Raw genomic sequence first — 55,927 nt, 5'->3', positions numbered from 1 at the left:
GACGGCATCGGCGGCACCCTGGAATTCACGCTCTATACCGAATCGCCCCTGCTGGTGGCCCATGAGCAGGAGGTCGGCGAGAAACGCTTCATCATCGCCCCCGATGGCCGCCCCATGATCCCCGGTTCCAGCCTGCGCGGCATGATCCGCAACGTCCTGGAAATCGCCACCTTCGGCAAGATGCACCTGATCGACGACCGCCACCTGGGGATCCGCGACCTCTCGGGCGGGATGCCCGCCTATGCCAAGGCCATGACCGAGAAGGTGGGCCGGGCCTACCGCGCCCGCGCCGAAACCGGCTGGCTGCGCTTCGAGCAGGGGGTGTGGAAGGTCTATCCCTGCCGCCATTCGCGCATCGAACACGACGATCTGATGACCTTGCTCAGCCCGGATGCGGGCCGGGAATTCAAGGATTTCGTGCTGGGCAAGCTCGACGATAGCCAGCGCAGCGCCCAGGCCAAATACCGCAAATGGGAGGAACTGGGCGGGAAGCCGGACATCCGTTTCGAGCCCGGCCCGCTGCGCGACCATCCCCATAGCCGGGGCAACCTGCTGCGCTACAGCAAAGCCACCCAGATCGGCCAGGGCAAGCGCAAGGGCCGCTTGGTGCTGACCGGCCAGCCCAGCCCGCGCAAGCACATGGAATTCCTGTTCTACCACACCGAACAGCACCCCATCGAACCCAGCAAGGAAGTCATGCGCGGCTTCCTCAAAATCCACGAGGATTCCAAGGACTGGGAATATTGGAAGCAGCGCCATTGGCAATCGGGCGATGCCATCCCGGTATTCTTCATCTACGAGGGCGACCGCATCGCCTCGCTGGGCCTGGCGCAGATGTTCAAGCTGCCCTACAAGCTGTCGATCCACGACGCCCTGCGCAATTCTTCCGAGGACCATTGCGAACAAGGACGGTTGGATTTCGTGGAGACGCTGTTCGGTTGCACCCAGGCCGAGGCCCAGGGCCGCCGCGGCCTGAAAAGCCGGGTGTCGTTCGGGGCCGCCTTCTCCGAGGACGCCCGTTTCGGCGACAGCGTGACCGTCATCCTCAACAGCCCCAAGCCCAGCTATTACCCCAACTACATCCGCCAAGCCACCGCCGCCAACGGGATGCAACTCGACCCCGAGGCGCAGGGCTATACCACGCTGATGGACGAATTCGCCGAACTCAGGGGCTGGAAACGCTATCCCGGCAAACCCTTCCACCCGCCGCGCTGCCTGCAACCCAGCAAGGTGACTTCCACCTTGCATCCGCTCAAGACCGGGGCCACCTTCAAAGGCAAGCTCAGGTTCCACAACCTCAAGCCGGAAGAACTGGGCGGCCTGGTCTGGGCCTTGACCTGGAACGGCGACCGCAACCTCGTCCACCAACTGGGCACGGGCAAGCCCTTGGGATTCGGGCAGGTCCGCCTCGAACTGGACCGGGTCAAGCTCCAAGGCAACGATCCCGGCCTACCCACCGAACCGGCGGGCCGGGTGCTGCAACAATGCGGGCTGATGTTCTGCGCCACCATGGAACAAGCCTGCCGCGACCAGGAACCGGGCGGCTGGCGCAATTCGCGCCAGATCACGACCCTCCTGGCGATGGCCGATCCCTCCATCGGCGAAGGCCGGCATTTGAACCAAATGGTCCTGGACCACCAAACCCGGCGCAACGATTTCGTCGAGGCCAAGAAGCGGGAGAATTTCTACGTACTGGAAGATTACGAACCCTGAGCGCTTCCGGGGCGGGCCGGGGTGGAGTCCCAGGAACCACCGGCCCGCGCCGGTTTTCCCTGTCTGACGCAACCCGTTTCGGCTATAATGCCCGGCTTTCCAACCCGTTGTAGATAGGGCTCATCCATGTCACAGAAAATCCTAGACGCAGTTAAACCCGGCGTAGCCACTGGCGCAGATGTCCAGAAAATCTTCGAGATTTGCAAGGAGAACAAATTCGCCCTGCCCGCGGTGAACGTGGTGGGCACCGATTCCGTCAACGCCGTCCTCGAAGCCGCCGCCAAGGCCAAGGCTCCGGTCATCATCCAATTCTCCAACGGCGGCGCCCAGTTCTACGCCGGCAAGGGCTTGAAGCTGGAAGGCCAGCAAGCCGCCATCCTCGGCGCCATTTCCGGGGCCAAGCACGTCCACGCCGTGGCCGAAGCCTACGGCGTCCCCGTCATCCTCCACACCGACCACGCCGCCAAGAAACTGCTGCCCTGGATCGACGGCCTGCTCGACGCCGGCGAAAAGCACTTCGCCGAGACCGGCAAGCCGCTGTTCAGCTCCCACATGCTGGACCTGTCCGAGGAAAGCCTGCAAGAAAACATCGAAATCTGCGCCAAGTACCTGGAGCGCATGGCCAAGCTGGGCATGACCCTGGAAATCGAACTGGGCGTGACCGGCGGCGAGGAAGACGGCGTGGACAACAGCGGCGCGGACCATGCCTCGCTCTACACCCAGCCGGAAGACGTGGCCTACGCCTACGAACACCTGATCAAGATCAGCCCCAACTTCACCATCGCCGCCAGCTTCGGCAACGTCCACGGCGTGTACTCGCCCGGCAACGTCAAGCTGACCCCGAAAATCCTCGACAACTCCCAGAAGTACGTGTCCGAGAAGTTCGGCATCCCCGCCAACAGCCTGAACTTCGTGTTCCACGGCGGCTCCGGCTCCAGCCCGGAAGAAATCGCCGAGTCCATCAGCTACGGCGTGGTCAAGATGAACATCGACACCGACACCCAATGGGCGACCTGGGACGGCATCCGCCAGTACTACCTGAAGAACGAAGGCTATCTGCAAGGCCAGATCGGCAACCCCGACGGCGAGGACAAGCCCAACAAGAAGTTCTACGATCCCCGCGTGTGGCTCAGGGCCGGCCAGACCAGCATGGTGGCCCGCCTGGAACAGGCGTTCAAGGAACTGAACGCGGTCGGCTCGCTGTAAGCGCCCACCACCGTTAAGGACGGAAAAAGCCGGGGTTCGCCCCGGCTTTTTTTATGCCCGCCGTCCGGGCTATTCCTTGACGCCGCCCAGCACCAAGCCCTCGATGTAGTACTTCTGCAAGGCCAGGAACAGCGCCACCACCGGCAGCACGGTCAGCACCGCCCCCGCCATCATCAATTCCATGTCCAGCGCGTGTTCGCCCATGAGGTTGGCGAGGGCCACCGGCAGGGTGTAGCGCTGGCTGTCGGTGAGGATCACCAAGGGCCACATGAAATCGTTCCAGGTGCCCATGAAGGTGAAGATGGCGAGCGTGACCAGGATCGGGCGGCACAGCGGCAGGACCAGGGACCAATAGATGCGGAATTCGCCCGCGCCGTCGATGCGGGCGGCGTCGAGCAGGCTGTCGGGGATGGACAGCGCGTATTGGCGGACCAGGAAGATACCGAACAGGCTGGCGAGGCCGGGGACGACGACACCGCCGAAGCTATCGACCAACCCCAGGCTTTTCAGCAGCAGGAACAAGGGCAGCATGGCGACCTGGGACGGAATCACCAGCGCCGCCAGCAACAATCCGAACAGCCGGTCGCGGCCCCGGAAGCGCAGCTTGGCGAAGGCGTAACCGGCCAGGGAATTGAACAACAGCGAGAGCGCCGTCACCGCCGTGGCCACGGCGAGGCTGTTGAGGGCGTAGCGGGCGATATCGAGCCGGGCGAACAGGGCGCGGTAATGGGCGAGGCTGGGTTGTTCCGGCCAGAGTGGCGGCGGGAAGCGGTTGGCTTCTTCCGGGGACATGAGGGAGACCGCGACCATCCACAGCAGGGGGAACAGAGTGAGGGCGGTGGCGGCGACGAGGGCGAGGTGTAGGAGGATTGATTTTAGGGGCGCGGGGAGGTGGAGCATGGTGGCGCTACCGGGAAAGCTGGTGGGGTTGAGGATACGCCATCGCGGGCTTTACAGGCGGTCGAGGGGACTGACCACGCCGCGCCCGCCCCGGTTGAGGACGTGGGTATAGATTGGTGTTCACGTCCTTGTGGCCCAGGAGTTCCTGGACGGTGCGGATGTCGTAGCCCGTTTCGAGGACGTGGGTGGCGAAGCTGTGGCGGAAGGTATGCGGGGAGACCGGCTTGGCGAGGCCCGCGGTTTGCGCGGCCTTCCTCACCGCCCGCTGCAAGGATTTCTCGTCTACATGGTGGCGGCGGCGCTGGCCGGAGCGCGGATCGACCGACAGCCCCCGCGCCGGAAACACATATTGCCAGCCCCATTCCCGCGCCGCGTTGGGATATTTGGCCGAAAGCGCGTCGGGTAGCCAAACCGCGCCGTATCCCTCCGCCAAGTCCGCCGCGTGCAGGACGCGGACCCGTTGCAAGTGCGCCTTGAGCGGGTCGGCTAGCAGCACCGGCAACATGGTCACCCGATCCTTCGCGCCTTTGCCGTCGCGTATGGTGATTTGCCGCATCTGGAAATCCACGTCCTTGGCCCGCAGGCGCACGCATTCCATCAGGCGCATCCCGGTCCCGTAGAGCAGGCGGGCCATGAGGCCGAGGGTGCCTTCCAGATTTTCCAGCACCATGCCGACCTCGCGCACCGTGAGTACGGTCGGCAGGCGTTGGGGCCGTTTGGCGCGTTCGATGCCGTCGAGCCAGGGCAAATCCATCCCCAGCACCGCTTTGTAGAGGAATACCAGGGCGGAGAGCGCCTGGTTCTGGGTGGAGGAGGCCACGGTGCGCTCGATGGCGAGGTGGGATAGGAAGGCGGCGACTTCGTCCGCGCCCATGTCCTTGGGATGGCGCTTGTTATGGAAGAGGATATAGCGCCGAATCCAATCGACATAAGCGCGTTCGGTGCGGAGGCTATAGTGCCTCAGCCTTATGGCATTGCGGACTTGATCCAGGAGCTTGGGCTTAGCTGCGGGGGATGGTGTGATATTGGACAGACTTGGTGTGCTAATCGGGGATTGGGCGACCATAGCTTGAAGCACTCCTGGGCTGGATTGGCTGAATAAGGATGAACTAATGGGGCACCGACCTCTAAAAACCGCCTATTAAAATCAAGTGTATGCAAACTTGCAACAGTCCAGGAGGGTAAATATTCACGATTGACACATGAACGATTACCGGCGTATCGTGTGAGCCATGTCGCGGCCTGGACCAGTGTTATCGGTCAGGTCGGATATTGGATTAGGCACCGTTTGGTGTCTACTACACGTTCGCCGCGATTTAGGGATATTTGGATACATTAACGACCGGAATAAAATGAGTCAGGCCGTTGAGCTTTTATCCAAAAGGCGATACCCTCGCGTGGTGCATAACGGAGTTGATGCACCACGCGAGGGTATCGCCCTTTAGGTGAACGTCTGCCCCATTTTGCCCCGGCTGTTAACGGGGGTTCAAAGTGTAAATCACGTCGAACTCTGCGTTGGAGCGAACACGGCGCGGGCATGTTCAGTGGGAATAGCTAGTTCATCGGCGCGCCGCGTCGCTCAACTACGACGTTAGGCCGCAAATTCGAGACGTCATCTCATTCAACGAATGAAAAACTTCTTTATTAGCTACACCAGTTCCGACTCAGCTTGGGCAGAATGGATTGCCTGGGAATTAGATTTGGTTGGATCAAGCACCTTAATGCAAAAATGGGATTTCTCTCCAGGCACCAATTTCGCTGAATCCATGCATTCAGCAATAAAAGAATGTGAACGACTGATACTTGTGCTATCGGATGCATCATTAAAATCGAAGTTTGTGGCCGCCGAGTGGGCAGCATTTTTCGCTAAAGATCCAGTAGGAAGCAAAAAACTCTTAGTCCCAGTCAGAATCGACGACTGCATACCAGATGGACTACTGGGTCAAATAGTCTATGTGGACCTACTTGGACTAGGAGAGGAACAATCCCGAACCATACTTATGGAAGCATTGGGTGTAAGTGGGGCCAAGCGAAGGCCGAAACCACTCTTCCCAGGAACAAAGGCTTCTGCAACAACAGTTAGCGGACCCACATTTCCGGGATCTAATGAGTCAGATCTAGTTGGCGCCTCCGTTGGAATACTTAGTTCATATTTCGCCGCTTCAGCAGGAAACGTACTTCCAACTATTCGTCGACGCGCACTCGGTCGAATATTCGTTGAAAGACACTTGCAATCACTAATTGAAGCCGAAAAGGGACTCGGAAATGCTGTCTCCATCATTTCACTCGACGTTGACGGAATGTCAGGTATTAACACACGATTTGGAGTTGACATCGGCGACGCCATAGTTGAAAGAATATTGCATCATTGCGAAGGTCTGCCTGACCGACTCCTAGTTGGCAGAATGGGTGACGACACTGTTTTTGTATTGATAAGCAGTCGTTACGAGCACGATATCGCGAAACTGGCAGGAAATATTGTTCGCAAGATATCTAAGGCGAGTTGGGGGGCAGTTGCACAAGGCTTGTACGTTCACTGTAGCGCCGGTTTTGCTATTTTTTACGACGCATCGGAGCCAGCCTTTGAGACAGTGCTGCGCGCCATTGAAGGACAACTATCAGCCAAGAAGAGTGGTGGGAATAGGGCAGTGGCTGGGCCTGAATTCTCTAGTGCTGATCAAGATCGAAGAAACCGAGCGAGTTTAGAGCGTAAAGCGCTAGCGCAGCTGATGGGTATAAGCAGGAGAACGGGGCAAAATTGGCCCATATCATAGAACCAAAGTTTGCAGCCTAACCATTCGCTCAACCGGACCCGTTGCGGCATGCGGCTAAAGGCCCGCCATTTCATTCTGGGCCTTTAGCCACATACCGCAACGGTCCGGTTAGCTCAAACGTTAGGCAAAAAATCAGACTTTCGGTAAACAAAAGTGGATCGAACCAAAATTTCGATAAAGAATGAAGAATCAAGATTGCATCTATACGGTGGATGCTTCGACTTAGTTAATGGATTACATCTGCCTAGCAGTACAATTGAGGATATTAAATTCTCTTCATTGTTTTATAAGCATATAGTGGTTCCAGATGGTTTTTTTCATTGCTACGGGCCATTGTATTCGCACTACAAAAACATAAAGGAAAATTATAATTCTGATGATATTTCAAAGCTTTTAAAGGCAGGAATCATAACTCCTTCGCTACGAACGGGCGAATCTCTTTACGAGAATTGGAAAAACGGTGGAAACATCGGAATTACCCCTGGTCAATTTATGATTGTTGACCAAGCCGACGGAGATATAATAAAGACTATTGACCGATACGTTTCAAAATACATGCATTGGCCAGAAGATATGGGGAACGCAAATAAGATAGAATTTTCAAGGCTAATATATGATGCACTGGTTGACGAAAATAGCAATTACTCTCTAGCCCACAAGCAACGACCAAGTAATCTTCCATTTTATGAAGATTATCAATGGACTAAATGCGAAGAATTAATAGATGAATTTATAGGAATAGTTACTGATAACAAAGATAATCCTAAATTTAGAAGAGGCGACATCGAGAAGTTGATTTCAAAGAACCTGGGCATTGAAATGAAATCCTACAAGGAACTTAACTCTAGGGCGATCAATGCTACGCGATTACATGACTTAAACTTTGGCGTTGCGTATATTATTTCTAACTTATCAACAACCACCTATGAAGCATATCATGCAACTCAATTTTCCACAGTAGGCGGTCTATTTCCTCAGCATGAGGATAAACTTATTGAAGATGGGCTATATGATTACTTGGTTGATTTAAAAAAAATAAACATAGAACATAAAGAAAAAAGAATTTTATTCGGAACTCTTGATGTAAATAAACTAAGCACAGATGAAATTATAAAATTCAGAATTGAAGAAGATGAGTTGTTCGATGAATACTGCAAAAAAGTCATCAATATTGAATATTCTTCTGGTGTAAGATTTAAAGATGCGAACAATGATTTTATAGATTTTTTAGCTTCACGCTATATTCCGACCATTATAAGAAAATATCCGCATTGTGGGTATATTGAAAAATCGGTGAAAGTTGCCGGAGATATTGCTGCGATCATCACATTCGCCGGAAATGATTTATCAAATTTATCGAGTATAAAAATTGGCGGTAGTACTCTAGCTACATACATTGCTGGTGTTAGGGTAATTGAGCGATTGACTGATAGATTTAAACCTGTCATTCAAGATATTGAAGGTTTTTTAAGACAAAAATATTTAGTACATAAATTTAAAAAAGGGAACTATCAACGATGGAATAGCGAATAAGCCTAGGACCGTAGTCTTGTAGTGTGCGCACGGCTTAGGCGTTGAAGTAGCTGGTCCGGTTGTGCCGGGAAGGGTTTTGAAGGCTGAATTCGGAGCGAACCGGCCACTTGGAGAAACCCCGCAGATTTGGGTTTCGATAACCGGGTAATCCGAGATTCCGCTACGGTTCCCGATTTCGGAATCGGTGGTTCCGGGAAAGCGGATCGCGGGTTTCCAAAAGTCCGGTTTCAAGCCGAAGCTTTCGGAATGGCGGAACCGGAAAGCCCGTTCTCCGTAGCCAGCCTAACAAGTCATTCAAGTGGGACGCGGACTCAACAGCATTTCTCCGAATCGACTGCGGAGCGCCGCGCCCCTTAATTTTTTCGTTAGGCGCTGAAGTAATGGATTCCGGTGGAACCGGAAAGTGGTTTGAGGGCTGGATTCGGATGGAACCGGCGACGCGGATAAACCCAGCGAACCGGGGTTTCGATAACCGGGCGATTCGGGGATTCCGGAGCGGTTCTCGGTTTCTGAAAAAGTGAATCGCGGGTGTTCGCAAGTTCGGATTTAAACCGGAGCTTTCGGGATGGCGGAACCGGAAAGCCCGTTCTCCGTAGCAGGCCTAACAAGTCATTCAAGTGGGACGCGGACTCAAGGGCATTTTTCCGAATCGACTACGGAGCGCCGCGCCCCTTAATTTTTTCGTTAGGCAAATCAAACCGGAGAGAATCATGTTCAAGAGCAAAGCGGCGATTTTGGTTGGTGCAATGGCAATTACTCCCTTCCCGCCCTAAGACCACCCACTTTTTGGCAGGCGGTAGATATGGCTGAGAATGTTCTTGACCTGCTGGGGTGTTTGGGGAGGGGCCTGGGCCAAGTGCCGATGGACGCGCTCGGCCCGCTGCTGGACGGTCATGGCATGGGGCAGGTGGTAGAGGGAGTTCTTCCTGACGAGGCGGATGAGGTATTCGGCCGGGTTGAACTTGGGGGAGTAGGCCGGGGTGTGGAGGAAGTGCACGGCGATGCCCTGGGCCAGGGGGATTTCCGCCAGCAACTCGGCCAGAGCGGCCTTCATGGAGTCGTTGTGGATGGAGCAGTTGTCGAGGATGAACAGAATCCTTTGGTAGCCCAGGCTGGCGTAGCGCAGGACGATCAGGGCGATGACGTAAACGGCGTTCGGGGTTTTGGCCTGGGGTTGGAAGTCCACGGTGGTCTGGCCGCTGCCCAGGTCCAGGGCCAGGAAGCCGTTCAGTTTCTCCCGCCGCTTCTCGTTGCTCGGCGGCGCCGGGGCGGTGTTCTTCTCCGCCCAGGCGTAGTGGGTGCAGGTCGTGGACAGCAGCGCGAACTCGTCGAGGGCTACGAGGGCGGTGCCGGGGTCGGCCTCGGCGGTTTTTTTTCGAGCGCCTCCACGAAGCCGGCCCGCTCGGCGGGCTTGGCGGGGCCGTAGTCGCGGTGGGCGCGCTGGTGGGAGAGGCCCAGTTCGTCGAAGATTTCGTAAAGCCGGTTGGCGCTCAGCGGCAGGCCCCACTTCTTAACGAGCAAACCCTGGACGTGGGCCGCCGTCCATTGGTAACTGTCGATGCCATAGTCCGCCGGCGTCTTGTGGAGCAGGATGTAGCGCAGGACCTTGCGCCGCTGCGGGTTCAGGGTTTGCGGGCGGGGCCGCCTTTGCGGGGCCAGCAGGGCGTCGAAGCCACCATGCAGGTAGCTGTCCAGCCACTTCTCCAGCGTCTTGCGCTGGACTCCCTGGCTGCGGCAGACCCCGGCCATGCTCTCGCCATCCCACAGGGCCTTCAAGGCCAGCAGCCTACGCCGTCGGCTTTGCTGCTGGTGGCGGTAGAACAGCGCCTGCCACCGTTCACGGTCCTGCGGGGCCAGCCGTTGGATGCGGATACAGCGGTTCATCGTGCCTTTCCCAGTCCAGTTCGATTGCCTATAAGCTTAGAGGACATCCGGCACATCTTGTGCTTTGCGCGGCGAACGCTTAAAAGACCCGTCTTTTGCGAAGCGGAAGCGGAGGAGACCCATGAGTTGCCTGGAAATCTCGGACCGGCTGTGGGAGCACGTGGAGCCATTGTTGGAGCCGTTCAAGCGGCGCAGGCCGGGCGGCTCCAAGCCGCTGGAGTTCCGGACGGTCATGAACGGGATTCTGTATGTGCTCAAGACCGGTTGCCAATGGGATTGCCTGCCGGCCTGCTACGGCTCGAAAAGCGCGGTCCACGAGCACTTTCAGAGATGGGTTGCCGCCGGCGTGTTCAAGGAGATGTTCCGCTGGTCGGCGGCGGAGTACGAGGAACTCGAGGGGTTCGACCTGGCTTGGCAGTCGATGGACGGCAGCCTGGTGCAGGCCCCGGTCCGCCAAGCCCGCTGCCAGAAGGACGAGGGCCTGGGGCGCAATCCCACGGATCGTGGGCGCAGCGGTGGCAAGATCCACCTTCAGGTGGACGGGAAGGGGATGCCTTTCGCCGTCGCGCAGGCCGGGGCCAACGTGCACGACAGCCGCCTGGTGACGGTCACCGTCGAGGCGGCCGTGATCGAGGCACCCGCCGACGCCGGGCAAAGTCCCAGGCATCTTTGCCTGGACAAAGGGTATGGCTACGAACGGGTCGAGCGGGAAGTCGCGGGACTGGGCTACACCCCCCATATCCGCAAGATCGGCGAGGAGAAGCGTTCCTGCGACTCCGAGCCAACCCACCCCGCGCGGAGGTGGGTGGTCGAGCGCGCTTTCGCCTGGCTCAAGGGCTTCCGGGCCATCCGAACCCGCTACACCTGCCGGGGAGCCAACTATCTGGCCTTCCTTCAGTTGGCGTGCGCCCTGATCCTGGGAAGACGGATCGAGGCCAAAACCGTGTAAGCAGTTTATGTGCCGGATGTCCTCTTAGTCGTTCTTTAGACGGGAAGGGAGTAGCGGAATGGCATTAGCGGATTTAAATACCGGACTAATCGCCTATTATCCATTCAATGGCAACGCCAATGATGAAAGCGGGAACGGGAACAACGGTGTTGAGTATGGTGGCTTGACTTACACAAGTGGGAAAATTGGGCAAGCGGCCTCATTTGATGGAATTGACGATTTTATCGAAATAACGCCTAAAGGCAATGTATCCGCTATCGGGGATTTTTCTATTTCCACATGGACATATTTGATTGATTTCAAAACGCAGACCGCGCCTTGGATTACAAACGAAAAAGACAGGCAATACGTTTTTGATGGACATGGAAACTCAAAAACAGCAACTTATGAGGACTTTAATAGACCAGGATTTACGTTAATTTACGATGGTGACAGCACCACCCAAGAAATCCATGACGGCATTGAATATGGTAGCGCATTTAGTTCCAATTATCTTGAGCAAAATACGCCGTTTGCAATAAAAGGCAAATGGCTCCACCATGTTTTTATAAGAAAAGGCGACAAAGACTATACATACTTAGATGGAAAGCTCATTAAGTCAAGCTATGCCAATAACGTAAAAAAAGACACATTGCTAGATATGCAGCATGATTGGTTTATAGGAACAAGTCTGGGTAATAATCCAAATTATGGCGGGCATTGCAACTGCCACTTTGGTTTCAATTATTCCTTTTATGGCTTGATTGACGATATGCGTATTTATGGCCGTGCCTTGGCTGCTTCTGAAATTCAAACCCTCTACTACCAAGGTAATCCGCCTATTATTCAAGGCACTGCTCCTTGGGCAACGCCGCACACCGTCACCTGCCAAAATGTCACGCAGAGGAAAACGGTTACAATTCCAAGCACAAAAACTTCGGCTTGGGATTGCCAAAAAGCCGGACTTCCTACGAAATCTGGTGATAAAGTCAAGGTGACGATTGAGGGCACGAAATACTAAGCCCGGTAGAGTGGCATGTACTCATGCCCACCGCTTTCGGATCGGTGGAGCCGGATAACCCTGCTCTTCGTAGCAAGCCTAACAAATCATTCAAGTGGGACGCGGGATCAAGGGCATTTCTCCGAATCAACTTCGGAGCGCCGCGCCCCTTAATTTTGTCGTTAGGCGTTGAAATAAGCACCTGCAAACCTTGCAATCACTGATAGGAGATAACCATGCGGTCAAAGTATGTTTCCAGCTTGGATTTAATTACAGTTGGCGTGATGGCGGTACTCGCTACACCTAGTTTCGCTGCCACACCGGCAGCTTCCCTTGAAAATGCCCAGGTTTTCGCTACAGGGCAAAAAATTCAGGCGTTTCGTGTGCCGACCATCGATGCTACTGGGAAAGTGAAGTATTACAATCTGACTATCGATTTAAACGTCTTAGACGATGGCACGGTGGACACTACATCGGCAACTATTACTTCATCGTCGCCGTTGCCGGTGCTGTCGAACAAGTTTATCGCCGGAACCTATACTGATGGTCAAGGTGCCACCTGTACAGTTGTGACAACGGTACTCCAAGGCGGACGTACACAAGCCGCATTTTCGTGCAAAACTTCTAATGGTTATACCTTGCAAGCGACTTGGGTTACGGGACTCATTCCTGGACATCCGTTTGAACTGGATTTAAAAGCGGCGGGTATCGATAAGCTTGGTTCATATAGTAACTTTTCCTGGGGAAAAGTTTCCAATACTACCAATAATGGGGATTGGTGGGGATGCATGAGTCCAAATGACATCATCAGTGCCAGCCAAGTCGGTAACACGCTGTCGATAGGCGGCTATCAAAATGGCAATACACAAAAATGCGGTGTCAACTTGACCAAGAAATAAGGAGATAGCACGGTGGCGGGTTAGCAATAGCGTAACCCGCCATATCGGAAATACCCTCCGGCCTAACATGGCGCTGCACCGGACTTCACTTCGTTCCGCCGGTGAGCTTTTTCGTTAGGCTCAAGAAGGAAAAGCGATGCATGAAAATCGCAAAAGTAGTAGTTGTTGCTTTAATCGGGATTTGTGGCGTCACCCCCGCGGGTCTAATCATATTTCAAAATAAAACTTACGCCAGCAAGGTGTTTGCGAACACAGTGGCTTACGACAAAGTCCTGGCTTCGCGTAAATGGCATTGGCAGACCTTTGGTTGCAGTTACGCTATCGTTTCTCTGAAAGAAGGTGCGAGCCATTCTCCTCCAGATACATGGTTAGGGAATGAGACGTGGTCTAAGACTCCCGTTCGCCTTACTCGCCCTATACATCATGACGACCAGCCCTTTCAAACTGAAATAACCGATAGTATTATCGGCGCTCAACATACCAACACCAATAGTCGAGATCAATGCTAGAGCTATTCCGCCAGAAAATGCCCCTGTCCTGCCTGCTGCACGGCCTACTGGAACGCTGCTTTGCGGCGGAGAGGCTGGACAGGATTTTCCTGGAGAACGCGAAGGAGCAATACACGCGGGAAATCCTATTTTCGACGGTGTGCGACCTCATGCTGAGCGTGGTCCTCAAGGTCCATCCCTCGATCAACGCGGCCTACCAGAAACACCCGGAACCCCTGGGGGTAACGGTATCCGCGCTCTACGAGAAACTCAAGGGCGTTGAATTATCCGTGTCCCAAGCCCTGCTGCGCGATACCTCGGAAGACCTGTCGGATATTCTCGATGCCCTGGGTTTCACCCCCGAACCCTGGTTGCCGGGTTATCCGGTCCGCCTCCTCGACGGCAACTGTCTGGCGGCGAGCGAGAAACGCCTCGCCGTCCACCGCGAGGTCGGCGGTGCCGCGTTGCCGGGCAAGTCGCTGGTGGTGTTCGACCCGGAGCGCCGCCTGATGCGGGACGTGTTCCCTTGCGAGGACGGACATGCCCAGGAGCGCCGCCTGCTCGACGCCGTGGCCGGTATCCCCAAGGCCGGCGAACTGTGGATCGCCGACCGCAACTTCTGCACCGTGGGATTCCTCGACCGGCTCCAGGGCCGGAACGCCCACGCCTTGATGCGCTTGCACCTGAACCTGCCGCTGACCGAGGAAACCCTGTTTTCCCAGGCCGGGGAACAGGGCGGCGGGCGGCTTTTGGAAAAGCGGGTCGGCGTGGCCGGGCGGCCCTATCGCCTCGTCCGCGTCGAACTCGAACAACCCACCCGCGACGGCGATGCCTTCGTCGATATCCTGACCGACCTCCCGGCGGACATACCCGCCGCCACCGTCGCCGACCTCTACCGCAGGCGCTGGACCCTGGAAACCGCGTTCCAACACGTCGAAAAACATTTCAAGTCCGAGATCGAAACCCTGGCCTATCCCAAGGCCGCCCTGTTCGGATTCGCCCTGGCCCTGGTCGCCTATAACCTCTTCTCGGTCATGATCTCGGCGCTGGACTGCGCCCATGGAAAACCCGTGTCCAAGGATATCTCCGGGTATTATCTCTCCCACGAGATCGCCGCCACTTTCCTCGCGCTCATCCAACTCAGCGGGGTCGGCGACTGGCTGTTCGTCTCCGAACAAACCCCGGCGGAATTCGCCGCGTGGCTGCGCGAAACCGCCCGGAACATCCCGTTGCGTACCCTCACAAAGCATCCGCGCGGCCCGAAAAAGCCCATCGACAAACCGCCCTACGACCCGAAACAGCCACATGTCTCGACATATCAATTACTTAGGAAGAAGAAGTAGTCACTTTGAAAGGGCTGATCATGACGACACAACAAACCCTATCTCAATTTGTGTAACAGAGGGCATGTTTTCTTCGGACGTTGCGGCTAGACTACAAACCGCCATCAGGGAGCCAGGCTCGTACTATATTCACCTTAGTGAAACCTTGTTATTGTACTCAGAGCCACAGAAAATCGCCGCTGTCGTTCGTTATGGAGACTGATGAATGTGTTGGGAAATCGGCCATTGTCAACAAATCAACTGATTTGCCCAACAACCGCATACAGCGGACGCGGACAAGCCGCGCTGCTGATGCGGAACGTTAGGCATTTACAGAACATCAATGATTAATAACACTCATTACAGAATAATGGCCGAATACAACGAATGGATGAATACCCGTCTGTATTCTTTATGCGCTTCCCTCTCAGATGATGAACTAAAAAAAGATCGCGGAGCCTTTTTCAAGTCCATATATCTCACCCTTAACCATATTACTTACGGTGATCTTGCCTTTATGTCCCGCTTTACGGGAGACCCTGATGTAGTTCCAGAGTTAAATAAAGAGCTTTTCTCCGGTTTTTCGGCGCTGTATGAGAATCGCAAACATCTTGATGTACGCATCATTGATTGGTCTGAATCGTTAACCGAAAGCTGGCTTGCAGAACCCCTTACCTATCAAAGCAAGGTAGATGGCAAGTTCCGCACAGTTCCAAAATGGATTTTGGTCACCCAGATGTTTAATCACCAAACGCACCATCGAGGCCAAATAACTACACTGCTATCGCAAATAGGGCTTGATGTGGGTAGCACAGACATACCTTTTATGCCGCAGTTTCAGAGCAATATAACTGTCTGACGGGTTCCGATAACCGGGCGATCCGGGATTTCCGGCACGGTTTGCGGTTGGTGGCTTCCGGTTTCGGAATCGATGGTTTCGGGAAAGCGGATCGAGGATTTCCGAAAGCCCGGTTTCAAACTGAAGCTTTTGGAATGGCGGAACCGGCAAGCCCGTTCTCCGCAGCCAGCCTAACAAATCATTCAACTCACCATGCACCAACCCAAAAACTCCCCATGCCCTTTCGGCGAACGCTATCAAAAGTATTGGGATAAGCTTTCGCCCATGGAGCGCCGAATGGAAATGGATCTCGAAGGGCTCTATTCGCTGGACCTGCAAGCCTTGGCGCTGGAACTGGCGGAACGGATCCAATCCCCACGGGTGGTCGATGCCTTCTGCGGGGTGGGCGGAGCCGCCATCGCCTTCGCCCGCGGGGGCAAACAGGTTGATGCGATAGAACTGCAAGCCAGCCGCCTCGATATGGCCCGGCGCAATGCCCAAATCTTCGGCGTCGCGGACCGAATCCGTTTCCTGGAAGGCGATTGCCTCGCGAAACTCGAAGCGGCGGCAGACGCGGCGATTTACCTCGACCCGCCCTGGGGTGGCCCCGCCTACGGCAAGCTTGAACAATTCCGCCTCAAGGATTTTTCGCCGGACGGGGAAACCCTGCTACGCCAAGCCTTGGCGGCATCCCCCGAGGTTTTGTTCAAACTCCCCAAAAACTTCGATTTCGCCGATTTTCAGCGCATCGCGGAACCCACCGCGATACTCCGCAATGAATTCCGGGGAAACTTGGAATATTACACCGCCCTATTCATTCGGAAAGGTGGTTGAGGAATCCCCTCGCCGCAGCCAAGCCTGCCCCACAGTCCCCAGCAAGATTATCAAGAACAACACGAAGGCCACCGCCGCCGCATAGCCCAGATTCCACCAGCGGAAACCCTCTTGGAACATCAACAAAGCCACGCTCAGCGTGCTATCGGCGGGACCGCCCTGGGTCATCACATAAGGCTCGGCGAATAATTGGCAATAGCCGATCAAGGTGATGATGGTCACGAACAGGAAGGTCGGGGCCAACATCGGCAAGGTGATGTGCAGGAATTGCCGCCACGGCCCGGCCCCGTCCAGCATCGCCGCCTCGTACAAACGGCGCGGGATGCTTTGCAGCCCCGCGATAAACACGATCATGTTGAAGCCGAAATTCTTCCATACCGCCATCAGGATGAGGGCCGGCATGGCATAGGCCGGATCGCCCAGCCAATCGATGGGCGCGATGCCGAACCAGCCCAGCGCATAGTTCAAAAAGCCATGGCGCGGATGGTAGAGATAGCGCCACACCACCGCGACCGCGACCAAGGCCGTCACCACCGGCAGGAACAGCAAGGCCCGGAACACGCCTTTCCCGCGCACCAGCCCATGGTTCAGCAACAAAGCCATCCCCAACGACACCGCCACCGACAACGGCCCGCCCACCGCCACGAAATAGCCGGTATTCCGCAAAGCCGTGTGGAACAAGGGATCGACCAGCAGCCGCCGGTAATTGTCCAGGCCCACCCAGCGCAGCAAGCCCACATCGCCCAGCGCGTAGATGTCGAAATCGGTGAAGCTCAACAGCAAGGCCGCCAGCACCGGCAGGAAGAAGAACACGGCGATCAGCGCCAAGGCCGGGGCCACGAACCAGACGGCGGGATTGATGCGGAACGGTGTCATCGGGCCGAACGCTCCCGGTCCAACAACCAGCGGCGCTTTTCCAAAATCCGGTCCACCTCGGCATCCAAACCGGCCAAGGCCGCGTCCGGGCTTAGTTCGCCGCGCACTGCCTTTTCGGCGTAATGCGCCAGCTTGCTGGCGATGCGCTCCCATTCCGGCAGCTTGGGCGTGGCGGCGACCCGTTCCAATTGGGCCTTGAATGCCTGGGCCTTATCGGAACCGGCCAATTCCGGCGCGTCCCAGGCCGAGCGCCGGGTCGGCAAATCGCCGGTCAGCCGGTGGAACGCCACCTGCCGTTCCGGGGCCGACAGGAATTCGATCAAGCGGGCGGCTTCCGCCTTGTGGGCCGAACTCTGCGCCAAGGCCAGACTCGCCCCGCCCGCCAGCGACAGGCCGGGATATTCCCCATCCGGCGCGGGCAGCGGAGCCGTGGCCCATTGGTCTTGCATCGCTTCCGGCAAGCGCCGTCGGAATTCGCCGATATTCCACGGCCCGGTGATGTACATGGCGAAATAACCCCGTGCGAATTCCTGATAAAGATTGGCGATCTGGGCCTCGGCCAGAGCGGGCGCATAGCCGCGCCGGAACAGGTCCAGATAAAAATCGAAAGCCCGCCGGAACGCGGGGCTTTGGAAATCGCCGAAGCGCCCGCCCCCGCGCAACAAACCCGCCCCCACCTGCAAGCCGAGGATCGCCGGCACCTGCCATTCGTTCATGGGCAACAGCAAGGCATAGCGTTCCCCGCCGGGCAAGGTCTTGATGCGGGCCATCGCGTCCGACCACTCGCGCCAAGTGCGCGGCGGCTCGCTGAAACCGGCCTGGGCCAGGATATCCTTGCGGTAGAACAATAGCCGCGTATCCACATACCAAGGCAGGGCGTAGAGCCGCCCGTCGATTTCGTTGGTGGCGAGCAGCCCCGCGAAATAATCCGCCCGCGCCCGGATGGCCTCGGGTACCCGCCCGGCGTCCAGGGCATCGATGGCCCGCAGCGCCACGAATTCCGGTATCCAGGTATTGCCCAGTTGGAACACATCCGGCATGGCCTCGCCCGCGTAGGCGGTCAGCAGTTTCTCATGGGCCGCGCTCCAGGGGATTTGCTGGACTTCGACCCGCAGCCCCGGATTCAGCCGCTCGAATTCCGGCAGCAGTTGCCGCACGGCCTCGCCCTCGCCGCCCATGGCCCAGAATTGCAGCCGCACCGGCCCGGACCCGTCGCCGCAGCCCGCCAGCGCGAGGCAGGCCAGCAGCGCGGCGAAACCCGGCGCGGATCGGTAACGACGGAAAAAAGTGGCGATGCCCATGGTGCGAGGGTTCTGCGTTGGAGTGGCCGCCGATTGTACACAGCCCGCCCGAATTGAGCGCCCGGCCCGCATCCTCTATGCTTGCCCGCACCCGCATATCGGGCGGGCGATGCAGTTATACGAGGCGATGGCGCGGTGAAAAAAACAGTGTGGATCGGATTGGTGCTGGGGCTTTGGGCCGCGATGGCCGGACCCGTAAACGCGGACGGGACGGCCCCGGTGAATCTCGAAATCCACCCCGGCGCGGAATTGGCCCCGCAAAAACAAGCCTGGGAACAATCGGTGGGCGGGGAAATGGCCGCACGCCCCTTGCTCAAAGCCCGGCTGGCGGGCTGGCCCCGTGTCCTGCGGGCCGAACCGCCCGCCCCGGACACCGATACCCGGACCTTCCTGCTGAAAATCGCCGCCGACACCTGGCGCGGCCTCGACGCCTTCACCGACCTGGCCCACGGCCTGCCGCTGGACCGGGTCGAATTCGAGAACGGCGGCATCGCCCCGGAAACCACCCGCATCGGCGATTACACCAGCGTCACCAATATCGGCTTCCATTTCCTGGCCGTGGCCTCGGCCCACGAACTCAAGCTCATCGACCGGGAACAAGCCCTGACCCGGCTCAAGGCCACCCTGGCTTCCCTCGAACGCATGGAAAGCCATCGCGGCTTCTTCTTCAATTACTACAACACCACCACCCTGGAACGCACCAGCGATTTCATTTCCTTCGTCGATTCGTCCTGGCTGACGGCGGGCTTGATGGTGGCGCGGCAGGCGTTCCCGGAACTGGCGGAGCGCTGCTCCCGGCTGATCGGGCCAGGCGACTACGGCTTTTTCTACGACGAAAAATACCGGCTGATGTCGCACGGCTACCACGTCCCCTTGCGGACGCGCTCGGATTACCACTACGGCGTGTTCTACGCCGAATCGCGCCTCGGGAGCCTCATCGCCATCGCCCAGGGCGCGGTGCCGGAAGCCCATTGGTTCGCCATGTCCCGCACCTTCCCGCCGGAAATCCACTGGCAAACCCGCCCGCCCCTGGGCCGCACCGAATACAACGTCAACGGCTTCCGCTGGACCGGCGGGCATTACCATTGGCGCGGCCAGGACTACGTACCGTCCTGGGGCGGCAGCCTGTTCGAGGCGCTGATGCCGCGCCTGGTGCTGGACGAAAGCCAATACGCCCCCGCCAGCCTGGGCCGCAACGGCGACATCCATACCGCCATCCACCGCCAATATGCCCAGGAAGAATTGGGTTTCCCGGTCTGGGGCATGTCGCCGAGTTCCAATCCGGCGAATGGGCGCTATGAAGAATACGGGGTGAAACCGCTGGGCATCGCGGGCTATAAATCCGGCGTGGTGACGCCGCACGCCGCCGCCTTGGCGTTGCTGGCCGAACCCGAGGCGGCGGCGGCGAACCTGCGGAAACTGGCGGCGCTCTATCCCATCTATGGCGATTTCGGCTTTTACGACGCGGTCGATCCCCAGGGCGGGGCGGTGGCCTATCACTATCTGTGTTTGAATCAGGCCATGATCCTGGTGGCCCTGGCGGATACCCTGGCCGACCATGCGATACAAAAGTTATTCGCGGCGGATGCGGGGGTGAAGAAGGTGTTGCCCTTGTTGGGGATCGAGCGGTTCGCGGGGCAGTAACGCCATGGCCTCCGTCTCCTTCGAACACCTCGAAAAAACCTACCCCAACGGCTACCACGCCCTGCGCGATTTCACCCTGGACATCCCGGATGGGGAATTGATGGTGCTGGTCGGTCCCTCCGGCTGCGGCAAATCCACCTTGCTGCGCCTCCTGGCCGGTTTGGAGGACATCAGTTCCGGCACGCTCAAAATCGGCGGACGCGTCGCCAACACCCTGTCGCCGCAGGAGCGCAACATCGCCATGGTGTTCCAGGATTACGCGCTCTATCCCACCATGACGGTGCGCGGCAACCTGGAATTCCCGCTCAAGATGCGCAAGCTGGCCAAGGAAGACATCCGCCGCCGGGTGGCCTGGGCGGCGGAATTGCTGGACCTGGGAGAAGTGCTGGACCGCCTGCCCAAACAACTTTCCGGCGGACAGCGGCAGCGGGTGGCGATGGGACGGGCCTTGGTGCGGGAACCTTCGGTGTTCCTGCTGGACGAGCCTTTGTCGAACCTCGACGCCAAGCTGCGCGGGCAGGTGCGGACCGAAATCGGCGAGCTACAGCGGCGGATGGGCGCGACCATGCTCTATGTCACCCACGACCAAGTCGAGGCCATGACCTTGGGCCGCCGCATCGCCGTCCTGCACCAAGGCCGGATACAGCAAGTCGCCGACCCCAAGACCTTGTACGAGCGGCCCGGAAATCCCTTCGTGGCGGGCTTCATCGGCAGTCCGCCCATGAACCTGTTCGCGGCGATGTTGGAGCGGGATGGACCGGACCGGGCGCGGTTGCGGGTGGCGGGACGGGTGGTGGCGGAAGGCGTGGACGCGGGGGCCTATGTTGATGGGGCGGCGGTGCTGGCCGGGATACGCCCGGAGGCGGTGCATTTGGCCGGACCGGAGGAAGCGGGATTCGAGGCGGTGGTGGTGGGGACCGAATACCTGGGCCACGAGACCTTGCTGTATTTCCAAGCTGGGCCGGAAACCCAGGCGTGGACGGCGCGGCTTCCGGGGATGCACGGGTTAGGGCCGGGCGATAGGCTACGTTTGGCGGTGGCGGGACAAGCGGTGCGCTTGTTCCCGCGGGAGGATTGAACGCGGCGGGGCGCGGTCCTGGCGGTATCCCATGCCACAGGAACAACACTAAAATTGCCTTGTTCGAGAACCCTAAGAAAAACCCCGACGAGGAACAGCGCATGACCCAAAACAACCTCCCCAAAATCGTGGTCGTCGGCGGCGGCGCGGGCGGCCTGGAACTGGCCACCCGGCTCGGCGCCAGCCTGGGCCGCCAGGGCCAGGCCGAAATCACCCTGATCGACGCCACCCGCACCCATATCTGGAAACCCCTGCTGCACGAAGTCGCAGCCGGCACCCTCGATTCCCACGACGACGAACTCGACTACCTGGCCCAGGCCAACGCCAAACATTTCCGCTTCGTGCTGGGCCGCATGGACGGCCTGGACCGCGCCCGCAAGGAAATCCACCTCGCCCCCATGTTCAACGCCGAGGGCCGGGAAATCATGCCGGCCCGCACCTACCCCTACGATTTCCTGGTCATCGCCGTGGGCAGCGTCTGCAACGACTTCGGCATTCCCGGCGTGGCCCGCCATTGTTTGTTCCTCGACACCACCGAGCAGGCCGAGCAATTCCAAATCCGGCTGATGGAAGCCTATCTCCACGCCCATGCCACCGGCGGCAGCCGGGGCGAGGGCGAACTGGACATCGCCATCGTCGGCGGCGGGGCCACGGGGATCGAGCTATCGGCCCAATTGCACCAAGCCACCCGCTTGCTCAACGCCTACGGACTCGACAACGTCCATCCCTCCGACATCAAAATCCACTTGATCGAAGCCTCGCCCAACCTGTTGCCGGGACTACCCGAACGCCTGTCGCGGGCCACCTTGCACCAGCTCGAAAGCCTGGGCGTGGAAGTGCTGTTGGGCGAAAAAGTGGTGGAAGTGACGGAAGCGGGCGTCGCCACCCATTCGGGCCGGTTCATCCCGGCGGCGCTCAAGGTGTGGGCGGCGGGCATCAAGGCACCGGATTTCCTGCAAGGGCTGGACGGCCTGGAAACCAACCGCATCAACCAGATCAAGGTGCGGCCCACGCTCCAGACCACGGTGGACGATGCCGTCTACGCCATCGGCGATTGCGCTTCCTGCCCCTGGCCCGCCAAGAGCGCTACCGCCACCGTGCCGCCCCGCGCCCAATCGGCCCACCAGATGGCGAGCCTGGTGCTGAAAAACCTGCGCCGCGCCTTGCGGGGCCAGTCCCAGGCCGATTACCACTACCACGATTACGGCTCGCTGGTTTCCCTGGGCAAATACAGCACGGTGGGAAACCTGATGGGCAATCTGATGGGCACGGTGATGATCGAGGGCTTGATCGCCCGCCTGGTCTATCTGTCCTTGTACAAGATGCACCAGTGGGCGCTGTTCGGGACGCTGCGGGTGGGCTTGCTGATGGTGGCGAACTTCTTCCGGCGGCGCTTGCGGCCCCGGATCAAGCTGCACTGAGCGGGCTTTCGGGTTGGGATAGCAGGTTGCGGAGGCGTTCGGCTTGTTCGTTCCAACCCAGCCGTTCGGCAGCGTCCAGGGCGGTTTTTAGGATGGCGATGCCTTTTTCCGGGTCGCCGCGTTGGCGGAGTAATTGGCCGTAGTGTTCGCCCACGGCGGCAAGCCCTTCTATAAGCTTGAGCCCCTTGGCGATCTCATAGGCTTCGGTCAAGTGGGCGAAAGCTTGGGCTTGTCGGCCCTTCTCTAATTCGATTACGGCGATTCTTAAGAGCGTTTTAGCTTTCCCGATAACATCGCCCAACCGTTCGTAAATCGGCAATTGTTCTTCCTGGTGGATGCGTAGCGCCTCGTCCAATTGTCCCCGTGCTTGCAAGATGTCGGCGCTCTTCCCCCGCGTTATTGCCTTCGACCGCACATCGCCCAGGCGTTCGTAGACAGGAAGTTCCTCTTCTTCTCGGATGCGAAGTGCCTCGTCCAACCGTCCCCGCGCGTATAGGATGTCAGCTATTTTCCCCTGCGCTATCGCCTTCAACCGCACATTGCCCAGTTGCTCATAGACTGGCAACTCCTCTTCTTCGCGGATGCGCAATGCCTCATCCAGTTGTCCCCGCGTTTGCAAAATATCGGCGATTTTCCCCTGTGTTACCGCTTTTCCCAATGTGTCACCCAGCCGCTTATAGATTGGCAGTACTTCCTCCTCCGAGATACGTAACGCCTCGTCCAACTGTCCCCGTGCTTGTAAGATGTCGGCGATCTTTCCTTGAGTTACTGCCCTTGAGCGTTCGTCGCCCAGCCGCTCAAGATCATCAAAGACCGTATTCAGCCGAGCCAACGCCTGATCCAAACCTCCCCTCAACCAAAGAATATCAGCACCCTTCCCCAAGGTTTGGGCTGCGCCTCTACGGTCGCCCGCATGTTCAAAAATAGCGTTGGCTTGGTCATAGGCTTCCAGTGCTTGTAACCATGCTCCGAGGTCTCGATATAAATTCCCCAAAGTATTCCAAAGCGCCCCGCGCTCAGAGCCGGAAAGTTCTTCGCCCTTGTACGCCAAAAAATCCCGGATTTCCGCGACCCGCTGCAAACGCTCATCCCGCGTGGCGCTCCCCAAATCCAGCGGCTCGGGCCAAGCCATACTTTCCAACTCGACCGGCCAGGAAAAATCCACCACCCCCGACCGCCATTCCCAAGCATCCGGCGCGGCTTGGGCGAACTCCCGGATTTGATGTTCCAACAGCCACAACACCAAAGGCCGCCGACACAACCGGGCGATCCAATCACGATGCACATTGAAGACATACAGCCGGGAATCGTCCTTCCCCTGCCCCAGCCACAAATCCAAGCCCACCAAATGCAGCGCCCCCGGCTCCTGGCCATGACTTTCCAACCAACGCTCGAACGCCGCGAAATCGGCGAAACCATTGGCGTCCAGCCGCTCATGGGCTGATTCCCCCGCCTCTTGCCGCAACCTCTCGATCAACTGGTCGCGATAAACGGGCCGGTTGTAGCCAGCCAGCACCAGGGCGAAACGCCCGGCGGCACCTTCCAGCAACCGCTTGAGCCGGACCCATTCCCCCGCATGTTCCGGCGGTGGCGTCACAGGTCCGAACAGATCGGCGGCATTCATGGCGCGACATAGGCGGGCAAGGTCCGCACCACCGGATGCGAACGCCACCAATAGCTGTTGTATTCCAACAATGCCCCGTAATACAGCAATTTGCCGACCCGCTCCCGGTCGTCCTCCGACAACTGCGAAACATCCTCCAAAGCATCCACCCGCCGCAGCAAGGCGAAATCCTCGGCGGCAAGCTGGTAGCGGTAATCGGTGGCGTAGCGCTTGACGGCCCGCTCGGCGGCGGCGCGGTCGAAAAACTCGCTTTCCGCCTCGGTGTAGGCGTAATTCAAAAGGCGCAGCAAATGGCGCGGATTGCCGCCGGAATAGCGGATGAAATAATCCAGCGTGGCGAGATCGTCGAACAACTCCTGAGCAACCCGTTTCAACACCATCTCGCGCATGGCGGCATAGCCTTCCGGGTCGGGCCGGGCCTCGTCCAGATCGGACTTTTCGCTCAGCTTAATCATGGGCAGATGGAACAGGTCGGTATAGATGTTTAGCAGGAAAGTCCGATGGTTGAACACCAGCGCAATCGGAGCGCAATAAATGAAATCGGCCTGGATTTGCTGTAATTGGTGGATGTTGTCGATGAAGAAGGCTTTGCTATCCTCCCTCGACAGACGGTCGGTGCCATCGACCAGGAACAAGAGGCGGTCACCCAGCCCGCGCCGCCCCAAAGCGCCCCGCGCCGCGACCAGCAAATCATTGAACGCCTGGGAGAAATCCCTATAGCTGTTCTTGACCACGGTACGGAGTTCTTCCTTGTAGGTCGAATTGACCTTGAAAGAACTGGTCAGGCTGGCGAACAATTTGCACAGGAAAGGAATGCTGGCCTGGACTTCCGCACCGGACTTGATTTCGGCAGCCAATTCGCGGGTACGTTCATTCTTCTCGATCCTTTCGCTGAACCAGCCGGTCAGATTCCGCAAAAACATCGGATCGATCACAACACCCTCGCCCTCGATCCGGGCCAACAACTCCGCCGCCAAAGCCAGCAAGACATCGGGATAGCCCAGGTTATGGGTATCCAGCCGTTCCAGCGTGTCTAGCATGACCACGTAAAACTGGCCCGGCTCATGCAATTCGACCGCCAGCCGCCTGAGTTCGGTACTTTTGCCGCAGCCGATGGGACCGCTATAAAGGAAGTAATTACCGCCGTTGGGATTGCCTCCCATCAAGGCACGGATGATCTTGGTATGGTTGAAATTGCCCCGCGCCTTGGCGGTATCCACATAGCGCGGGTCGTCGTAGGCCAAGGGCTGGTCGAAGCGCAACTCCCGGTTGGCTGCGAGCAAGGTCCGGGGTGGTTGGTAAGGAATGGGTGGGTTTGTCATTAAAACACCTTCCAAGGTGGGATTTTGGGCATAGTTTATCTTCACCCGCCCCTGTATCCGGCGAAAATCATGAATGACCGCCCCGCGCCCACGTATCCACGCTTACACCCCGCGCCAACCCCGCCCAAGGCTCCCGCCTTGATGGGTGTGCTATGCTATCGCCCCTTTTTCGGCAGGGCTCCGACCATGCGACTCCCCGACTTCCGTTCCTCCCGTGTGCTGGTGGCCGGCGATCTGATGCTGGACCGCTATTGGCACGGGGCCACCTCGCGCATTTCGCCGGAAGCCCCGGTGCCGGTGGTGCGGGTGGAAGGGATCGAGGAACGGATCGGCGGCGCGGGCAACGTGGCGCTCAACATCGCCGCCCTGGGCGCGGGGGCCGAAGTCCTGGGCTATTGCGGCGCGGACGAGGCGGGCACCGGCTTGACCGGCTTACTGGAACAAGCCGGGATCGACTGCCGGGTCGAACGGGTGGCGGGCCTCCCCACCATCACCAAGCTGCGCGTCCTCAGCCGCCATCAGCAATTGATCCGGCTGGATTTCGAGCAAGGTTTCCACGGCGTCGATCCGGCGGTTTTGACGGCACGCTTCGCCGCCCGCCTGCCCGAAGTCCAGGCCGTGGTGCTGTCCGATTATGGCAAGGGCACCCTGCACCACATCCGCCCCTTGATCGAAGCCGCCCGCGCCGCCGGAAAGCCCATTTTGATCGACCCCAAGGGCGGCGACTTCGACAAATACCGGGGCGCGACCCTCATCACCCCCAACCGCGCCGAATTCGAGGCCGTGGCCGGTCCCTGCCGCGACGACGACGAACTGGCCGCGAAGGCCCGGCACCTGGCCGAGCGACTCGACCTCGACGCGCTCTTGATCACCCGTGGCGAACAGGGCATGACCCTGGTGCGGCGCGACGCTCCCGACCTGCACCTGCCCGCCCGCGCCAAGGAGGTCTACGACGTGACCGGCGCGGGCGATACCGTGATCGCCGTGTTGGCGGCGGGCCTCGCCGCCGGGCTGGCCCTGGCCGAAGCCACCCCGCTGGCCAACCTCGCGGCGGGCCTGGTGGTGGGCAAGCTCGGCACCGCCAGCGTCGGCCTGGAGGAATTGGCCCAAGCCCTGCCGGGCGGCCCCACCCAACGGCGCGGGGCCATCGCCCTCAGCGACCTGTTGCCGATCCTGGACGCCGCCCGCCGCCAGGGCGAAAGGATCGTCGCCACCAACGGCTGTTTCGATATCCTCCATCCCGGCCACATCCGTTATCTACGGGAAGCCCGCGCCCTGGGCGACCGCTTGGTGGTGCTGGTCAACGGCGATGCCTCGGTGCGCCGCCTCAAAGGCCCGGAACGCCCCATCCATCCCCTGGCCCACCGCATGGAAATGCTGGCGGCGCTGGCGGCGGTCGATTGGGTCGTCCCCTTCGAGGACGACACCCCCCGCGCCGCCATCGGCCACATCCTACCCGACGTGCTGGTCAAGGGCGGCGACTACGCCGACATCGGCGCCATCGCCGGCCACGATCTGGTCCTGGCCCACGGCGGCGAGGTCAAACTGTTAAGCTTCGTCGATGGCTATTCCACCACCCGCCTCATCGAAACCCTGCGCCAAGCCTGAACCCTGACCATGGCAGAACGTATCCGACGCAATCCGAATGCCTCCAGGGACGAGCAAGTCGAAGCCCTGAAACTCCCGCCTTTTTCCGTCAACGCCGAGCAAGGCGTCCTCGGCTCCCTGCTGCTGGATCGGCTGGCCTGGGACAAGGTGGCCGATATGCTGGTCGAGGACGATTTCTACCGCCACGACCACAAGCTGATTTTCCGGGCCATGAAGATGCTGGCGGAAAAGCAAGGCCCGACCGATGTCATCACCTTGGCGGAAACCCTGGAAAGCCTGGGCTGGCTGGACGAAAGCGGCGGGCTGAGCTATCTGGCCTCGCTGGCCAAGGAAACCCCCAGCGCCGCCAATATCTCGGCCTATGCCGATATCGTCCGGGAAAAATCCATCCTCCGGCAATTGATCGCCTCGGGCGCGGAACTGGCCGACCTCGCCTATTTCCCGCAGGGCCGCACCACCCCGGAATTGATCGAGACGGCGGAGCGCACGGTGTTCCGCATCGCCGACCAATACCGGCGGCAAGGCACCGGCTTCAAGCCGATCCGGCCCCTGGTCACCGCCGCCGTGAACCGGGTGGAGGTGCTGTTCCACAGCCAAGGCCATATGACCGGGGTGCCCAGCGGCTATACCGACCTCGACGACAAGACCTCCGGGTTCCAACCGTCCGACCTCGTCATCGTGGCGGGGAGGCCGTCGATGGGCAAGACCAGCTTCTGCATGAACATCGCCGAACATGTGGCGCTCAAGGAAAAACTGCCGGTGGCGGTGTTCAGCATGGAAATGCCCGCCGAGCAATTGGTGCTGCGTATGCTGTCCTCGCTGGGCCGCATCGACCAGAGCAAGGTCCGCACCGGCAAGATGGAACAGGACGATTGGCCGCGGCTGGGTTCCGCCATCAACATCCTGGCCGAGGCCAAGCTGTTCATCGACGACACCCCGGCCATGACCCCGACCGAGGTCCGCGCCCGCTGCCGCCGCCTCGCCCGCGAGAACGGCGGCCAACTGGGCATGGTGATCCTCGACTACCTGCAACTCATGCAATCGCCGGGCAGCGAAAGCCGGGTGAACGAGATTTCCGATATTTCCCGCTCGCTGAAAGGCATGGCGAAGGAACTCAACGTGCCGGTGATCGCGCTGTCCCAGCTCAACCGCAGCCTGGAGCAACGGCCCAACAAGCGGCCCGTCATGTCCGATTTGCGCGAATCGGGCGCGATAGAGCAGGATGCCGACATCATCCTATTCATTTATCGCGACGAGGTTTACAACGCCGAGTCCCCGGACAAAGGCTCCGCCGAAATCATCATCGCCAAGCAGCGCAACGGGCCCATCGGCACCGTGAAGCTGACTTTCCTCGGCCAATACACCCGCTTCGAGAACCACGCCCCGACCGTCTATATCGGTGGGAACCCATCCGGCGGCGGCGGGGGCTATCCGCCCAACGGCGGGGGGGAATTCTGACGGTGATAGGCTGCTCCGCCCACGCCACCCTCAACCTCGCGGCGGTGGCCCGCAATCTGGCGCGGGTGCGCGGCTTCGCGCCCAGTGCCAAGGTCATGGCGGTCATCAAGGCCGATGCCTATGGGCACGGGCTGGTCCGCATCGCCCGCGGCCTGCCCGACGCCGACGCCTTCGCCGTGGCCCGGTTGGACGAAGGCTTGGCCCTGCGGCAGGCCGGCGTCGCGCAACGCATCGCCGTGCTGCAAGGCTTCGTCAATGCGCGGGAATTGGAAGCCCACGCCCGGCACGGCCTGGAACCCATCATCCACGCGCCGCGCCAAATCGATTTGCTGGAACAGGCCCAATTGCCCGCGCCGCTGGCGGTCTGGGCCAAGCTCGATAGCGGGATGCACCGGCTGGGACTGTTGCCGGAAGAATTCGACGCCGGCATGGCGCGGCTACACGCCTGCCCCGCCGTGCTGAAACCCATCCCGGTCATGACCCACCTCGCCAACGCCGACATGTTGCAAGACCCCCTGACCGAGCGCCAACTGAGCGTGTTCGAACGGGCGCTGGGCACCCTGCGACCCGAGCGCGGCATCGGCAATTCGGCGGGGCTGATGGCCTGGACGGGAACGCGGGTGGAATGGGTGCGGCCCGGCATCATGCTATACGGGGTTTCGCCCTTCCCCTACCGCACCGGCCCGGACGACGGACTCGAACCCGTCATGACCTTCCGCACCCGGTTGATCGCCATCAAACAACTCCGGGCGGGCGACGCCGTGGGCTATGGCGGCGATTGGATCTGCCCGCACCCGACCCGGCTCGGGGTCGCCGCCGTGGGCTATGGCGATGGCTATCCGCGCCATGCCCAGCCGGGCACGCCGGTCCTGGTGCGGGGCCAACGGGTGCCGCTGATCGGCCGGGTGTCGATGGACATGATTACCCTGGACCTGACCGATTGCCCGGCGGCCCAGGTCGAGGACGAGGCGATCCTCTGGGGCGAAGGCTTGCCGGTCGAGGAAATCGCCCGCCACGCCGCCACCATCCCCTACGACCTGCTATGCGGCATCACCCCGCGGGTGCAACGGATTGAAATCGGGCCGCGTCCCCGCGATCCAAACCCCACGACATGAACCATAAACGAGGAAACGAGGAATCCCGTATGAGCGTAGAACTGAACCAAACCCTGATCGAACACTTCCGCCGCCAGCTACAGGCGCGTTTCGACCAATTGCGGCAAGGCGTGCAAGAAGAGGTGTTGCGCAGCGACAGCGAGCACTTCACCGACGTGGCCGGGGAAGTCCACGACGAGGAGGAAGCCTCGGTGGCTTCGTTGATGGTGGACTTGGACCTCGCCGCCATCGACCGCCATGTCCACGAACTGCGGCAGGTCGAGGCCGCCCTGCTGCGGATAGGCCGGGGCGAATACGGCGCGTGCATCGATTGCGACCAGCCCATCCCGCCGGCCCGCTTGGAAGCCAATCCCACCGCCGAGCGCTGCATCGCCTGCCAGACCGATTTCGAGCGGACCCAGGCCCTGCACCAGCAGCCCACCGCGTCCCGGACCTTATAAACCCCCGCCGTAGGAGCGGTCCCCGGACCGCTCCCGGCCCCGCGCTGTCACAGATACCGCGCGATCAACCCATGCCGCGCATCCCGCGCCGCCAGGGGAATCCTGACCTCCCAGCCGCCGCCCGGCGCTTCGGCCAAGGGCGCGCCGTGCTTATCCTCCATCGCCTCCAGCACCACGTCGCGGTTGCCTTCCGGCAGGATCAATTCCAGCCGGTCGCCGACCGCGAATTTGTTTTTCACCAGGACATCGGCCTTGCCGGAGGCGGCGTCGTAGCCGGTGATTTCGCCGACGAAGCGCTGTTGATGGCTCTCGGAATACCCGCGCAGATAATTCTGATAATCCTGGGTATGGTGGCGCTGGTAGAAACCATCGGTATAACCGCGCTGGGCCAGGTTTTCCAATACCCCGAGCAAGCCGGGATCGAACGGACGCCCGGCCAAGGCATCGTCGATGGCCCGGCGATAAACCTGGGCCGTGCGGGCCACGTAATAATGGGATTTGGTGCGGCCCTCGATCTTGAGGCTATCGACCCCAATCGCCGCCAGCCGGTGGACATGCTCGACCGCCCGCAAATCCTTGGAATTGAGGATATAGGTGCCGTGTTCGTCCTCCATCACCGGCATCAATTCTCCGGGCCGGTTTTCCTCCTCCAGGAAATACACCTCGTCGGCCAGCGGATGGCGCTGTTGTTCGCCGCAATCGGTCAAGCCGCTGTTCAAATCCGCCAGCGACAGGCGCAACGGGCCGGGCACGTAATCGCCTTCCGGGTTTTGCTGGGCCGGGCTGAGGTCGTATTTCCAGCGGCAGGAATTGGTACACGTCCCCTGGTTGGGGTCGCGCTGGTTGAAATAACCCGACAGCAAACAGCGCCCGGAATAGGCGATGCACAAAGCGCCGTGGACGAAGACTTCCAACTCCATCTCCGGGCAGTGCTGGCGGATGTCGGCGATTTCGTCCAGCGACAATTCCCGCGACAGGATGATGCGGCTCACGCCCACCGACCGCCAGAACTTCACCGCCGCGTAATTCACCGTGTTGGCCTGGACCGACAGATGGATCGGCATCTCCGGCCACGCCTCCCGCGCCAGCATGATGAGGCCGGGGTCGGCCATGATGAGGGCGTCTGGACCCATTGCGACAATCGGTGTCAGGTCTCTCACAAAGGTTTTGACCTTGCTATTGTGCGGCAGGACGTTGGTGGCGAGATAAAAGGCTTTGCCTTGTTGGTGGGCCTCGGCGATGCCCAGCCCCAGGTTTTTTTCCAGGAAATCATTGTTGCGGACCCGGAGGCTATAGCGCGGCAACCCGGCGTAAACGGCATCCGCGCCGTAGGCATAGGCATAACGCATGTGCTTGAGGGTGCCCGCGGGGGACAGCAGTTCGACTTTTTGCATGGCACGAAACATGAAATGGTAAGATTCGTGTCATTTTACCCCTTTGGTTGAGCGAAACGCTCAGGAATTCCGGCCATGACCCAGCAACCCCTTCCCGATTTCCCGACCATCGAAGCCTTCGTCGGCAACACGCCCCTGGTCCGTTTGCAACGCCTGCCGGGCGACACCTCCAACACGATCCTCGCCAAGCTGGAAGGCAACAACCCGGCGGGTTCGGTCAAGGACCGCCCGGCCCTGAGCATGATCCAGCGGGCCGAGGACCGCGGCGACATCAAACCCGGCGACCGCCTGATCGAAGCCACCAGCGGCAATACCGGCATCGCCCTCGCCATGGCGGCGGCGATCAAGGGCTACAAGATGACCCTCATCATGCCCGACAACATGAGCGCCGAACGCCGCGCCTCGATGAAGGCCTACGGGGCCGACATCGTCCTGACCCCGGCCAAAGGCAGCATGGAAGCCGCCATCGACCTCGCCCGCGCCATGGAAGCCCGTGGCGAAGGCAAAATCCTCGACCAGTTCGCCAACCCCGACAACCCGCTGGCCCACTACACCGGCACCGGCCCGGAAATCTGGCGCGACACCCAAGGCCGCGTCACCCATTTCGTGAGTTCGATGGGCACCACCGGGACGATCATGGGCACTTCGCAATATCTCAAGGAAATGAACCCCGCCATCCAAATCATCGGCGTGCAGCCCGAGGGCGATTCCAAGATTCCCGGCATCCGCCGCTGGCCCAAGGAATACCTCCCCAAAATCTGCGATTTCAGCAAGATCGACCGCATCATGGACGTGGACCAAGCGAACGCCGAGGCAACCACCCGCCAACTGGCGGCGCGGGAAGGCATCTTCGCCGGGATATCTTCGGGCGGGGCGATCTATGCGGCTTTGCAATTGGCGCGGGAGGTCGAGAACGCGGTGATCGTGGTGATCGTCTGCGACCGGGGGGATCGGTATTTGTCCACGGGCGTGTTCCCGGAGTAAGCCAGACCATGGGATATAGAGGACGCAGACCGAAGCCGGTCCCCAAAGGCCATTTCCCCGCCCACATCGACGCCTACACCCACGATGGCCGCGGCGTCGCCCGCATCGATGGCAAGGCCGTGTTCATCTCGGGCGCCTTGCCCGGCGAGGACGTGGCGTTTTCCTACACCGAAATCCACCGCGACTACGCCGAAGGCAAGGTCGAAACCGTGCAGGTGGCCGCGCCCAACCGGGTCGAGCCGGGCTGTCCGCATTACCACCTGTGCGGCGGATGCAGCCTGCAACACCTCGCGGAAGATTCCCAGATCGAGGAAAAGGAAAAACTCCTGGTCGATCAACTGCGCCGCATCGGCAAGCTGGACGAGGTGCCCTTGTGGGAACCGTTGCGCGGCCCCTTGTGGGGCTACCGGCGCAAGGCCCGGCTCAGCGTGAAGGACGTGCCGGCCAAGGGCCGGGTGTTGGTGGGTTTCCGCGAGCGGGCCGGGAATTACATCGCCAATATCGACGCCTGCCGCATCCTGCCCCCGGTCATCGGCGAGCGGCTGCACGACATGTCCGAAGTCATCGGCCAGCTCACGCTCAAGGCCCGCCTGCCGCAGATCGAGATTTCCATGGGCGACGACCGCGCCGCCCTGGTGTTCCGGGTGCTGGAAGACCCGACGCCGGAAGATTTGGAACATTTGAAGGACTTCGGCCAGCGCTGCGGCTTCGATATCTGGCTGCAACGCCACGGTCCCGATTCCATGGCTCCGCTGTATCCCGAAAGCCCTGGGCCGCTCAGCTACGCCCTGCCGGACTGGAACCTCGAATACCAATTCCTGCCCACCGAATTCACCCAGGTCAACGGCGAGATCAACCGCCAAATGGTGAACCGGGCCCTCGCAGCCCTGGACCCGCAGCCCGATGACACCGTGCTGGACCTGTTCTGCGGCCTGGGCAATTTCACCTTGGCGCTGGCGCGGAAGGCCGGGCGGGTGGTCGGGGTCGAAGGCAGCTGGTCCCTGGTCGAACGCGCCCGCCAGAACGCCGCCCATAACGGCATCGCCAACGCCGAATTCCACATGGCCGACCTCGGCCAAAACCTCGACGCCGAACCCTGGATCAAACAGCGCTACGACAAGGTGCTGCTCGATCCTTCGCGGGGCGGGGCCGAGGAAGTCCTGGCCTACGCGCCGCACTGGCGGGCCTCGCGCATTGTCTATGTGTCCTGCAATCCCTCGACCCTGGCCCGCGACGCCGGAATCCTGGTCCATCAACATGGTTATCGGCTGGTCAAGGCCGGGGTGATGGACATGTTCCCGCAGACGGCGCATGTGGAATCCATCGCCTGGTTCGAGCGATGACCGAAACCCCGGCGACCTACCTCCGCGTCAGCCTCCCGCGCCAGGCCATGGACTGGATCGAGGCCGGGCGCGTGGTCCACACCTGGCCCGTCTCCACCGCCAAGAACGGCCCCGGCGAACAAAAGGGCAGCGAACGCACCCCGCGCGGCTGGCACCGCATCCGCGCCAAGATCGGCGCGGGCCAACCCCTGGGCGCGGTGTTCAAGGCCCGCCGCCCCACCGGCGAAATCTACGGCGACGAACTGGAAACCCAGTGTCCGGGCCGCGATTGGATATTGACCCGCATCCTCTGGCTGGGCGGACTCGAACCCGGCTTCAACCGCTACGGCGCGGTGGACACCACTTGGCGCTATATCTACATCCACGGCAGCCCCGACCGGGGCGTGAGCGGGATTCCGGCCTCGCATGGTTGCGTGCGGATGAAAAACGCCGATATCGTGGACTTGTTCGGACGGGTGCCGGTGGGAATGCGGGTATTGATCGAGGCCGTATAATCCTGGAGTCCAAAGCTTGCTTTGGACTCCAAGCCACCGCGCTCCATCCGGTCCACACCGCTATCCTTACCCTTTTCCACCGTTCGGAGTCCCCAAACCTTGCCGCTGACCGAAGAACAAGCCGCCGTGATCGCGGCGGACGCCCCCATCCTCAAGGTCAACGCCGTGGCCGGCAGCGGCAAGACCACCACCCTCCTCGAATTCGCCGCCGCCCGGCCCCGCAGCCGCATCCTCTATCTGGCCTATAACCGCGCCGTGGCCGACGAAGTCCGGCTCAAGGCCCACGGGCGCGGGCTTTCCCACATGACGGTCAAGACCCTCCACGGCCTCGCCTATCAGTACGTGCAAGGCCATAACTACCAGCTGGAAAGCGAACTCAACGAATGGCGCTTGTTGGAGCAATACGTGCCGTCCGCCGAGCGCCAGGGCGAGGACGCCCTGATCTACGCCTGGCTCATCAAGGACTTGACCAACTATTACCTCAATGCCGCCTGGGTGAAGCTCGACGACGGCCTGCTCGACGCCTACCGCGAGGCCACCGCGCCCACCGCCCCGGTGCGGGTCTTGCTGGCGATGTGCGGGAGCGAACTCCTGGCCGTGGTGCGGAGCCTCCTGTCCGATATGCGGCAGCGGCGGATTCCGGCCCTGCACGATTTCTATTTGAAGCTGTTCCAGTTCGCCAAGGTCAAGCTGCCCTTCGATATCATCCTGGTGGACGAGGCCCAGGACACTTCCGGCGTGATGCTCAGCATCATCCAGCGCCAGGACCACGCCCAGCGGGTGTTCGTCGGCGATGGCTTCCAGCAAATCTACGCCTTCCGCCACGCGGTGAATTCCCTGGAACGGATCGACGGCCAAAGCCATCCCCTGAGCCAGACCTTCCGCTTCGGCGACAAACTGGCCCAACACCTGGCCGAACAGGTCAACGCCGCCTACCGCATCCTGGGCGAACCCCACCGCCTGCACATGCGCGGCACCGCCGCCGAAACCCACTTCAAGCCGCGCCCCGACCTGGCGCGCAAGCGATCGGTGGCGGTGATTTGCCGCAGCAACCTGGCGCTGTTCGAGGCGGCGCTGGAACGCTTGGAGAAAGGCGCGAAATCGATGTATTTCGAGGGGGGCTACGGCGGCTACAACTTCATGAACAGCCGGGTGGTGTCCTTGCTGAACCTGAAGCTGGGCAAGCGCCAGAAGATCGAAGACCCTTTGATCCGCAAGCTCGCCCACTTCGAGGATGTCAGGCGCTTCGCCAAGGACACCCAGAACGCGGCGCTCGCCACCCTGGTCGATCTGGTGGGGCGTTATGGCACCAAGCTGTACGAGTTCGACCGCGAGATCAAGGCCCGGCTGGTGGACAAGCCCCAGGCGGCGGCGTTGTTCGCCACCACCCACAAGGCCAAGGGCCAGGAATACGATTGGGTGGCGATGGGCGAGGACGGTTTCGCCACCCGCAAGGAATTGGAGAAGCTAATGGACATGGCGGAGGAATTCAATCCGGCCAAGCTCAGGGAGGAGATCAATGTCTATTACGTGGCGGCGACGCGGGCGCGGAAGGGCATCCGGCTGGCCCCGTTCTGAAACCCGCGGAGCAACGGATGGCCTGGACGGCGGCATCGCCGGATACGGAGATAATGGCGGTGGGTATTATGCTATCGGCCCCCGCACCTTCCACTCATTGGCCCTCCCTATGAAAAGCCTGAAAACCCCCATCCTCCCCGCCCTGCTCCTGGCCCTCTGCGCCCCGGCCCAGGCCGAAGACATCCGCCCGGGCCTTTGGAAAATCACCCTGGAATCCCGCGTCGCCGCCACCCCCGGCTGGCAACCCCAGCCCTTCGAGCTGACCCAATGCCTGAGCCAGGACGACGCCGACCACCCGGAACGCCTGCTCACCGGCAGCGGCGGACCCGGCGTCTCGGGCTGCGATTTCGGGAACCGGACATACTCGGCAGGGCATCTCTCGTTCGACGTGGCTTGCGCCGGGGACTTGGGCCTCAAAGGCCATGGCGAGCTGGATTTCAGCGCGACCCGGATCGACGGGGCGCTGGACGTGAATTTCGGCGAGCAGGAAAAAACCGACATGGGCAACCAATTCCACGCGGTCTACCTGGGGGAATGCACGGGCGGCAACGCCCCGGCTACGGCTCCGCTTCCGGCGGTGCCACCCGCAAACTGAACGTCACCGGCCCATCGTTGACCAACTCCACCTGCATATTGGCCCCGAACCGCCCGGTCTCGACCGGACCATGCCTGGCCCGCACCCGCGCCACCAACTCATCGAATAGCCGCCTGCCGGTTTCGGGATCGGCGGCGGGCGTAAAACTAGGACGCATCCCCTTGCGGGTGTCGGCGGCCAAGGTGAATTGCGACACCAGCAGCACCCCGCCGCCGGTATCCATGACGCTGAGGTTCATCTTGTCCCCGGCATCGGCGAACATGCGGTAGCCCAGCAGCCGCCCGGCCAGACGCTCGGCCTGGGCCTCGGTGTCGCCGCGCTCCACCGCGACCAGGGCCAACAGGCCCGGCCCGATCCTGCCGACGCTCTCCCCATCGACCCTGACCTCGGCCCGCGCCACCCGCTGGACCACGGCCAGCATCCTCAGTACCTCGGCATGGCCGGATCGACCAGCACGGCCCAGGCTTCCACGCCGCCGCTCAGGTTGAACACCTTCTGGAAATCGCGGCTACCCAGGAAACCCGCGATGCTGGCGCTACGCATCCCGTGGTGGCAAATCACCACGATTTCGCGGTCGGGGTCGAGTTCGCCGATGCGGGCGGGGACGGTGTTCATCGGGATGTTGAGGCTACCTTCGATATGGCAAAAGGCGTACTCGTGGGGTTCGCGCACATCGAGCAGGAGCGGGGCGGCTTGGCTGGCGTCGTCGAGGCGCTCGCGGAGGGCGGGGGCGGTGATTTGCTGCATGGGATGATCATGTAGGAAAAAAGTGGATGGGAAGGATCGGGACGGATGGCGGCTCAGGCTTTGGGCAGGGTCACGCCGGTCTGGCCTTGATATTTGCCGCCGCGGTCCTTGTACGAGGTTTCGCAGACCTCGTCGGCCCCGATGAACAGCATCTGGGCCACGCCTTCGTGGGCGTAGATTTTGGCGGGCAGCGGCGTGGTGTTGGAGAATTCCAAGGTGACATGGCCATCCCATTCGGGTTCCAGCGGCGTCACGTTGACGATGATCCCGCAGCGGGCATAGGTGGACTTGCCCAAGCAAATCACCAGCACATCCCGCGGTATCCTGAAATACTCCACCGTCCGCGCCAGGGCGAAGGAATTGGGCGGGATGATGCACACGTCCTGCCGGACATCGACGAAGCTGTTTTCATCGAAATCCTTGGGATCGACGATCACCGAGTTGATATTGGTGAAGATCTTGAATTCGTTGGAACAGCGCACATCGTAGCCATAGCTGGAGGTGCCGTAGGAAATCACCCGCTTGCCGTCGATTTTCCGCACTTGCCCCGGCTCGAACGGCGCGATCATGCCGTGTTCCTCCGCCATGCGACGGATCCAACGGTCGGATTTGATGCCCATCAGTCGTTCACCACCTGGATGGTGGGGAAGCGGGCGCTGTAATCCTTGGCCTTGAGCGCCAAGCGCGCCGCCAGCTTGCGGGCGATGGACTTGTAGATTTGGGCGGGCTGGCCTTCGGGGTCGGCCACCACGGTGGGCTGGCCGCTGTCGGCGGCGAGCCGGATCGCCATATCCAAGGGCAAGGCGCCCAGGAGTTCGGTGCCGTATTTCTCCGCCATCCTGGCCCCGCCGCCCTCGCCGAAGATGGGTTCGGCATGGCCGCAGTTGGAGCAGATATGGATGCTCATATTCTCCACCAAGCCCAGCACCGGCACCCCGACCTGCTCGAACATCCTGAGGCCGCGTTGGGCGTCCAGCAGGGCGATATCCTGCGGCGTGGTGACGATGACCGCGCCCGACACCGGAATCTGCTGGGCCAGGGTCAATTGGATATCGCCGGTGCCGGGCGGCAGGTCGATCAAGAGATAATCGAGATCGTCCCACTTGGTGTCCTTCAGCATTTGCTGCAAGGCGCCCGTCACCATCGGGCCGCGCCAGATCATGGGCTGGTCCTCGCCGACCAGATAGCCGATGGAAATCGATTGCACCCCATAGGCCATCTTGGGAATCATCCGTTTCCCATCCTCCACCTCGGGCATCCCCGACAGGCCCAGCATTAGGGGCTGGCTCGGCCCATAAATATCGGCGTCGAGGATGCCGACCCGCGCCCCCTCGGCGGCGAGGGCCAGCGCCAGATTCGCGGTGGTGGTCGATTTGCCGACCCCGCCCTTGCCCGAGGCCACGGCGATGATGTTCTTGACGCCGGGCATGGGCTTCAAATTCTTCTGCACGGCATGGGACACGATCTCGGTGGCGACCTCGACCTCGACCGCCGCCGCCCCGGTATCGGCCTGGACCTTGGCCGCCAACGCGGCCTGGAGCGCCCCGTGGAAGCTGGCGGCGGGATAGCCCAAAGCCACCCGGATGCGGACCTTGCCGCCCTCCACCTCGATTTTTTTCGCCATCCTGGCACCGACCAGGTCTTTGCCGAGATGGGGATCGATCCAGGTTTTCAGACTGCTTTCGACATCGGCTTGCGTGAAGGACATGGGACTCTCCGGGCAATGCAAATAACCAAGCGCCATTCTACACAATTGGGGCGGCGGCTTGCGCCGGGGGGGGAATCCAAGGGGACGGGAATGGGCGTGGCGGGGGAAACAGGGCGTCCCCGCGCCGGGAATGGGCAGGGACGGCGGACAAACTGCGGGATCAGGCGTCGATCACCAGCATCACGTTGTTGGTGACCACCCAGCCATAGAAGGTCACGGCGGAAGCCAGGGTGGCGGTCATCCAGCGGCTCTTGATCCTGCGCCTCCCGGCGAACACGAAGGCGATGAAGCCCAGGGCCACCAGTTTCAGCGCGGTGATGGAACAGGCCAGGCCGAAATAACCGGCGCAGTAATTGAGTACCGGGTTCACTTCCTCCAATCCGAACCAACTCAGCCCAAAATAAGTCACGATGCCATCGGCGACGTGCAACAATGCGAACAGGATCAACAGTAAAGCGTCCACGGTAGAACTCCAGCCCCCATCGCGGGATGATTCATCGGGTTCTAGGCCCGGAATGGCCCGATGGGCGGCATTGATTGCGGTCAGGGAACCCGGCGAAACCCAGCGCTCAATCGCGCCGTTTGGCTCCGCAAGGCTGGGAGCTTCGCCGGATCGGCCCGGCGAGGCATGACAGGCACGGTCCGGGCGATTTTCCGCGCTAAGGGGGGAGCGCCGGGGAGGGTTCGTCGGAATTACGGGATGTCATCGACAACCATAGCAGCAGTTTCCGGGCCAAAGGCGGGACCCGGCTGGCCGGCCCTTCGCAAATAGGGCGCAAGACCTTGATTTATCTTGGTTTGCCTTCCAACCGGGCGCTATACGGTACAAACCCTAGAGCGGCCCTTCCCCATAATGGGGCAAGGTTTGTAGGAAAACCGACACCGCCTGCTTCCCGGTTCAGCCGGGGACTTTCTGGATATCTTGCCAGGTGTTGTCCCAGGTGCAGCCCTGCCCCATCCACAACGGGGCCACCAACAGGTCCACCAGCGGCAGGAAGGGCGTCGCGACCAGCCAGGTCGTGGTGCCCAGCCCGGCGTAGACCGGGTACATCCAGTCGGGATCGACCTGGGCGTTCAGTAAGCCCGGATAGGCATCGCGCCACATATGTTGGGTGATGGGGAAAACCCGGCAATCCGTGGCCGGATTCACCCCGACATCGCGGGCGTATTGGCTGGGCGTGGCGACGCAGGCGGCCAACAGCGGAAGGATGGCCAACAGCGCGGCGGGTTTCAGCTTCATTGCCATGATCCGGCCCGTCAAAACGGAATCTCGTCGTCGAACTCGACCTCCCCGCCGGTTTCCCGGCCCGGCGGCGGCTCGGCGGGCGCGGCCCGGCCGGGCGATTCCTTGGGTTCGCGCCGCTTGCGGGTTTCGCGGACCTCGCGGGTTTCGTGGATCGAGAGGATGCCGGAGGCGGTCACGCTGAGGCCGTGGCGGAGTTCGCCGTCCTTTTCCCAGGACGACAGCTTGGCCGAACCCGCAAGGCTGACCGCGTCGCCGGCCTTGAGGCGGCCCAGGCGTTCGCCGACCTCGCCGAAGGCGATGGTGGACACCCAGAGGGTTTCATCGCCCTCGACCGGCACCCTGATTTGCGCGGTGGTGAACGGCCTGCCGGAAGGTCCGACGCGGACCAGGGGATCGCGGGATAATTTTCCCGACAACAGTACGTCGAGCATGGGGATTCTCCTTCCAAGTGAATTGGGGAAGCTTATACACGCAGAGGCCGCCCCTAGCCAAGCCGGAACCGCATCCGCGATTGTGGGATAATCGCCGCCATTTTCATGCAGCGAACCTCGATGAAGCCGATGAACCAGCCACGCCAAATCCTCGTCACCAGCGCCCTGCCCTATGCCAATGGTCCCATCCATTTGGGTCATTTGGTGGAGTACATCCAAACCGACATCTGGGTGCGCTTCCAGAAGATGCGTTATCCCGCGAGCGAGGGCCACCAGATATCTTATATCTGCGCCGACGACACCCACGGCACGCCGATCATGCTGCGGGCCGAGAAGGAAGGCATCAGCCCGGAGGCACTCATCGACCGGGTCCACGGCCAGCACCAGCGGGATTTCGACGGCTTCCTGGTCGAATTCGACAACTATTACTCGACCCATTCCGAGGAAACCCGGCGTTTCGCTGAAACGATCTATGCGACGCTGAAACGCAACGGCCTGATCGAATCCCGCGCCATCGAGCAGTATTACGACCCGGTGAAGGCGATGTTTCTGCCGGATCGCTTCATCAAGGGCGAATGTCCACGCTGCCATGCCAAGGATCAGTACGGCGATTCCTGCGAAGCCTGCGGCGCGACCTATGCCCCCACCGATTTGCTGAATCCCTATTCCGCCGTGTCGGGGGCCGCGCCGGTGCGGAAGGAATCGGTGCATTATTTCTTCAAGCTGGGGAAGTGCGGGGAATTCCTGCAAAACTGGACCCGCAGCGGGACTTTGCAGGACGAGGCCGCCAATAAGATGGCGGAATGGTTCGAGGCCGGGCTGAACGACTGGGATATTTCCCGCGACGCGCCATATTTCGGTTTCGAGATTCCCGACGCGCCGGGCAAGTTCTTCTATGTCTGGCTGGACGCGCCGATTGGCTATATGGGCAGTTTCCAGAACCTGTGCGACCGGCTGGGGCTGAATTTTGGTGATTACTGGAACAAGGATTCCAGCGCCGAGCTTTATCATTTCATCGGCAAGGATATTCTTTATTTCCACGCCTTGTTCTGGCCGGCCATGCTGAAATATTCCGATTTCCGCACGCCGACCCAGATTTTCGCGCATGGCTTCCTGACCGTGAATGGCGAGAAGATGTCGAAGTCGCGGGGAACCTTCATCACCGCCGAGAGCTATTTGCAGCAGGGCTTGAACCCGGAATGGCTGCGGTATTATTACGCCTGCAAACTGAATGGGAGCATGGAGGATATCGACCTGAATCTGGAGGATTTCGCGGCGCGGGTGAATTCGGATTTGGTCGGGAAGTATGTGAATATCGCCAGCCGGTGCGCGGGCTTTATATCTAAACGCTTCGACGGTCAACTAATGCCAGCCGCTGGCCCAGAATCGATCGAAGAATGGAGTTTAGAGCAAGCTTTCATAGAAAAGCTGGATTTGATAGAACGGTTTTACGAAGATAGGGAATATGGCAGAGCTATCAGGGAAATTATGACTTTGGCGGATTCGGTAAATCGGTACGTTGATGAAAACAAGCCCTGGGAAATAGCCAAGAACAGCGATCTAAGCGATAAGTTGCATATTGTGTGTAGCGCCGCCTTAAGAGCATTTGCCCGTCTCACAATTTTGTTAAAACCTGTTCTACCTGGCGTCGCTGAACGTGTAGAAGCGCTTTTCAACTGGAAACTGGAATTCAACCGTGGTTTTAGTTGGCAAGAATTATCCAATCTTCCAATCAGCAAAATTCAACCTTACCAACACCTGATGACCCGCATCGACCCCAAGCAAATCGAGGCGCTCGTGGCAGCCAACAAACCCAACCTGCAAGCCACCGAACCGGCCCCGCAGTCCGAACAGCGCCACGCCCAGCACCAGCAACACACGATCCAACCCATCGCCGACACGATTTCGATTGAGGATTTCGCCAAGATCGACCTGCGTATCGCCCGGATCGCCAAGGCCGAGCATGTCGAGAAGGCCGAGAAGCTGTTGAAGTTAACCCTGGACATCGGCGAGGAACAGCCGCGCACCGTATTCGCCGGGATCAAAGCGGCCTACGACCCGGCGCAGTTGGAAGGCAAGCTGACGGTGATGGTCGCCAACCTGGCCCCGCGCAAGATGAAATTCGGCCTATCGGAAGGGATGGTCTTGGCCGCCAGCGACGAGCGCGGCGGGCCGTTCGTGCTGTTCCCGGACGAAGGGGCGCAGCCGGGCATGAGGATCAAGTAATCGGACCCACAGGAGCATTCCCTATGAATACAAGATTCGACCGTATCACGATCAACCCCGAAGTCATGAACGGCCAAGCTTGCATCCGGGGAATGCGGCTCACCGTGAAAAGGGTGGTCGAAGCGGTCGCTTTGTATCCCGATCGCGAAGAACTGAAAGCCGAATATCCAGAGTTAATGGACGAGGATATTCGGCAAGCCGTGCATTTCTTAATCACCTGCCGTTAAATCTTGGCATCCGGTGGGTTGTGACGGAAAATCAACCCACCCGAAGCTTTAAAAAATCAGCAGTAATTATGATTCCAGAAATTTTCGCAATAGCCGTGTTTATCACACTGCTGGCTGGAATCACCACATACATTTTGGATTCACCAAAAAACACGGCTGTATCGTTCCAATCCGTACAGCGCATAGTTACTCATGTCGAGGGCTTCGAACTTGTCGAGTCGGGTGTACCTCTCAAAGCTCCATATCTGTTCGACGTTGGGAGCGCTATTTGGGCTAACTATCCCTTTTTCATTTATCGCGGGGAAACCTACGAGCGAGCGGGGGCTGGAGGGGTTGTCATCCGAAAGCCGGTATCCCGCAACGCACGCTACGAAGTTCGAGAGGAAGCACGTGATTTTGACGAATCCGATAAACGGGTTCTTGCATCAAACCTATCTATAATCGATAGAGAAAATGGGGAGGTTCTTGGAGTACGGTTTCTGCGCGAGGGACAAATAGTAGGCGGAACCGGATGGATAGGCGAACATGCAGCCAAATTCGTCAGACAGGTACTGGTTCCCGATGATCCGATTGGAGGAGGAAGGGGAATAAAGCCGTATCCGCAACACCCATTTCAAATTGAGCGCTTGGCATACGACGCAGATAAGGACAAACCCCAAATAACTGGATGCCCTTCTACTTTTTTCATTGACAGGCTACCTTGGAATAGAACTTTGAATACCGGCGGTTGGCGATTTCTACCTCAATCACCAATCGATGCGGCAACCTGTTCCGGCAACTATATCGCCATATTGTCAGGCGCTTACGCGGACCAAGTTTTTATCGATATCCTCACCCGCGAAGGCTCTTTTTTAATCCAATCTGAAATAAGAACCATGGCATCACTGGACATGCTATCAATAAGGGCAGGTCAACTATTGATCGATGCCAAACAGGTTACCTTCAACCTATTTTATGCGACACCGAAAGATATAAGCAACCCGACATATTCCCCGCTGCGTCAAAGCTACAAAGTACATATCACCCTGCCAGCAGGGTGGACGGAAAATATCCCACTTCCAGCCCACCCATCGCCAGTTATCCCGCCGTGGCCGGATCAATCACCGCCGTAATCTCCGAAATCCTATTGGCCGGGAATCCACCCTCCTCCGCGTGTTGCCGGATCAATGCCTCGCTCGGTGCGATATAAACACAATATATCGTGTCCCCGGTCACATAGCTCTGTACCCACTGGATACCCGGCCCTAGCCGGTTCAGCACGCTGCACGACTGCTGCGAGATACCCCGCAATTCCTCCGCCGTCAATTTTCCGGCACCGGGGATTTCCCGTTCGATCAGATACTTGGGCATATCAGCCACTCCTTTCTGGTTGCAGTTTCACTCCGCCGAGACGATATATTCATAGCTCAAAGCCCCCGAAGGACAGCATTCGACCACTTCGGCGATGGCCTCGGGCGTCGCGGCATCCACATCGATCCACGGCTCTTTCGAGGGATGGAACACCTGGGGCAGGCCGCGCACGCATTCCCCGGCATGGGAACAGGCATGCGGGTTGAAGCGGACGATCACCTGCCGGTTCTTATACTCTTGCATGGCATTCCTCGGGGTTGGAAAAAGGTTGTTTGGCTTATCGGCCCCCGCCCGGAGGCAAGGGCCGGATCGGGTTGTGGACCTCAGCGCTTGGCGGCCTCGGCCACGGCGGCGGGTTGCGCCTCCGCCACGCTCTTGTACAGCGAATACGCCCCGAACCGCATCTGATGGGCGCGGCCCAACTTCTCCTGGGTGAAATCGACCGCGAATTGCTCCTTCAACTCCTTGCCGTCCCAGGCATAGCCCTTGAGGAACTGCTCGTTGTCCTTGCCCTTCTTATCCCAGTTGGCGAGCAGCGAGGAGGTGAAATACACCCGTTTGCCATCCCAACTCGACGAGGCCATGTTGAGCTGCGCCCCGATGACCTTCTCGTAAACCTGCTTGGGATGCTTGGGATCGGAAATATCGAAGGCGCGGGCCTTGCCGTCCATGAAGGTATCGACCCACAACAGCTTGTCGTCGCTGGAAATCGAAATATCCACCGGCAGCGGCACCTTGCTCGGATCGCCGATATCGGCCACTTCGGTCGCCTGCCATTCGCCCTTGGCATCCGGGGCGACCAGCCAAATCTTCGAGGTCAAGGCGGTGGTGGTGAAGCAATAGTCATGGGCATCGTCCCAGGCGCAACGGACTTCCAAGGGCGCGCCCGGCACATCGAACACCTTCTTGGGCTGGCGGCCGATCAAATCCCACACCACCACGGTATTGCCGAAATGCTTCATGGCCTCGGCGTCCTGGAGCATCTTGCCGAAATCCATCATGTAGTTGTTCCAACCGGTGAACGAGGTCGAGACCAGGGCGTTCTTGCGCGGCAGGGCGCGGACATCGTAGCCATAGCCGTCGGCGTATTTGCCGGTCTTGACCGCGCCGCCCAGGTTGTCGTCGGTGGGCATCCAATGGGTGGCGACGTAATCGCCCGCGTTGGTGTATTCCACCATCGCGGTGCGCCCGCCGTGGTCCTTGTTGTTGGACAGCCCGGTGATGAGCATCCGGCCCGGCAAGGCGTAGAACGAATGCGGCCCGACCACGCCGCCGCTCTTGGCCACGAAGTCGGTCAAAGTCTTGACCAGCTTGGGTTTGCCCGGATCGCTGTGGACATCGAAGATGAAAATCTTGTTGGTATCGAGTCCGCCCGCCCACAGGAATTGGCGGTCGTCGGTGAAGTCGGAATGGTGGGCCTCGTTGCGCCCGCCCACCGACACGCTGCCGACCACCTTGCCGTAATCGGGGGATTTCGGGTTCACGGCCACCGTGACCAGTTTGTCCTGTTCGTCGCCCAGGCCTTCGACGCCCAGGGTCCAGACGTAGACGAAATCTTCCTGGCCCTTGATCTTGGGCATATAGGGCGAGAGGCAGGTTTCGTCGGCCCCGGCGGGAATGGCACCGAGGCCGGACAACGCCAATCCGCACAAGGCGGCGCGGATGGCGCGGGGGAGGATGGTTCGATTTAACATTCGCATAGCCCTCACTTGGTTGATAGCGCCGGTGCCGTCGCCACGGCCCGGCCCGATTGTTGTGGCGTTCCCTCGTCGCTTGATCTTCCACTGAAGCCTGTCCGACCGGCCTTATCCAAGTAGACCAGTCGTTTTATATCCGGCCAAAAAATAATGCGCCCGTTTCCGGTGCGCAATCCGTTCCACCGCGTAGCCCGGATTCCATTTGCCGATGCCGAGGCCGCCCGGTCCTCAAGCCCTGAAATAACCGTCGAGCAAACCGCCGATACAGGCTTCGAGGGGCCGGGTCGATTGCTCCACCTTCATCCGCAACAACGCGCCCTGCCAAGCGTCGGCCAGCAGATCGGCCATCGCCCCGGCCTCCAGATCGACGCGGACGGTGCCTTCGCGCTGCGCCCGCGCCAAGCCCCGTTCCAGCGCGTCCCGGTAGCGGTGGACCGCGCCGCGCAGGGCCGCGAGACAAACCTCGTTGGTATCGCCGATCTCGCCGATGAGGTTGCCGAGCAGGCAACCGCCCTTGTAGCCGCGCCGTTCCAGTTCCCCGATCAACTCCCCGAAATAGCCCTTCAAGGCCGCGAGCGCGTCGCGTCCGGGCCGGGCCAGATGGCCCTCCAACAGTTGGATGAACGGCTCGATGTAATGGCCGATGGCCTCGGCGCAGAATTCTTCCTTGCTGGCGAAATAGTTGTAGAACGAGCCTTTGGGCACGCCGACCCCGGCCAAGAGTTCCTGTAGGCCGGTGCCGTGATAGCCGCGCTCCATGATCATGGCCACGCCCTGATCGAGGAGTTTTTCGCGGGTGAAGTGTTTGGTGGATGTCCGGGTCATGGGGCCGAAATATACGACCAGTCGTCTTGAAAGGCAAGCCTTGAAACAGCCGGACGCGCCGCGGAACTATACGGCGTAGAAGCGCCGGGAATGCACGCCGCCCCGGCGCTTGACGCCATCGCGGCCATAGGTGGCCTCGGCTTGGGCGGGACCGTGCAGGATATCGAGGGCGTTTTCGACATGGCGGCGCAGCAGGCCGATATACGCGCCGTTCATTTCGTTCTGATGCTTGCAGGCGGCGAGGAGGCGCAGGATTTCGCGCCAATCGGCCCTGAGCGCCCCGGCCAGATCGGCTTCGGGCTTGGCCCCGGCCAGATAGGCTTCGATGCCGCCGATTCCCCCCGGCCCCGCGGCGAAAAAGCGTCTTTGCTCCGCTGCCAAGCGGTCGAGGATCGGCACCAGCTCCTGTTTGGTCAGGGCGATGCGCTCCAGGGCGGCGGCATCGCGTCCGCCCAAGGCCACCGACTCCTGCTCCAACAGGCCGTGCATCTCGCGGAGGCCGTCCAAGGTGGCGCGGAACAGATCGCGCAGGGTTGCGGGTGTCGTGGGCATGGCGGCTTACCGGAAGGACAGTTCCATGCGGATCATGTTATCCGCCGCCCGTTGGGCGTCTCCCCGGTACGAACCGGACTGGATTTGGCCGGACACCTGTTCCACCCGGTCCCGGTCCACGGCGGGTTCGGCGAGCAAACCCTGGGTCAGTTCGGCGACACGCAGGTTGGGCTGGGCGGAGGCTTCCCCTTCGGATGGCTTGGCGGCGGCGGTGGCCGCCGGGGCCGCGCCCGCGTCGGCGGACTGGGTCTTCTTGGCCGAAGGCGTGGGAATGCCGCCCGCGATGCTTGGCAATTTAAGGTCCATTGGGTTGATTCCTCATGGGAGCTGCTGACAGGGTTAGCGGCGGCGCGGCCATAAACTTTACGGTAGAAATCCCAGGTGGAATTGTCGGGTTATCCGCCCGCCTATTGCACCAACACCAAGCCCGGCCCGGCCACCGTGCCCTGCACCACCCGCCCGGATTGTTCGTTGCGGACCCGGACGCGCTGGCCCTTCTGCCCATCGGCCAGGGCTTCGCCGCCCGAACTGATTTGATAGCCGCCGCTCTCGGCGCGGATGACCACCCGCTCGCCGCGCTGGACCAGCTTGGGGACCGTCAATTGCTCGGCGCTCAACAGCGTCCCGCCCGCCAAACCGCGCCGCGCCACCTGGCCGACGGCCTGGGCGGGATCGGTCAGATAATCGCCGCCGAGCCCGGCCAAATCCTTTTTCATCATGGCGATATCGGCGGGGCCGATCAAGCCGCCCGACCGCACCGCGTTGCGCAACACCACCACCTCGACGCTGCCCCGGACATTGGCCCGGCCATAGATCGTCCAAGGCCGTTCGCCCTCGCAACGCACCCCGACCGACCACGCCCCCGCCTCGCGCCGCCCCTGCGGGAGGAAGGTTTCCAAGGGCCGGCCGCATTCCGGCAGGCGCAAACGGGGGTCGAGCGGCAACACCTCGGCCTGGTAATCCTGGCCACGCTGTCGGAATTCCGACTCGACCCGCTGGTGGATGGACTCGACGATGGAGGCATGGGATTGATAGCCCGGTTCGGCGCGGGCCGCGGCCAGCGCGAGGCAGAGCGGGAAGGCGAAGATCATACGGGCTAAGCTGGACATGGCGTGACTCCGAAACCTCCACCCCACGATGCAGGAACGGTGCCGGACCCCCTCAAGCAGCCCGGCGACCAGCCGCTACACTCATAGTCACCGCTATTCGCCCATCGCCAACCTCGCGGTTCCCGGCATGGGACCGGCACCCCCCTATCGCCCCGCAACCCCTCCGGAGAAGCACCGATGTCCAGCATACTCGATGGCGTGGACCAAAGAACCAAACTGGCCGGCCATAACCGGCTGGAACTGCTGCTGTTCAAGCTCGGCGGCGAGCAGCGCTTCGGCATCAACGTGTTCAAGGTGCAGGAAGTGATCCAATGCCCGAACCTGACCCAAATCCCCAAATCCCACCCGGCCATCCGCGGCGTCGCCCATCTGCGCGGCAAGACCATCCCGGTCCTGGACCTGTCGATGGCGATAGGCGCGGGCTGCTTTTCCCAGAACTGCCAGGGCTATGTCATCGTCACCGAGTACAACCGCTCGACCCAGGGCTTCCTGGTCAGCGCGGTGGACCGCATCATCAACATGGGCTGGGAACAAATCCAGCCACCGCCGCGCGGGGCGGGCCGCAATAGCTACCTGACCGCCGTCACCCAGGTGGACCGCGAATTGATCGAGGTCATCGACGTGGAAAAGGTGATGAAGGAAGTGATCGGCGGCAGCGAGGAGGTTTCGGCGGGGATCATCGATCCCGCCATCGACACCTTCTCCCAGCATGTCCTGGTGGTGGACGATTCCTCCGTGGCCCGCAACCAGATCAAGAAGGTGCTGGAACAATTGTCCGTGCCCTACACCCTGGCCAAGGACGGGCAGGAAGCCTACGAAATCCTGGAATCCTGGCAGGCCGAGGGCAAGGATTTGCCCCGGTTCCTGGCGCTGATTATTTCCGATATCGAGATGCCGCGCATGGACGGCTATACCCTGACCGCGACCATGCGCAAAACCCACGGCATGAAAGAGGTCTATGTGCTGCTGCACACCTCGCTCAGCGGCGTGTTCAACCAAGCCATGGTGGAAAAGGTCGGCGCGAACCGGTTCCTCGCCAAATACGTCCCGGACGATCTGGCCCGCCTGGTCCAGCAGCAATTGCGGACCCACCTGGAACTCTACGGCCCCCCGGTCCGCGCCTGATGAACATCCCCTCCCCGCGCCCGCCCGCCCCGAGGCCCATGGACGCACCGCCGGAACCGGACCGGGATTTGACCCCGGAGGAATTCGCGGTCTTCCGCCGTTTCCTGCTGGATTCGTCCGGCATCCTGCTCGGCGAGCATAAACAATATCTGGTCAGGAACCGCTTGTCCGGGGTGTTGCGCGGCGGCCGCTACGCGGGACTCGGCGAATTCATCGCGGCCCTGGGTGCGGGAACGGTGGCCCCGGCGCTCAAGACCCGCGTCATCGACGCCATGACCACCAACGAAACCTTCTGGTTCCGGGAAACCCCGCATTTCGACGAACTGCGGGACGTGCTGCTGCCCGCGTGGATGGCGGTGCTGGGCGGGACGGTGCGGATTTGGTCGGCGGCTTGTTCCACCGGGCAGGAGCCTTATTCGATCAGCCTGTGCGTGGAGGAATTCTTGCGCGGCAGGCCCGCCCTGGGAGCGCGGCCAGTGCGGATATTGGGCACCGATATTTCCGAACTGGCCTTGGCCGAGGCCAGCCGCGCCAGCTATGGCGACCTGGCCCTATCGCGCGGGCTGGACCCGAAACTGCGGGAACGTTATTTCGTGGCCGTGGGCGAAAAATGGCGGCCCAGGCCGGAAATCACCGCCAGGGTGGGATTCCAGCCCTACAACCTGCTGGCCTCCTATGCGCCTTTGGGCAAGTTCGACCTGATCTTCTGCCGCAATGTGTTGATTTATTTCCCGGACGACATCAAACGCAATATTCTGACCCGGCTGGCGGGGGCGCTGAATCCCGGAGGCCATCTGTTCCTCAGCAGCACCGAAAGCCTGCCGCCGGAGGTCGATGGCTACAAAACGGTGCGCGGCAAATATTGCCGCTACTACCGGGCCGACCACTGAGGCCGGTTTGTCTCGAATAGCCGCCCCGCCCGTTCCAAAGCGTATTAAAATAAACGTAGCAGTATAACCTCATCAATCATTCAGCCCCCGAGGGTGATCGCTATGAAACCCATCCACCACCTAGGCGCAGGCCTGATCGTTCTGGCGGCTTCGGCGCTGGGCACGCCCGTCCAAGCCTTGCCCGTGTTGTTCGTCAGTACCGGCCACGCCGGGGCGCAGACACAAACCGATATCAACCACACCCAGCACTGGACCTTTTCGGTGTCCCAGAACGTCACCGTCGGTGGCGGCCTGTTCGACATGAAGCGGGGACCGTCCAGCACCGCCGAGGTCGGCTTCGCGATTTTCGAGGGGACGTACTCGCCCTTCACCAGCCTGGATAACGCGCTGGTGCAAAAGGACTTGACAAGCACGGCCTTCGCCCGGCAATTCAAGGACATCCTGTTCCAAAACACCGTGACCACCCTGCTGGCCGGCCACACCTATACCGGCGTCCTGTTCTCCGACGCCCTCGACGCGCGGAACAAGAGCTATTTCGTCAAAGGCGGGTCGGCCAGCCCACTGCTGTTCGTCAACGCCAAGGGCAAGGCGGTGACCGGCATCGAGATACTCCCGTCCATCGCGACCCCCGAACCTCCACCGTCCAGGTTCGCGGCCTCGGCCTCCAGCGACGCCACCCCGATTCCCGAACCCACCCTGCCCGCGCTCATGGCGCTGGGCCTCGCGGGCCTGGCCTGGACGGCCCCCCGCCGCAAGCCCGCACTAGGCAAAACCTGATCCGGCGGAGGCGGTTGTTTCGGATGCCAACCGTCTTCTTGAAAAGTCAAGGCTTGAATCGCCACAAGCCATCCATCATAATGCGCGTCCTCATCGACGGCCCCGGTCCAAACGGCCCGGAGCCAACGCCAGAGTTCAATGGCAAGTCGTGTCGGTCCCCTCGCAACGATACGCTGCGAACCCCGCCAGGCCCGGAAGGGAGCAACGGTAGCACCGGATTCGTGTGCCGGGGTGTGGCTGATACGACTGCCACCCTCCCATCCCCCATGCCTACACGGTCGATAACCGGCAGCGAGCCCAAATGGCCTATCAGGCTTTAGCCCGCAAGTGGCGACCCCGTAACTTCAGCGAAATCGTCGGCCAAGAGCATGTCGTCAGGGCCTTGACCCACGCGCTCGAAACCGCCCGCCTGCACCACGCCTATCTGTTCACCGGCACCCGCGGCGTGGGCAAGACCACCCTGGCCCGCATCCTCGCCAAGGCCATCAATTGCGAATCCCGCCATGGCTCCGACCCTTGCGGCCACTGCCTGGTTTGTCGGGAAGTGGACGAGGGCCGCTTCGTCGATCTGATCGAGGTGGACGCCGCCTCCCGCACCAAGGTCGAGGACACCCGCGACCTGCTCGACAATGTGCTGTACGCGCCCAGCCAAGGCCGCTACAAGGTCTACCTGATCGACGAAGTCCACATGCTCTCGGGGCATAGCTTCAACGCCCTGCTGAAGACCCTGGAAGAACCGCCGCCCCATATCAAATTCCTGCTGGCGACCACCGACCCCCAGAAAATCCCGGTCACGGTGCTATCGCGCTGTTTGCAGTTCAACCTCAAGCGCCTGACCCCCGGCCAAATCGGCACCCAGATGGAATCCATCCTGCGCAAGGAGGAAATCCAATTCGAGGCCAACGCGGTGAAAGCCCTGGCCCGCGCCGCCGATGGCTCCATGCGCGATGGGCTGAGCCTGTTGGACCAAGCCATCGTCCACGGCGGCGGACGCCTGGGCGAGGCCGAGGTCAGCGCCATGCTGGGCACGGTGTCGCGGCGGCCCGTGTTCGATTTGCTGGACGCCCTGGCCCGGAGCGACGCGGCGGCGCTGTTGGCCTTGGTCGAAGCCCTGTCGGAACACGCCCCCAATTACGGCGACGTGCTGCAACAATTGCTGATCGCCCTGCACCATGCCGCCCTGGCCCAATGGGTACCCGAGGCGGTCCGCCGCGACGAGGACGCCGAGCGCATCCTGGCCCTGGCCCAGCGCCTGAGCGCCGAGGATTTGCAGTTGTTCTACCAAACCGGGCTGGTCGGCCAGCGCGACCTGCCCCTCGCGCCCGATCCGCGCGGCGGCTTCGAGATGGTCCTGCTGCGGATGCTGGCCTTCCGTCCGGCGGAGGCCGCGGCCCACCCGCCCCAGCCTTCCGCGCCACGCCCGGAACCACCGCGGCTGGTCCATCCGTCCCCGACACCCCAGGCCCGGCCCGAACCGCCCCCGGCCCATACCCAGGCACCCGCCCCGGTCGCGCCGCCACCTCCGGCCCCCGGCCCGGCGGCGCACTCCCCGGACGGCGGCGTCCCCATCCCCGGACAGGTCAATTGGCGCGAGTTGATCCGCGCCACCGGCGTCGCCGCCCTGGCCCGCGAACTGGCCAACAACTGCGTGCTGGAACATCTGGACGAAACCTCCTGCGTCCTGCTGCTGCATCCCAAGCAAGCCCTGCTCCGCGCCGCCCATACCGAGGCCAACCTGGAAAAAGCCCTGCAAGACTATTTCCGCCGTCCGCTCAAGCTCACCATCAAGCTCGGCGAACCCGCGGGCGAAACCCCCGCCCTGCAAAACCAGCGGCAAAAGGAAGAACGCCAACGGGCGGCGGAGATCGAAATAGAACAAGACGAAAACGTCATCGCCTTGAAGGAACGGTTCGATGCCCGCATCGTGCCCGGTTCCGTCAAACCCCTGGATTGAACCCGCCCCGGAGCCACCGCCATGAAGAATCCCCTCGCCCATCTGATGCAGCAAGCGCAGCAAATGCAGGAAAACCTGAAGAAAGCCCAGGAGGAATTGGCCGAACTCCGGGTCCAGGGCGAATCCGGCGGCGGGCTGGTCAAGATCGCCATGACCGGCAAGCGCCAGGTCTTGAAGGTGGAAATCGACGACAGCCTGTTGAAGGACGACCGCGACATGCTGGAGGATTTGGTCGCCGCCGCCGTCAACGACGCCGTCAACAAGGTCGCCAACCTCAAGCAGGAAAAGCTGGCGGGTTTGACCGGCGGTATGGAGTTGCCGGCCGGCTTCAAGCTGCCGTTCTAGTCGCCATCCGCGCCATGCCCGCGACCGGTGCCCTCGCCCGCTTGATGCAAGCCCTGCGCTGCCTGCCGGGGGTGGGGCCAAAATCGGCCCAGCGCATGGCCTTCCACCTGTTGCAGCGCAACCGCCCCGGTGCCCGCCAATTGGCCGAGGCGCTGCTGGACGCCCTCGACCGGATCGGCCATTGCGCCGAGTGCCGCACCCTGACCGAGGGCGCGCTCTGCCCGGTCTGCGCCAACCCCCAGCGCGACCGCTCCCTGCTGTGCGTGGTGGAAACCCCCGCCGAGGTCCACGCCATCGACCAGGCCGCGACCGGCTTCCAGGGCGTATTCTTCGTGCTGCACGGGCGCTTGTCGCCGCTGGACGGCATCGGCCCGGACGAACTGCGGCTGGATCTGCTGGAACGGCGTTTCCAATCGGGCGAGGTCAAGGAAGCCATCCTCGCCACCAACACCACGGTGGAAGGCGAGGCCACCGCCCATTACATCCACGAGATGGCCCGGCGCGACGGCGTCCGCACCAGCCGGATCGCCTATGGGATGCCGTTCGGCGGCGAACTCGAATACGTGGACGGCACCACCCTGGCCCATGCCTTCAAGGGCCGCCGCGATTTCTGACCCCCGTCAGCCCGGCGTTCCCAACCATCCATCCCACAGCCCAAGGGAAAATCCACCATGACCGACTGCCTGTTTTGCAAGATGGTGTCCGGCGAGATCAAGCCCGCCGTGGTCTACGAGAACGAGCACGCGCTGGCGTTCCGGGATATCCGGCCCCGCGCCCCGGTGCATGTGCTGGTCATCCCCAAACGGCATTGCGCCACCCTGGACGACCTGCCGACCGACGATCCGGCCCTGGCCGCGGCCTTGTTCGGGGCGGTGCAGAAAGTGGCGGAATTGGAAGGCTTGACCAACGGCTACCGCACCGTCATCAATTGCCGGAGCGATGGCGGGCAGGAGGTCTACCACCTGCACCTGCATGTGCTGGGGGGGCGGGCCATGGCTTGGCCACCGGGCTGAACCGGGACCGCAAAAAACCCTGGGGCGGGCCAGCCTCCCAGGGTTAGGGGATTTGCAGGATCGTCCCGGTGGGCACGGAATACGTGCCCACCCTATAGGGAATGTGAAAATGCTCTAGGACATGGGACCGGAAACAGCGCCCCGCGCGATCTCCGCTCAGTTGGAAGGTTCGTTGAAATCCACGCCCAGGATGGACCAGCTATTGGGATCGGCCTCGTTGTCGGCGATCATGCGGACCTTGCAGGCGAATAACCTGTCGACCTGGCCCTTGTCCTGGTCGATGATCCTGACGGTGGAGCGGATGATGTAATGGCGGTTGCCCAAGGCCCAGGCTTCGGATTTCTCGTCGAGGAACTGGGCGGCATCCGATAGGTCGCCCTCGTCCTTCACCGCGTCCTTGCAATGGCTCAAGGCATAGCCGATGCGGGGGGTCTTGTTCTCGATCCGGCCCAATTGCTCCTCCTCCGCCTCCTTCTCGAAAAAGGCGTCCGATTTCACAATACTCATCACCAGGGGCATCACCCCGTTGTTCAACACCGTGTAGAGCAGGGCCACGAAAAGGATCAGGAATAGAATCGAAAACTTGCCGCGTGTGAATTTAGCGATGAAATCTTTCATGTTGGGTTGCCTTTGTCGTTTTCTCTTTATGTAATCGGTCAAGATGGGCAGGGTAGTCCGCTTGCAAGGGAGCGAATTTTGCGGGAGTGTGCCGCAAATGTACACAGGCAACCCGCCGGGCCGCGACCGCCCCGCCGCCACCCCACCCGGACCGGAACGCGATGAAACAGGATAAAAAACTCGTGGTCGCCATCTCGTCCCGCGCCCTGTTCGACCTGGACGAGTCGCACCGCATCTTCGAGGCCGAAGGCAAGGACGCCTTCTGCCGCTACCAAGTCAAGCACGAGGATGAGACCCTGGAACCCGGCGTGGCGTTCACCCTGGTGCAAAAACTTTTGGCCCTGAACCCGGCGCTGCCGGAACCCCTGGTCGAGGTCATCCTGCTCTCCCGCAACAGCGCCGACACCGGGCTGCGGGTGTTCAATTCGATCCGCCGCCACGGGCTGGATATCACCCGCGCCGCCTTCACCAGCGGCCAATCGCCGTTCGGCTA

Annotated in this window: 58 protein-coding genes and 1 other RNA gene (2 of these 59 running past the window's edge); 35 read left to right on the top strand and 24 right to left on the bottom strand. The window is 60.9% G+C overall.

Annotated elements, in window-relative coordinates; genetic code table 11:
* A protein-coding gene (locus K5658_RS08650; RefSeq protein WP_221066539.1) for a TIGR03986 family type III CRISPR-associated RAMP protein crosses the window boundary here: on the top strand, nt 1-1,713 show its 3' portion. Its footprint begins 219 nt before the window's first position; 1,713 of the gene's 1,932 nt are visible here — the last part of the coding sequence; its start codon lies off the left edge, out of view; the stop codon is at nt 1,711-1,713.
* Between the two features lie 126 nt (nt 1,714-1,839).
* A complete protein-coding gene (fbaA, locus tag K5658_RS08645; protein WP_221066538.1) occupies nt 1,840-2,919 on the top strand; it encodes a class II fructose-bisphosphate aldolase in 1,080 nt (359 codons plus the stop codon).
* Between the two features lie 69 nt (nt 2,920-2,988).
* On the opposite strand, the gene K5658_RS08640 is transcribed toward fbaA, so the two are convergent.
* Both K5658_RS08640 and K5658_RS08635 read right to left on the bottom strand, forming a co-directional pair.
* On the bottom strand, nt 2,989-3,819 hold the full coding sequence (locus K5658_RS08640; RefSeq protein ID WP_221066537.1) for a carbohydrate ABC transporter permease: 831 nt from the start codon (nt 3,817-3,819) through the stop codon (nt 2,989-2,991).
* Nucleotides 3,820-3,826: 7 nt separating this feature from the next.
* On the bottom strand, nt 3,827-4,885 hold the full coding sequence (locus K5658_RS08635; RefSeq protein ID WP_425515919.1) for an integron integrase: 1,059 nt from the start codon (nt 4,883-4,885) through the stop codon (nt 3,827-3,829).
* A gap of 562 nt (nt 4,886-5,447) precedes the next feature.
* On the opposite strand from K5658_RS08635, the gene K5658_RS08630 reads away from it, so the two are divergent.
* Nucleotides 5,448-6,593 carry a TIR domain-containing protein gene (locus K5658_RS08630; RefSeq protein WP_221066536.1) on the top strand — a complete coding sequence of 382 codons (1,146 nt, stop codon included), beginning with the start codon at nt 5,448-5,450 and terminating at the stop codon, nt 6,591-6,593.
* Nucleotides 6,594-6,746: 153 nt separating this feature from the next.
* A complete protein-coding gene (locus K5658_RS08625) occupies nt 6,747-8,126 on the top strand; it encodes a hypothetical protein (protein ID WP_221066535.1) in 1,380 nt (459 codons plus the stop codon).
* A 769-nt stretch (nt 8,127-8,895) separates the two neighbouring features.
* Here the strand turns inward: K5658_RS08625 and K5658_RS08620 are convergent.
* Both K5658_RS08620 and K5658_RS08615 read right to left on the bottom strand, forming a co-directional pair.
* Complete coding sequence (locus tag K5658_RS08620; RefSeq protein ID WP_246628633.1) at nt 8,896-9,441, bottom strand: transposase; 546 nt, start codon at nt 9,439-9,441, stop codon at nt 8,896-8,898.
* 20 nt (nt 9,442-9,461) lie between these two features.
* Entirely contained in the window at nt 9,462-10,010 is a 549-nt protein-coding gene (locus K5658_RS08615) for a helix-turn-helix domain-containing protein (protein ID WP_221066534.1), read from the bottom strand.
* A gap of 121 nt (nt 10,011-10,131) precedes the next feature.
* Here K5658_RS08615 and K5658_RS08610 point away from each other — a divergent pair, with 121 nt between their 5' ends.
* The 7 genes from K5658_RS08610 (at nt 10,132) to K5658_RS08580 (ending at nt 16,319) form a co-directional block, all read left to right on the top strand.
* Complete coding sequence (locus K5658_RS08610) at nt 10,132-10,959, top strand: IS5 family transposase (protein ID WP_221063606.1); 828 nt, start codon at nt 10,132-10,134, stop codon at nt 10,957-10,959.
* A gap of 58 nt (nt 10,960-11,017) precedes the next feature.
* Complete coding sequence (locus tag K5658_RS08605; RefSeq protein WP_221066533.1) at nt 11,018-11,959, top strand: LamG domain-containing protein; 942 nt, start codon at nt 11,018-11,020, stop codon at nt 11,957-11,959.
* Between the two features lie 215 nt (nt 11,960-12,174).
* Complete coding sequence (locus K5658_RS08600) at nt 12,175-12,837, top strand: hypothetical protein (protein WP_221066532.1); 663 nt, start codon at nt 12,175-12,177, stop codon at nt 12,835-12,837.
* Nucleotides 12,838-12,977: 140 nt separating this feature from the next.
* Nucleotides 12,978-13,346, top strand: a complete 369-nt coding sequence (locus tag K5658_RS08595; protein ID WP_221066531.1) for a hypothetical protein — start codon at nt 12,978-12,980, stop codon at nt 13,344-13,346.
* Nucleotides 13,340-14,668, top strand: a complete 1,329-nt coding sequence (locus K5658_RS08590) for a transposase (RefSeq protein WP_221065052.1) — start codon at nt 13,340-13,342, stop codon at nt 14,666-14,668. Before K5658_RS08595 ends, K5658_RS08590 begins: the two co-directional genes overlap by 7 nt.
* Before the next feature lie 322 nt (nt 14,669-14,990).
* Nucleotides 14,991-15,506, top strand: coding sequence for a DinB family protein (locus K5658_RS08585; RefSeq protein WP_221066530.1), 516 nt, complete (start codon nt 14,991-14,993; stop codon nt 15,504-15,506).
* Nucleotides 15,507-15,782: 276 nt separating this feature from the next.
* Complete coding sequence (locus tag K5658_RS08580; RefSeq protein ID WP_221066529.1) at nt 15,783-16,319, top strand: RsmD family RNA methyltransferase; 537 nt, start codon at nt 15,783-15,785, stop codon at nt 16,317-16,319.
* Here the strand turns inward: K5658_RS08580 and K5658_RS08575 are convergent.
* On the bottom strand, nt 16,296-17,195 hold the full coding sequence (locus K5658_RS08575) for a carbohydrate ABC transporter permease (protein ID WP_221066528.1): 900 nt from the start codon (nt 17,193-17,195) through the stop codon (nt 16,296-16,298). The two genes, K5658_RS08580 and K5658_RS08575, sit on opposite strands and share 24 nt — an antisense overlap.
* Nucleotides 17,192-18,496, bottom strand: a complete 1,305-nt coding sequence (locus K5658_RS08570; protein WP_221066527.1) for a sugar ABC transporter substrate-binding protein — start codon at nt 18,494-18,496, stop codon at nt 17,192-17,194. The genes K5658_RS08575 and K5658_RS08570 overlap by 4 nt, the downstream gene beginning before the upstream one ends.
* 135 nt (nt 18,497-18,631) lie before the next feature.
* Here K5658_RS08570 and K5658_RS08565 point away from each other — a divergent pair, with 135 nt between their 5' ends.
* The 3 genes from K5658_RS08565 (at nt 18,632) to K5658_RS08555 (ending at nt 22,639) form a co-directional block, all read left to right on the top strand.
* Complete coding sequence (locus K5658_RS08565) at nt 18,632-20,140, top strand: glucoamylase family protein (protein ID WP_221066526.1); 1,509 nt, start codon at nt 18,632-18,634, stop codon at nt 20,138-20,140.
* 4 nt (nt 20,141-20,144) lie between these two features.
* A complete protein-coding gene (locus K5658_RS08560; RefSeq protein WP_221066525.1) occupies nt 20,145-21,218 on the top strand; it encodes an ABC transporter ATP-binding protein in 1,074 nt (357 codons plus the stop codon).
* 101 nt (nt 21,219-21,319) lie between these two features.
* Nucleotides 21,320-22,639 carry an NAD(P)/FAD-dependent oxidoreductase gene (locus K5658_RS08555; protein WP_221066524.1) on the top strand — a complete coding sequence of 440 codons (1,320 nt, stop codon included), beginning with the start codon at nt 21,320-21,322 and terminating at the stop codon, nt 22,637-22,639.
* On the opposite strand, the gene K5658_RS08550 is transcribed toward K5658_RS08555, so the two are convergent.
* Nucleotides 22,626-24,263 carry a tetratricopeptide repeat protein gene (locus K5658_RS08550; protein ID WP_221066523.1) on the bottom strand — a complete coding sequence of 546 codons (1,638 nt, stop codon included), beginning with the start codon at nt 24,261-24,263 and terminating at the stop codon, nt 22,626-22,628. The genes K5658_RS08555 and K5658_RS08550 overlap by 14 nt on opposite strands.
* Nucleotides 24,260-25,585, bottom strand: coding sequence for an ATP-binding protein (locus tag K5658_RS08545; RefSeq protein WP_221066522.1), 1,326 nt, complete (start codon nt 25,583-25,585; stop codon nt 24,260-24,262). Before K5658_RS08545 ends, K5658_RS08550 begins: the two co-directional genes overlap by 4 nt.
* Nucleotides 25,586-25,771: 186 nt before the next feature.
* Between K5658_RS08545 and hldE the strand changes: the two genes are divergently transcribed.
* The 4 genes from hldE to K5658_RS08525 are packed head-to-tail and all read left to right on the top strand — an operon-like array spanning nt 25,772 to nt 30,206.
* Nucleotides 25,772-27,193, top strand: coding sequence for a bifunctional D-glycero-beta-D-manno-heptose-7-phosphate kinase/D-glycero-beta-D-manno-heptose 1-phosphate adenylyltransferase HldE (gene hldE / locus K5658_RS08540; protein WP_221066521.1), 1,422 nt, complete (start codon nt 25,772-25,774; stop codon nt 27,191-27,193).
* 9 nt (nt 27,194-27,202) lie between these two features.
* A complete protein-coding gene (gene dnaB / locus K5658_RS08535) occupies nt 27,203-28,651 on the top strand; it encodes a replicative DNA helicase (protein ID WP_221066520.1) in 1,449 nt (482 codons plus the stop codon).
* A gap of 5 nt (nt 28,652-28,656) precedes the next feature.
* The gene (gene alr / locus K5658_RS08530; protein ID WP_221066939.1) at nt 28,657-29,766 is read left to right on the top strand and encodes an alanine racemase; all 1,110 of its coding nucleotides are present in this window, start codon (nt 28,657-28,659) and stop codon (nt 29,764-29,766) included.
* 29 nt (nt 29,767-29,795) lie between these two features.
* Nucleotides 29,796-30,206 (top strand): TraR/DksA family transcriptional regulator, encoded by a 411-nt coding sequence (locus K5658_RS08525; RefSeq protein ID WP_221066519.1) that lies wholly within the window; start codon nt 29,796-29,798, stop codon nt 30,204-30,206.
* A gap of 47 nt (nt 30,207-30,253) precedes the next feature.
* Here the strand turns inward: K5658_RS08525 and trhP are convergent, their stop codons facing one another.
* Entirely contained in the window at nt 30,254-31,600 is a 1,347-nt protein-coding gene (trhP, locus tag K5658_RS08520) for a prephenate-dependent tRNA uridine(34) hydroxylase TrhP (RefSeq protein WP_221066518.1), read from the bottom strand.
* A 75-nt stretch (nt 31,601-31,675) separates the two neighbouring features.
* Between trhP and cysM the strand changes: the two genes are divergently transcribed.
* From cysM to K5658_RS08495, 5 genes are all read left to right on the top strand, one after another.
* Nucleotides 31,676-32,584: a cysteine synthase CysM gene (gene cysM / locus K5658_RS08515; protein ID WP_221066517.1), complete on the top strand. Its 909-nt coding sequence runs from the start codon at nt 31,676-31,678 to the stop codon at nt 32,582-32,584.
* Nucleotides 32,585-32,592: 8 nt separating this feature from the next.
* Nucleotides 32,593-33,927, top strand: coding sequence for a 23S rRNA (uracil(1939)-C(5))-methyltransferase RlmD (gene rlmD / locus K5658_RS08510; protein ID WP_221066516.1), 1,335 nt, complete (start codon nt 32,593-32,595; stop codon nt 33,925-33,927).
* Nucleotides 33,924-34,421, top strand: coding sequence for a L,D-transpeptidase (locus tag K5658_RS08505; protein WP_221066515.1), 498 nt, complete (start codon nt 33,924-33,926; stop codon nt 34,419-34,421). Before rlmD ends, K5658_RS08505 begins: the two co-directional genes overlap by 4 nt.
* A 99-nt stretch (nt 34,422-34,520) precedes the next feature.
* Nucleotides 34,521-35,999: a UvrD-helicase domain-containing protein gene (locus K5658_RS08500; protein ID WP_221066514.1), complete on the top strand. Its 1,479-nt coding sequence runs from the start codon at nt 34,521-34,523 to the stop codon at nt 35,997-35,999.
* Between the two features lie 109 nt (nt 36,000-36,108).
* Nucleotides 36,109-36,594, top strand: coding sequence for a DUF3617 domain-containing protein (locus tag K5658_RS08495; RefSeq protein WP_221066513.1), 486 nt, complete (start codon nt 36,109-36,111; stop codon nt 36,592-36,594).
* Here K5658_RS08495 and dtd read toward each other — a convergent pair.
* The 7 genes from dtd to K5658_RS08460 all read right to left on the bottom strand — a co-directional run bounded on the left by dtd (nt 36,557) and on the right by K5658_RS08460 (nt 40,726).
* Nucleotides 36,557-37,015, bottom strand: coding sequence for a D-aminoacyl-tRNA deacylase (dtd, locus tag K5658_RS08490; protein ID WP_221066512.1), 459 nt, complete (start codon nt 37,013-37,015; stop codon nt 36,557-36,559). The two genes, K5658_RS08495 and dtd, sit on opposite strands and share 38 nt — an antisense overlap.
* A gap of 2 nt (nt 37,016-37,017) precedes the next feature.
* Nucleotides 37,018-37,341 carry a rhodanese-like domain-containing protein gene (locus K5658_RS08485; protein ID WP_221066511.1) on the bottom strand — a complete coding sequence of 108 codons (324 nt, stop codon included), beginning with the start codon at nt 37,339-37,341 and terminating at the stop codon, nt 37,018-37,020.
* A 53-nt stretch (nt 37,342-37,394) separates the two neighbouring features.
* Nucleotides 37,395-37,961, bottom strand: coding sequence for a dCTP deaminase (dcd, locus tag K5658_RS08480; RefSeq protein ID WP_221066510.1), 567 nt, complete (start codon nt 37,959-37,961; stop codon nt 37,395-37,397).
* Nucleotides 37,961-39,049, bottom strand: coding sequence for an iron-sulfur cluster carrier protein ApbC (gene apbC, locus K5658_RS08475; RefSeq protein ID WP_221066509.1), 1,089 nt, complete (start codon nt 39,047-39,049; stop codon nt 37,961-37,963). Before apbC ends, dcd begins: the two co-directional genes overlap by 1 nt.
* A gap of 160 nt (nt 39,050-39,209) precedes the next feature.
* Nucleotides 39,210-39,512 carry a DUF5658 family protein gene (locus K5658_RS08470; protein ID WP_085215216.1) on the bottom strand — a complete coding sequence of 101 codons (303 nt, stop codon included), beginning with the start codon at nt 39,510-39,512 and terminating at the stop codon, nt 39,210-39,212.
* Nucleotides 39,513-39,947: 435 nt separating this feature from the next.
* Nucleotides 39,948-40,289, bottom strand: a complete 342-nt coding sequence (locus K5658_RS08465; protein WP_221066508.1) for a hypothetical protein — start codon at nt 40,287-40,289, stop codon at nt 39,948-39,950.
* 17 nt (nt 40,290-40,306) lie between these two features.
* The gene (locus K5658_RS08460; protein ID WP_221066507.1) at nt 40,307-40,726 is read right to left on the bottom strand and encodes a single-stranded DNA-binding protein; all 420 of its coding nucleotides are present in this window, start codon (nt 40,724-40,726) and stop codon (nt 40,307-40,309) included.
* Between the two features lie 129 nt (nt 40,727-40,855).
* Here K5658_RS08460 and metG point away from each other — a divergent pair, with 129 nt between their 5' ends.
* The 3 genes from metG to K5658_RS08445 are packed head-to-tail and all read left to right on the top strand — an operon-like array spanning nt 40,856 to nt 44,291.
* Entirely contained in the window at nt 40,856-42,952 is a 2,097-nt protein-coding gene (metG, locus tag K5658_RS08455) for a methionine--tRNA ligase (protein ID WP_221066506.1), read from the top strand.
* 23 nt (nt 42,953-42,975) lie between these two features.
* Entirely contained in the window at nt 42,976-43,179 is a 204-nt protein-coding gene (locus tag K5658_RS08450; protein WP_221066505.1) for a DUF433 domain-containing protein, read from the top strand.
* Between the two features lie 20 nt (nt 43,180-43,199).
* Nucleotides 43,200-44,291, top strand: coding sequence for a hypothetical protein (locus tag K5658_RS08445; RefSeq protein ID WP_221066504.1), 1,092 nt, complete (start codon nt 43,200-43,202; stop codon nt 44,289-44,291).
* On the opposite strand, the gene K5658_RS08440 is transcribed toward K5658_RS08445, so the two are convergent.
* The 7 genes from K5658_RS08440 to flgA form a co-directional block, all read right to left on the bottom strand.
* Entirely contained in the window at nt 44,257-44,529 is a 273-nt protein-coding gene (locus K5658_RS08440; RefSeq protein WP_221066503.1) for a DUF4242 domain-containing protein, read from the bottom strand. The genes K5658_RS08445 and K5658_RS08440 overlap by 35 nt on opposite strands.
* Before the next feature lie 27 nt (nt 44,530-44,556).
* Nucleotides 44,557-44,772, bottom strand: a complete 216-nt coding sequence (locus K5658_RS08435) for a (4Fe-4S)-binding protein (RefSeq protein ID WP_221066502.1) — start codon at nt 44,770-44,772, stop codon at nt 44,557-44,559.
* Between the two features lie 80 nt (nt 44,773-44,852).
* Entirely contained in the window at nt 44,853-46,223 is a 1,371-nt protein-coding gene (gene mtoX / locus K5658_RS08430) for a methanethiol oxidase (protein WP_221066501.1), read from the bottom strand.
* A 231-nt stretch (nt 46,224-46,454) separates the two neighbouring features.
* A complete protein-coding gene (locus K5658_RS08425) occupies nt 46,455-47,051 on the bottom strand; it encodes a TetR/AcrR family transcriptional regulator (RefSeq protein WP_221066500.1) in 597 nt (198 codons plus the stop codon).
* A gap of 66 nt (nt 47,052-47,117) precedes the next feature.
* Nucleotides 47,118-47,603 (bottom strand): flagella synthesis protein FlgN, encoded by a 486-nt coding sequence (locus K5658_RS08420; protein ID WP_221066499.1) that lies wholly within the window; start codon nt 47,601-47,603, stop codon nt 47,118-47,120.
* A 6-nt stretch (nt 47,604-47,609) separates the two neighbouring features.
* Nucleotides 47,610-47,909, bottom strand: coding sequence for a flagellar biosynthesis anti-sigma factor FlgM (flgM, locus tag K5658_RS08415; protein WP_221066498.1), 300 nt, complete (start codon nt 47,907-47,909; stop codon nt 47,610-47,612).
* A 101-nt stretch (nt 47,910-48,010) separates the two neighbouring features.
* Nucleotides 48,011-48,712, bottom strand: coding sequence for a flagellar basal body P-ring formation chaperone FlgA (flgA, locus tag K5658_RS08410; protein WP_221066497.1), 702 nt, complete (start codon nt 48,710-48,712; stop codon nt 48,011-48,013).
* Nucleotides 48,713-48,889: 177 nt separating this feature from the next.
* On the opposite strand from flgA, the gene K5658_RS08405 reads away from it, so the two are divergent.
* The 8 genes from K5658_RS08405 to K5658_RS08370 all read left to right on the top strand — a co-directional run bounded on the left by K5658_RS08405 (nt 48,890) and on the right by K5658_RS08370 (nt 54,816).
* Nucleotides 48,890-49,837 (top strand): chemotaxis protein CheV, encoded by a 948-nt coding sequence (locus K5658_RS08405; RefSeq protein WP_221066496.1) that lies wholly within the window; start codon nt 48,890-48,892, stop codon nt 49,835-49,837.
* Nucleotides 49,837-50,727, top strand: coding sequence for a CheR family methyltransferase (locus K5658_RS08400; RefSeq protein ID WP_246628598.1), 891 nt, complete (start codon nt 49,837-49,839; stop codon nt 50,725-50,727). Before K5658_RS08405 ends, K5658_RS08400 begins: the two co-directional genes overlap by 1 nt.
* Nucleotides 50,728-50,829: 102 nt before the next feature.
* Nucleotides 50,830-51,504, top strand: coding sequence for a PEP-CTERM sorting domain-containing protein (locus tag K5658_RS08395; protein WP_221066495.1), 675 nt, complete (start codon nt 50,830-50,832; stop codon nt 51,502-51,504).
* 149 nt (nt 51,505-51,653) lie between these two features.
* An RNA gene (gene ffs, locus K5658_RS08390) (signal recognition particle sRNA small type) lies at nt 51,654-51,750 on the top strand.
* A gap of 55 nt (nt 51,751-51,805) precedes the next feature.
* Nucleotides 51,806-53,458 carry a DNA polymerase III subunit gamma/tau gene (gene dnaX / locus K5658_RS08385; RefSeq protein ID WP_221066494.1) on the top strand — a complete coding sequence of 551 codons (1,653 nt, stop codon included), beginning with the start codon at nt 51,806-51,808 and terminating at the stop codon, nt 53,456-53,458.
* A 21-nt stretch (nt 53,459-53,479) separates the two neighbouring features.
* Entirely contained in the window at nt 53,480-53,803 is a 324-nt protein-coding gene (locus K5658_RS08380) for a YbaB/EbfC family nucleoid-associated protein (RefSeq protein ID WP_221066493.1), read from the top strand.
* Between the two features lie 14 nt (nt 53,804-53,817).
* Nucleotides 53,818-54,417 carry a recombination mediator RecR gene (recR, locus tag K5658_RS08375; protein ID WP_221066492.1) on the top strand — a complete coding sequence of 200 codons (600 nt, stop codon included), beginning with the start codon at nt 53,818-53,820 and terminating at the stop codon, nt 54,415-54,417.
* Between the two features lie 57 nt (nt 54,418-54,474).
* A complete protein-coding gene (locus K5658_RS08370; RefSeq protein WP_221066491.1) occupies nt 54,475-54,816 on the top strand; it encodes a histidine triad nucleotide-binding protein in 342 nt (113 codons plus the stop codon).
* Nucleotides 54,817-54,972: 156 nt separating this feature from the next.
* Here K5658_RS08370 and K5658_RS08365 read toward each other — a convergent pair whose 3' ends face one another.
* The gene (locus tag K5658_RS08365; protein ID WP_221066490.1) at nt 54,973-55,434 is read right to left on the bottom strand and encodes a hypothetical protein; all 462 of its coding nucleotides are present in this window, start codon (nt 55,432-55,434) and stop codon (nt 54,973-54,975) included.
* A gap of 161 nt (nt 55,435-55,595) precedes the next feature.
* Here K5658_RS08365 and K5658_RS08360 point away from each other — a divergent pair, with 161 nt between their 5' ends.
* Nucleotides 55,596-55,927, top strand: partial view of a 5'-nucleotidase gene (locus K5658_RS08360; RefSeq protein WP_221066489.1) — the 5' portion only. 598 nt of this gene lie beyond the right edge of the window; the window shows 332 of its 930 coding nt (coding positions 1-332); it begins with the start codon at nt 55,596-55,598; its stop codon lies beyond the right edge, outside the window.

This window comes from Methylomagnum ishizawai, assembly GCF_019670005.1.
GTDB classification, from domain to species: Bacteria; Pseudomonadota; Gammaproteobacteria; order Methylococcales; family Methylococcaceae; genus Methylomagnum; species Methylomagnum ishizawai.
This window is presented reverse-complemented; position numbering and strand designations above follow the sequence as displayed.

Bases quoted from the DNA above. Each gene is read 5' to 3' on its own strand.
- fbaA (WP_221066538.1), top strand. From the start codon at position 1,840: ATGTCACAGAAAATCCTAGACGCAGTTAAACCCGGCGTAGCCACTGGC.
- K5658_RS08640 (WP_221066537.1), bottom strand. From the start codon at position 3,819: ATGCTCCACCTCCCCGCGCCCCTAAAATCAATCCTCCTACACCTCGCC.
- K5658_RS08635 (WP_425515919.1), bottom strand. From the start codon at position 4,885: ATGGTCGCCCAATCCCCGATTAGCACACCAAGTCTGTCCAATATCACA.
- K5658_RS08630 (WP_221066536.1), top strand. From the start codon at position 5,448: ATGAAAAACTTCTTTATTAGCTACACCAGTTCCGACTCAGCTTGGGCA.
- K5658_RS08615 (WP_221066534.1), bottom strand. From the start codon at position 10,010: ATGAACCGCTGTATCCGCATCCAACGGCTGGCCCCGCAGGACCGTGAA.
- K5658_RS08610 (WP_221063606.1), top strand. From the start codon at position 10,132: ATGAGTTGCCTGGAAATCTCGGACCGGCTGTGGGAGCACGTGGAGCCA.
- K5658_RS08605 (WP_221066533.1), top strand. From the start codon at position 11,018: ATGGCATTAGCGGATTTAAATACCGGACTAATCGCCTATTATCCATTC.
- K5658_RS08600 (WP_221066532.1), top strand. From the start codon at position 12,175: ATGCGGTCAAAGTATGTTTCCAGCTTGGATTTAATTACAGTTGGCGTG.
- K5658_RS08595 (WP_221066531.1), top strand. From the start codon at position 12,978: ATGAAAATCGCAAAAGTAGTAGTTGTTGCTTTAATCGGGATTTGTGGC.
- K5658_RS08590 (WP_221065052.1), top strand. From the start codon at position 13,340: ATGCTAGAGCTATTCCGCCAGAAAATGCCCCTGTCCTGCCTGCTGCAC.
- K5658_RS08585 (WP_221066530.1), top strand. From the start codon at position 14,991: ATGATTAATAACACTCATTACAGAATAATGGCCGAATACAACGAATGG.
- K5658_RS08580 (WP_221066529.1), top strand. From the start codon at position 15,783: ATGGAAATGGATCTCGAAGGGCTCTATTCGCTGGACCTGCAAGCCTTG.
- K5658_RS08575 (WP_221066528.1), bottom strand. From the start codon at position 17,195: ATGACACCGTTCCGCATCAATCCCGCCGTCTGGTTCGTGGCCCCGGCC.
- K5658_RS08570 (WP_221066527.1), bottom strand. From the start codon at position 18,496: ATGGGCATCGCCACTTTTTTCCGTCGTTACCGATCCGCGCCGGGTTTC.
- K5658_RS08560 (WP_221066525.1), top strand. From the start codon at position 20,145: ATGGCCTCCGTCTCCTTCGAACACCTCGAAAAAACCTACCCCAACGGC.
- K5658_RS08555 (WP_221066524.1), top strand. From the start codon at position 21,320: ATGACCCAAAACAACCTCCCCAAAATCGTGGTCGTCGGCGGCGGCGCG.
- K5658_RS08550 (WP_221066523.1), bottom strand. From the start codon at position 24,263: ATGAATGCCGCCGATCTGTTCGGACCTGTGACGCCACCGCCGGAACAT.
- K5658_RS08545 (WP_221066522.1), bottom strand. From the start codon at position 25,585: ATGACAAACCCACCCATTCCTTACCAACCACCCCGGACCTTGCTCGCA.
- hldE (WP_221066521.1), top strand. From the start codon at position 25,772: ATGCGACTCCCCGACTTCCGTTCCTCCCGTGTGCTGGTGGCCGGCGAT.
- dnaB (WP_221066520.1), top strand. From the start codon at position 27,203: ATGGCAGAACGTATCCGACGCAATCCGAATGCCTCCAGGGACGAGCAA.
- K5658_RS08525 (WP_221066519.1), top strand. From the start codon at position 29,796: ATGAGCGTAGAACTGAACCAAACCCTGATCGAACACTTCCGCCGCCAG.
- trhP (WP_221066518.1), bottom strand. From the start codon at position 31,600: ATGCAAAAAGTCGAACTGCTGTCCCCCGCGGGCACCCTCAAGCACATG.
- cysM (WP_221066517.1), top strand. From the start codon at position 31,676: ATGACCCAGCAACCCCTTCCCGATTTCCCGACCATCGAAGCCTTCGTC.
- rlmD (WP_221066516.1), top strand. From the start codon at position 32,593: ATGGGATATAGAGGACGCAGACCGAAGCCGGTCCCCAAAGGCCATTTC.
- K5658_RS08505 (WP_221066515.1), top strand. From the start codon at position 33,924: ATGACCGAAACCCCGGCGACCTACCTCCGCGTCAGCCTCCCGCGCCAG.
- K5658_RS08495 (WP_221066513.1), top strand. From the start codon at position 36,109: ATGAAAAGCCTGAAAACCCCCATCCTCCCCGCCCTGCTCCTGGCCCTC.
- dtd (WP_221066512.1), bottom strand. From the start codon at position 37,015: ATGCTGGCCGTGGTCCAGCGGGTGGCGCGGGCCGAGGTCAGGGTCGAT.
- K5658_RS08485 (WP_221066511.1), bottom strand. From the start codon at position 37,341: ATGCAGCAAATCACCGCCCCCGCCCTCCGCGAGCGCCTCGACGACGCC.
- dcd (WP_221066510.1), bottom strand. From the start codon at position 37,961: ATGGGCATCAAATCCGACCGTTGGATCCGTCGCATGGCGGAGGAACAC.
- apbC (WP_221066509.1), bottom strand. From the start codon at position 39,049: ATGTCCTTCACGCAAGCCGATGTCGAAAGCAGTCTGAAAACCTGGATC.
- K5658_RS08465 (WP_221066508.1), bottom strand. From the start codon at position 40,289: ATGAAGCTGAAACCCGCCGCGCTGTTGGCCATCCTTCCGCTGTTGGCC.
- K5658_RS08460 (WP_221066507.1), bottom strand. From the start codon at position 40,726: ATGCTCGACGTACTGTTGTCGGGAAAATTATCCCGCGATCCCCTGGTC.
- metG (WP_221066506.1), top strand. From the start codon at position 40,856: ATGAACCAGCCACGCCAAATCCTCGTCACCAGCGCCCTGCCCTATGCC.
- K5658_RS08450 (WP_221066505.1), top strand. From the start codon at position 42,976: ATGAATACAAGATTCGACCGTATCACGATCAACCCCGAAGTCATGAAC.
- K5658_RS08440 (WP_221066503.1), bottom strand. From the start codon at position 44,529: ATGCCCAAGTATCTGATCGAACGGGAAATCCCCGGTGCCGGAAAATTG.
- K5658_RS08435 (WP_221066502.1), bottom strand. From the start codon at position 44,772: ATGCAAGAGTATAAGAACCGGCAGGTGATCGTCCGCTTCAACCCGCAT.
- mtoX (WP_221066501.1), bottom strand. From the start codon at position 46,223: ATGTTAAATCGAACCATCCTCCCCCGCGCCATCCGCGCCGCCTTGTGC.
- K5658_RS08425 (WP_221066500.1), bottom strand. From the start codon at position 47,051: ATGACCCGGACATCCACCAAACACTTCACCCGCGAAAAACTCCTCGAT.
- K5658_RS08420 (WP_221066499.1), bottom strand. From the start codon at position 47,603: ATGCCCACGACACCCGCAACCCTGCGCGATCTGTTCCGCGCCACCTTG.
- flgM (WP_221066498.1), bottom strand. From the start codon at position 47,909: ATGGACCTTAAATTGCCAAGCATCGCGGGCGGCATTCCCACGCCTTCG.
- flgA (WP_221066497.1), bottom strand. From the start codon at position 48,712: ATGTCCAGCTTAGCCCGTATGATCTTCGCCTTCCCGCTCTGCCTCGCG.
- K5658_RS08405 (WP_221066496.1), top strand. From the start codon at position 48,890: ATGTCCAGCATACTCGATGGCGTGGACCAAAGAACCAAACTGGCCGGC.
- K5658_RS08400 (WP_246628598.1), top strand. From the start codon at position 49,837: ATGAACATCCCCTCCCCGCGCCCGCCCGCCCCGAGGCCCATGGACGCA.
- K5658_RS08395 (WP_221066495.1), top strand. From the start codon at position 50,830: ATGAAACCCATCCACCACCTAGGCGCAGGCCTGATCGTTCTGGCGGCT.
- dnaX (WP_221066494.1), top strand. From the start codon at position 51,806: ATGGCCTATCAGGCTTTAGCCCGCAAGTGGCGACCCCGTAACTTCAGC.
- K5658_RS08380 (WP_221066493.1), top strand. From the start codon at position 53,480: ATGAAGAATCCCCTCGCCCATCTGATGCAGCAAGCGCAGCAAATGCAG.
- recR (WP_221066492.1), top strand. From the start codon at position 53,818: ATGCCCGCGACCGGTGCCCTCGCCCGCTTGATGCAAGCCCTGCGCTGC.
- K5658_RS08370 (WP_221066491.1), top strand. From the start codon at position 54,475: ATGACCGACTGCCTGTTTTGCAAGATGGTGTCCGGCGAGATCAAGCCC.
- K5658_RS08365 (WP_221066490.1), bottom strand. From the start codon at position 55,434: ATGAAAGATTTCATCGCTAAATTCACACGCGGCAAGTTTTCGATTCTA.